General features: G+C 68.4%; 55 protein-coding genes and 1 pseudogene (1 of these 56 running past the window's edge). 20 read left to right on the forward strand and 36 right to left on the reverse strand.

Translation table 11 applies throughout. The features are described from left to right. Window positions 1-113: 113 nt before the first annotated feature. Window positions 114-302, reverse strand: a complete 189-nt coding sequence (locus tag AB0N89_RS13425; RefSeq protein ID WP_020634404.1) for a DUF5302 family protein — start codon at window positions 300-302, stop codon at window positions 114-116. 74 nt (window positions 303-376) lie between these two features. Then, window positions 377-1342, reverse strand: a complete 966-nt coding sequence (locus tag AB0N89_RS13430; protein ID WP_364204146.1) for a winged helix-turn-helix transcriptional regulator — start codon at window positions 1340-1342, stop codon at window positions 377-379. A 131-nt stretch (window positions 1343-1473) separates the two neighbouring features. Between AB0N89_RS13430 and AB0N89_RS13435 the strand changes: the two genes are divergently transcribed. Beyond that, on the forward strand, window positions 1474-2946 hold the full coding sequence (locus AB0N89_RS13435; RefSeq protein WP_364204148.1) for a carotenoid oxygenase family protein: 1473 nt from the start codon (window positions 1474-1476) through the stop codon (window positions 2944-2946). 131 nt (window positions 2947-3077) lie between these two features. Next, window positions 3078-4301, forward strand: a complete 1224-nt coding sequence (locus tag AB0N89_RS13440; protein WP_364204150.1) for an acetyl-CoA acetyltransferase — start codon at window positions 3078-3080, stop codon at window positions 4299-4301. On the opposite strand, the gene AB0N89_RS13445 is transcribed toward AB0N89_RS13440, so the two are convergent. Beyond that, entirely contained in the window at window positions 4217-4615 is a 399-nt protein-coding gene (locus AB0N89_RS13445; protein WP_364204152.1) for a hypothetical protein, read from the reverse strand. The genes AB0N89_RS13440 and AB0N89_RS13445 overlap by 85 nt on opposite strands. Window positions 4616-4706: 91 nt before the next feature. Further along, a complete protein-coding gene (locus tag AB0N89_RS13450) occupies window positions 4707-5576 on the reverse strand; it encodes an alpha/beta hydrolase (RefSeq protein ID WP_364204154.1) in 870 nt (289 codons plus the stop codon). Between the two features lie 61 nt (window positions 5577-5637). Here AB0N89_RS13450 and AB0N89_RS13455 point away from each other — a divergent pair, with 61 nt between their 5' ends. After that, window positions 5638-6375, forward strand: coding sequence for a TetR family transcriptional regulator (locus AB0N89_RS13455; RefSeq protein WP_364204155.1), 738 nt, complete (start codon window positions 5638-5640; stop codon window positions 6373-6375). Between the two features lie 93 nt (window positions 6376-6468). Here AB0N89_RS13455 and AB0N89_RS13460 read toward each other — a convergent pair whose 3' ends face one another. Continuing rightward, window positions 6469-7092 (reverse strand): TetR/AcrR family transcriptional regulator, encoded by a 624-nt coding sequence (locus AB0N89_RS13460; RefSeq protein ID WP_364204156.1) that lies wholly within the window; start codon window positions 7090-7092, stop codon window positions 6469-6471. A gap of 201 nt (window positions 7093-7293) precedes the next feature. Further along, window positions 7294-8658 carry a HAMP domain-containing sensor histidine kinase gene (locus tag AB0N89_RS13465; RefSeq protein ID WP_364204157.1) on the reverse strand — a complete coding sequence of 455 codons (1365 nt, stop codon included), beginning with the start codon at window positions 8656-8658 and terminating at the stop codon, window positions 7294-7296. Window positions 8659-8735: 77 nt separating this feature from the next. Between AB0N89_RS13465 and AB0N89_RS13470 the strand changes: the two genes are divergently transcribed. From AB0N89_RS13470 to AB0N89_RS13480, 3 genes are read left to right on the forward strand one after another with little or no spacing between them, the layout of a single operon-like run. After that, complete coding sequence (locus AB0N89_RS13470; protein WP_364204159.1) at window positions 8736-9251, forward strand: lipoprotein ABC transporter ATP-binding protein; 516 nt, start codon at window positions 8736-8738, stop codon at window positions 9249-9251. Next, a complete protein-coding gene (locus tag AB0N89_RS13475) occupies window positions 9248-9907 on the forward strand; it encodes an ATP-binding cassette domain-containing protein (protein WP_364204161.1) in 660 nt (219 codons plus the stop codon). Before AB0N89_RS13470 ends, AB0N89_RS13475 begins: the two co-directional genes overlap by 4 nt. Further along, window positions 9904-11019, forward strand: coding sequence for an ABC transporter permease (locus tag AB0N89_RS13480; protein ID WP_364204163.1), 1116 nt, complete (start codon window positions 9904-9906; stop codon window positions 11017-11019). The genes AB0N89_RS13475 and AB0N89_RS13480 overlap by 4 nt, the downstream gene beginning before the upstream one ends. Here the strand turns inward: AB0N89_RS13480 and AB0N89_RS13485 are convergent. From AB0N89_RS13485 to AB0N89_RS13505, 5 genes are all read right to left on the reverse strand, one after another. Continuing rightward, window positions 11016-11717, reverse strand: coding sequence for a response regulator transcription factor (locus AB0N89_RS13485; protein ID WP_364204165.1), 702 nt, complete (start codon window positions 11715-11717; stop codon window positions 11016-11018). The two genes, AB0N89_RS13480 and AB0N89_RS13485, sit on opposite strands and share 4 nt — an antisense overlap. Before the next feature lie 76 nt (window positions 11718-11793). Continuing rightward, window positions 11794-13278, reverse strand: a complete 1485-nt coding sequence (locus AB0N89_RS13490) for a nitrilase-related carbon-nitrogen hydrolase (RefSeq protein ID WP_364204167.1) — start codon at window positions 13276-13278, stop codon at window positions 11794-11796. A 76-nt stretch (window positions 13279-13354) separates the two neighbouring features. Continuing rightward, the gene (locus AB0N89_RS13495) at window positions 13355-14161 is read right to left on the reverse strand and encodes a sugar phosphate isomerase/epimerase family protein (RefSeq protein WP_364204169.1); all 807 of its coding nucleotides are present in this window, start codon (window positions 14159-14161) and stop codon (window positions 13355-13357) included. Continuing rightward, window positions 14161-15312, reverse strand: a complete 1152-nt coding sequence (locus tag AB0N89_RS13500; protein WP_364204171.1) for a dihydrodipicolinate synthase family protein — start codon at window positions 15310-15312, stop codon at window positions 14161-14163. The genes AB0N89_RS13495 and AB0N89_RS13500 overlap by 1 nt, the downstream gene beginning before the upstream one ends. A gap of 78 nt (window positions 15313-15390) precedes the next feature. Then, window positions 15391-16431 (reverse strand): LacI family DNA-binding transcriptional regulator, encoded by a 1041-nt coding sequence (locus AB0N89_RS13505; protein WP_364204173.1) that lies wholly within the window; start codon window positions 16429-16431, stop codon window positions 15391-15393. Window positions 16432-16469: 38 nt separating this feature from the next. Between AB0N89_RS13505 and pip the strand changes: the two genes are divergently transcribed. The 3 genes from pip to lpdA all read left to right on the forward strand — a co-directional run bounded on the left by pip (window position 16470) and on the right by lpdA (window position 20149). Then, the gene (gene pip / locus AB0N89_RS13510) at window positions 16470-17882 is read left to right on the forward strand and encodes a prolyl aminopeptidase (RefSeq protein ID WP_364204174.1); all 1413 of its coding nucleotides are present in this window, start codon (window positions 16470-16472) and stop codon (window positions 17880-17882) included. A 63-nt stretch (window positions 17883-17945) separates the two neighbouring features. Continuing rightward, window positions 17946-18716, forward strand: a complete 771-nt coding sequence (locus AB0N89_RS13515; protein ID WP_364204176.1) for a lysophospholipid acyltransferase family protein — start codon at window positions 17946-17948, stop codon at window positions 18714-18716. A 47-nt stretch (window positions 18717-18763) separates the two neighbouring features. Next, the gene (gene lpdA / locus AB0N89_RS13520) at window positions 18764-20149 is read left to right on the forward strand and encodes a dihydrolipoyl dehydrogenase (RefSeq protein ID WP_364204178.1); all 1386 of its coding nucleotides are present in this window, start codon (window positions 18764-18766) and stop codon (window positions 20147-20149) included. Window positions 20150-20213: 64 nt separating this feature from the next. On the opposite strand, the gene AB0N89_RS13525 is transcribed toward lpdA, so the two are convergent. From AB0N89_RS13525 to AB0N89_RS13565, 9 genes and pseudogenes are all read right to left on the reverse strand, one after another. Beyond that, window positions 20214-21467: a site-specific integrase gene (locus AB0N89_RS13525; protein WP_364204180.1), complete on the reverse strand. Its 1254-nt coding sequence runs from the start codon at window positions 21465-21467 to the stop codon at window positions 20214-20216. Further along, entirely contained in the window at window positions 21467-21646 is a 180-nt protein-coding gene (locus tag AB0N89_RS13530; protein WP_360960624.1) for a helix-turn-helix domain-containing protein, read from the reverse strand. The genes AB0N89_RS13525 and AB0N89_RS13530 overlap by 1 nt, the downstream gene beginning before the upstream one ends. 10 nt (window positions 21647-21656) lie before the next feature. Then, a complete protein-coding gene (locus AB0N89_RS13535; protein WP_364204182.1) occupies window positions 21657-23276 on the reverse strand; it encodes a replication initiator in 1620 nt (539 codons plus the stop codon). Beyond that, window positions 23276-23662: a hypothetical protein gene (locus AB0N89_RS13540; RefSeq protein WP_364204184.1), complete on the reverse strand. Its 387-nt coding sequence runs from the start codon at window positions 23660-23662 to the stop codon at window positions 23276-23278. The genes AB0N89_RS13535 and AB0N89_RS13540 overlap by 1 nt, the downstream gene beginning before the upstream one ends. After that, window positions 23659-25231 (reverse strand): annotated as a pseudogene (locus tag AB0N89_RS13545) (FtsK/SpoIIIE domain-containing protein). Before AB0N89_RS13545 ends, AB0N89_RS13540 begins: the two are co-directional and overlap by 4 nt. A gap of 309 nt (window positions 25232-25540) precedes the next feature. Further along, window positions 25541-25795, reverse strand: coding sequence for an AMED_5909 family protein (locus AB0N89_RS13550; protein ID WP_364204186.1), 255 nt, complete (start codon window positions 25793-25795; stop codon window positions 25541-25543). Beyond that, window positions 25773-26021, reverse strand: coding sequence for a hypothetical protein (locus AB0N89_RS13555; protein WP_364204187.1), 249 nt, complete (start codon window positions 26019-26021; stop codon window positions 25773-25775). Before AB0N89_RS13555 ends, AB0N89_RS13550 begins: the two co-directional genes overlap by 23 nt. Before the next feature lie 285 nt (window positions 26022-26306). Then, complete coding sequence (locus AB0N89_RS13560; RefSeq protein WP_364204189.1) at window positions 26307-26768, reverse strand: hypothetical protein; 462 nt, start codon at window positions 26766-26768, stop codon at window positions 26307-26309. 4 nt (window positions 26769-26772) lie between these two features. Continuing rightward, the gene (locus AB0N89_RS13565) at window positions 26773-27018 is read right to left on the reverse strand and encodes a hypothetical protein (RefSeq protein ID WP_364204190.1); all 246 of its coding nucleotides are present in this window, start codon (window positions 27016-27018) and stop codon (window positions 26773-26775) included. A 242-nt stretch (window positions 27019-27260) separates the two neighbouring features. Here AB0N89_RS13565 and AB0N89_RS13570 point away from each other — a divergent pair, with 242 nt between their 5' ends. Further along, window positions 27261-28004 (forward strand): DUF5919 domain-containing protein, encoded by a 744-nt coding sequence (locus AB0N89_RS13570; RefSeq protein ID WP_364204192.1) that lies wholly within the window; start codon window positions 27261-27263, stop codon window positions 28002-28004. A gap of 10 nt (window positions 28005-28014) precedes the next feature. Next, window positions 28015-28485: an NUDIX domain-containing protein gene (locus AB0N89_RS13575; protein WP_364204194.1), complete on the forward strand. Its 471-nt coding sequence runs from the start codon at window positions 28015-28017 to the stop codon at window positions 28483-28485. Here AB0N89_RS13575 and AB0N89_RS13580 read toward each other — a convergent pair. Beyond that, window positions 28482-29726 carry a hypothetical protein gene (locus AB0N89_RS13580; RefSeq protein ID WP_364204196.1) on the reverse strand — a complete coding sequence of 415 codons (1245 nt, stop codon included), beginning with the start codon at window positions 29724-29726 and terminating at the stop codon, window positions 28482-28484. The two genes, AB0N89_RS13575 and AB0N89_RS13580, sit on opposite strands and share 4 nt — an antisense overlap. A gap of 80 nt (window positions 29727-29806) precedes the next feature. Between AB0N89_RS13580 and AB0N89_RS13585 the strand changes: the two genes are divergently transcribed. Then, window positions 29807-29989, forward strand: a complete 183-nt coding sequence (locus tag AB0N89_RS13585; protein WP_364204198.1) for a hypothetical protein — start codon at window positions 29807-29809, stop codon at window positions 29987-29989. A 683-nt stretch (window positions 29990-30672) separates the two neighbouring features. On the opposite strand, the gene AB0N89_RS13590 is transcribed toward AB0N89_RS13585, so the two are convergent. Continuing rightward, window positions 30673-31044: a PH domain-containing protein gene (locus AB0N89_RS13590; protein WP_026467493.1), complete on the reverse strand. Its 372-nt coding sequence runs from the start codon at window positions 31042-31044 to the stop codon at window positions 30673-30675. 114 nt (window positions 31045-31158) lie between these two features. Between AB0N89_RS13590 and AB0N89_RS13595 the strand changes: the two genes are divergently transcribed. Continuing rightward, a complete protein-coding gene (locus tag AB0N89_RS13595; RefSeq protein WP_364204200.1) occupies window positions 31159-31929 on the forward strand; it encodes an FHA domain-containing protein in 771 nt (256 codons plus the stop codon). Between the two features lie 17 nt (window positions 31930-31946). On the opposite strand, the gene AB0N89_RS13600 is transcribed toward AB0N89_RS13595, so the two are convergent. The 3 genes from AB0N89_RS13600 to AB0N89_RS13610 form a co-directional block, all read right to left on the reverse strand. Further along, the gene (locus AB0N89_RS13600; RefSeq protein WP_364204202.1) at window positions 31947-32243 is read right to left on the reverse strand and encodes a hypothetical protein; all 297 of its coding nucleotides are present in this window, start codon (window positions 32241-32243) and stop codon (window positions 31947-31949) included. A 77-nt stretch (window positions 32244-32320) separates the two neighbouring features. Next, window positions 32321-33400, reverse strand: a complete 1080-nt coding sequence (locus tag AB0N89_RS13605) for a winged helix DNA-binding domain-containing protein (protein WP_364204204.1) — start codon at window positions 33398-33400, stop codon at window positions 32321-32323. Beyond that, window positions 33400-34530, reverse strand: coding sequence for an epoxide hydrolase family protein (locus AB0N89_RS13610; protein ID WP_364204206.1), 1131 nt, complete (start codon window positions 34528-34530; stop codon window positions 33400-33402). Before AB0N89_RS13610 ends, AB0N89_RS13605 begins: the two co-directional genes overlap by 1 nt. Before the next feature lie 63 nt (window positions 34531-34593). On the opposite strand from AB0N89_RS13610, the gene AB0N89_RS13615 reads away from it, so the two are divergent. Next, entirely contained in the window at window positions 34594-35547 is a 954-nt protein-coding gene (locus tag AB0N89_RS13615) for a YafY family protein (RefSeq protein ID WP_364204208.1), read from the forward strand. On the opposite strand, the gene AB0N89_RS13620 is transcribed toward AB0N89_RS13615, so the two are convergent. Beyond that, window positions 35525-35986 carry a GNAT family N-acetyltransferase gene (locus AB0N89_RS13620; RefSeq protein WP_364204210.1) on the reverse strand — a complete coding sequence of 154 codons (462 nt, stop codon included), beginning with the start codon at window positions 35984-35986 and terminating at the stop codon, window positions 35525-35527. The two genes, AB0N89_RS13615 and AB0N89_RS13620, sit on opposite strands and share 23 nt — an antisense overlap. 100 nt (window positions 35987-36086) lie before the next feature. On the opposite strand from AB0N89_RS13620, the gene AB0N89_RS13625 reads away from it, so the two are divergent. Then, window positions 36087-36998, forward strand: a complete 912-nt coding sequence (locus tag AB0N89_RS13625; protein ID WP_364204211.1) for an NADP-dependent oxidoreductase — start codon at window positions 36087-36089, stop codon at window positions 36996-36998. 26 nt (window positions 36999-37024) lie between these two features. Here the strand turns inward: AB0N89_RS13625 and AB0N89_RS13630 are convergent, their stop codons facing one another. Continuing rightward, entirely contained in the window at window positions 37025-37618 is a 594-nt protein-coding gene (locus AB0N89_RS13630) for a hypothetical protein (protein WP_364204213.1), read from the reverse strand. 165 nt (window positions 37619-37783) lie between these two features. Here AB0N89_RS13630 and AB0N89_RS13635 point away from each other — a divergent pair, with 165 nt between their 5' ends. After that, window positions 37784-39037 (forward strand): DUF222 domain-containing protein, encoded by a 1254-nt coding sequence (locus AB0N89_RS13635; RefSeq protein WP_364204215.1) that lies wholly within the window; start codon window positions 37784-37786, stop codon window positions 39035-39037. A 237-nt stretch (window positions 39038-39274) separates the two neighbouring features. Here the strand turns inward: AB0N89_RS13635 and AB0N89_RS13640 are convergent, their stop codons facing one another. Genes AB0N89_RS13640 through pstC form a run of 4 tightly spaced genes read right to left on the reverse strand, consistent with a single transcriptional unit; the run spans window position 39275 to window position 43777 of the window. Continuing rightward, the gene (locus tag AB0N89_RS13640) at window positions 39275-40816 is read right to left on the reverse strand and encodes a substrate-binding domain-containing protein (RefSeq protein WP_364204216.1); all 1542 of its coding nucleotides are present in this window, start codon (window positions 40814-40816) and stop codon (window positions 39275-39277) included. After that, complete coding sequence (locus AB0N89_RS13645) at window positions 40813-41604, reverse strand: phosphate ABC transporter ATP-binding protein (protein WP_364204377.1); 792 nt, start codon at window positions 41602-41604, stop codon at window positions 40813-40815. Before AB0N89_RS13645 ends, AB0N89_RS13640 begins: the two co-directional genes overlap by 4 nt. Before the next feature lie 50 nt (window positions 41605-41654). After that, complete coding sequence (gene pstA, locus AB0N89_RS13650; RefSeq protein WP_364204218.1) at window positions 41655-42791, reverse strand: phosphate ABC transporter permease PstA; 1137 nt, start codon at window positions 42789-42791, stop codon at window positions 41655-41657. Continuing rightward, the gene (gene pstC / locus AB0N89_RS13655) at window positions 42788-43777 is read right to left on the reverse strand and encodes a phosphate ABC transporter permease subunit PstC (protein WP_364204220.1); all 990 of its coding nucleotides are present in this window, start codon (window positions 43775-43777) and stop codon (window positions 42788-42790) included. Before pstC ends, pstA begins: the two co-directional genes overlap by 4 nt. Window positions 43778-43973: 196 nt before the next feature. Here pstC and AB0N89_RS13660 point away from each other — a divergent pair, with 196 nt between their 5' ends. From AB0N89_RS13660 to AB0N89_RS13670, 3 genes are all read left to right on the forward strand, one after another. After that, window positions 43974-46334, forward strand: a complete 2361-nt coding sequence (locus AB0N89_RS13660; protein WP_364204222.1) for a hypothetical protein — start codon at window positions 43974-43976, stop codon at window positions 46332-46334. Next, window positions 46331-47215 (forward strand): sortase, encoded by an 885-nt coding sequence (locus AB0N89_RS13665; RefSeq protein WP_364204224.1) that lies wholly within the window; start codon window positions 46331-46333, stop codon window positions 47213-47215. Before AB0N89_RS13660 ends, AB0N89_RS13665 begins: the two co-directional genes overlap by 4 nt. Before the next feature lie 229 nt (window positions 47216-47444). Beyond that, window positions 47445-49337 (forward strand): S8 family serine peptidase, encoded by a 1893-nt coding sequence (locus AB0N89_RS13670; RefSeq protein ID WP_364204226.1) that lies wholly within the window; start codon window positions 47445-47447, stop codon window positions 49335-49337. A 62-nt stretch (window positions 49338-49399) separates the two neighbouring features. On the opposite strand, the gene AB0N89_RS13675 is transcribed toward AB0N89_RS13670, so the two are convergent. Both AB0N89_RS13675 and AB0N89_RS13680 read right to left on the reverse strand, forming a co-directional pair. Beyond that, window positions 49400-50500, reverse strand: a complete 1101-nt coding sequence (locus tag AB0N89_RS13675; protein ID WP_364204228.1) for a substrate-binding domain-containing protein — start codon at window positions 50498-50500, stop codon at window positions 49400-49402. Window positions 50501-50656: 156 nt separating this feature from the next. Continuing rightward, window positions 50657-51064 (reverse strand): DUF1508 domain-containing protein, encoded by a 408-nt coding sequence (locus tag AB0N89_RS13680; protein WP_364204230.1) that lies wholly within the window; start codon window positions 51062-51064, stop codon window positions 50657-50659. 221 nt (window positions 51065-51285) lie between these two features. Between AB0N89_RS13680 and AB0N89_RS13685 the strand changes: the two genes are divergently transcribed. Beyond that, a complete protein-coding gene (locus AB0N89_RS13685; protein WP_364204231.1) occupies window positions 51286-52026 on the forward strand; it encodes an SDR family oxidoreductase in 741 nt (246 codons plus the stop codon). A gap of 226 nt (window positions 52027-52252) precedes the next feature. Here the strand turns inward: AB0N89_RS13685 and AB0N89_RS13690 are convergent, their stop codons facing one another. The 3 genes from AB0N89_RS13690 to AB0N89_RS13700 all read right to left on the reverse strand — a co-directional run. Further along, window positions 52253-53875 carry a succinic semialdehyde dehydrogenase gene (locus tag AB0N89_RS13690; protein WP_364204233.1) on the reverse strand — a complete coding sequence of 541 codons (1623 nt, stop codon included), beginning with the start codon at window positions 53873-53875 and terminating at the stop codon, window positions 52253-52255. A 115-nt stretch (window positions 53876-53990) separates the two neighbouring features. Further along, window positions 53991-54809, reverse strand: a complete 819-nt coding sequence (locus AB0N89_RS13695; protein ID WP_364204235.1) for a hypothetical protein — start codon at window positions 54807-54809, stop codon at window positions 53991-53993. Between the two features lie 112 nt (window positions 54810-54921). After that, window positions 54922-55661, reverse strand: partial view of a hypothetical protein gene (locus AB0N89_RS13700; RefSeq protein WP_364204237.1) — the 3' portion only. The gene runs 187 nt beyond the window's last position; 740 of the gene's 927 nt are visible here — the last part of the coding sequence; the start codon falls outside the window, past its right edge; the stop codon is at window positions 54922-54924.

Consider the following 55661-nt stretch of genomic DNA (forward strand, 5'->3'; position numbering starts at 1 on the left):
CCGACTTGCCACTCACGACCCAGCCGACATCGCGAAAGCCACTTTCGCAACCTTCGAGGTTGCGAAAGTGGCTTTCGCGTCATGTCAGTCCGGGCCGGGAAGGCCCAGGGGACTCAGCCGCTCTTGCGACGGAAGGTGCGCTTGTTCGCGGCCGGGCCGTGCGCGTGCAGGTTCTTCCCGCCGCCGTTCTCGTGGGCCGATCCGGAGCGGCTCTGAGCCTGCTTACGCTCCAGGGCTTCGCGGAACTTGCGCTTCGTGTCGTCCTCTTCGCCATCCGCTGGGGACGGTGCCGGTTCAGTCATTGCTACCTCCGAGGTTACGACGTGTGACCACGCCAGCCTGTCAGGAACGGACCGCCTTGGCGAGTCGATTTACGTCACCTGGGCGGCGCCGGCAGCTGGACCGGGCCGCCGAACTGGATCCGGTTCCGCAGCAGCGGCCGCCAGCAGTGGTCGCACAGCAGGATCGGCTTCAGCCGGTTCCCGCAGTCCACGTGATCCAGCGTGATGTCGGGTGCTTGCCCCGGCACCTCGAAGCCGCGTGACCACTCGGCGATGAAGGCCAGCGCGGGGAAGAACGCGAGCCCTTTCGCCGTCAGCCGGTAGTCGTGCGCGTCGGTGCGGGTCTTCGCGGCCCCGGTCCGCAGGACGCCGACCTCCACGAGCTTCGACAGCCGCCCCGAGAGCACGCTCGGTCCGATGCCGAGTTCGCGTTCGAACTCCGAGAAGTGCCGCGCCCCGAGCAGCGCGCTCACGACCAGGCCCGTCGACCAGCGGTCGCCGAGGAGTTCCATGGTGTCCGGGAAGAACATCAGCGGATCGCCCGCGAGGGACTCGGCGTCCTTGCGGCGGAAGCGTTTCGTCGCGGTCGCTTCGACGACGCCGGTGTCGTCGAGCCGTCGCGCGCGGATGTCGCGGGCGTCGACCCGGCGTTCGCAGGTGGCGCAGCCGAGCGGCGCCGACGTGGCCAGTTCGCAGTCGAGGTGGATCAGCGTCGGCAGCACGGCACGCCGTCCCTCGACCCATTCGCTTTCCCAGGCCCAGATCGAGATCAGCAGCGGCCACAGTTCGAGGCCGCGTTCGGTGAGCCGGTACTCGTGCCGGGTGCGGCGCGTGTCGCGGTACGGCGTGCGGACGAGCATCCCCGCGTCGACCATCTCGCGCAGCCGCCCGGACAGCGCGGTGGGGGAGATGCCGAGTCGCAGCCGGAGTTCCTCGTAACGGCGGAAACGCAGGAAGAGGCTCTGCAGGATCAGCAGGGTCCACTGGTCGCCGAGCAGTTCGAGTGCCCGGCGCAGCGGATCGCCCGCCGGCCTGACGCGGTGCGCCGTCGCCTCTGTCACATGGTTCCTTCCGAGGATGGTGTCGCCGCCAGCGTACTACTGACTACAGCAAAAGAAGCCTATTGACAGCTGACTACAGAAATCATAGTGTCTCAGCCAATCGGTCAACACGAACCAACCGGGGAGTACCGATGACGAGCACCTCCGAGCAACCGATCCTGGTGGCGGCCACCACCGGTGAACCCGAGGTCAACCCGTACCTGATGGGCGTCTACGCCCCGGTCGGCGAAGAGATCGACGCGAGCGATCTCCAGGTCATCGGCCAGATCCCCGCGGATCTCAACGGCGTGTACCTGCGCAACGGGCCCAACCCCCGGTTCGAACCGGAGGGCCGCTACCACTGGTTCGACGGCGACGGCATGATCCACGCCGTCCACCTGGAGAACGGCAAGGCCCGCTACCGCAACCGCTGGATCCGCACCAAGGCGTTCGAGGCCGAATCCGAGGCGGGCAAGGCGCTCTGGAAGGGCGTCATGGAGTCGCCCAAGGGCAACCCGTTCGGCAACACGCACGGCCTGAACGTCAAGGACAGCGCCAACACCGACCTGATCTTCCACCGCGGCCAGGTGCTCTCCACCTGGTACATGTGCGGCACGCCGTACGCGGTCGACCCGCTCTCGCTGGAGACGCTGGGCGCCGAAGACTTCCTCGGCACGCTGGTCGGCGACATGATGGCGCATCCGAAGGTCGACGAGCGCACCGGCGAGATGTTCTGGTTCGACTACGGGCCGCGCCCGCCGTACCTGCGCTACGGCGTGATCAGCGCGGACGGCAAGGTCGTGAGCACCACCGAGATCGAACTCCCCGGTCCGCGCCTGCCGCACGACATGGCGATCACCGAGAACTACGCCATCCTGATGGACTTACCGCTGATCCAGGACATGGAGGCGGCGCGCAACGGTCGTCACAAGCTGCTGTTCGACCGGTCGCTGCCGAGCCGGTTCGGGGTACTTCCTCGCTACGGTAACGGTAGCCAGATCCGCTGGTTCGAAGCCAGTCCGTGCTACATCTACCACGTCGTCAACTCCTGGGAGCAGGGCGAGGAAATCGTCCTCGACGTCTGCCGCGTCCAGCGCCCGCAACCCCGCGCCGACGCGCGCACCCCGCTCGCCAAGATGCTCTCGTACCTGCGGCTGGACGCCTCGCTGCACCGCTACCGGTTCAACCTGCGGACCGGGCAGGGCCAGGAGGCCCCGCTCGACGACGCCAACACCGAATTTCCGTCCGTCGACTCGAGGGTGGTCGGCGGCCGGAATCGCTTCTCCTACGCGGTGCGCATCTCGCCGGACTCGACGCTCAAGTTCGACGGCCTGGTGTGTTACGACAATCGTGCCGGCACGAAGACCGAACACCGTTTCGGACCGGGCCGGTGGGGCAGTGAGGCGCCGTTCGCACCCCGCGACGGCGCGGCCGCCGATTCCGACGACGGCTATCTGGTGACCTTCGTCCAGGACGAGCGTGAGGGGCGCTCCGAACTGGACATCTTCGACGCCGCCGATCTCGCTGCCGGACCCGTGGCCAGGGTCCTGTTGCCCCAGCGTGTCCCGCTCGGTTTTCACGCGACCTGGGTCCGGGCGGACCAGCTGGAACCTTCCTGTAACTGAGAGATCCCCTTCGCGCGTCCGCCCACCAGAGGGGTGTGGGCAGGCGGCGAAGGGCCGAAAGCCGCCGTCCGGGTCGCCCCTTCCAGGGGGTGGGGCGACCCGGGCACGGCACCTGAGGGCGGAAGGGGCCGATGACGGTCTTCGTACTGGGCGGGGCACAGACCGATTTCGCGCGGAACTTCGCGAAAGAGGGCGGCGGACTCTACGAGATGTTCGCCGAAGTGGTGCCCGACGCCTTGGTGGACGCGCAGGTCGAGACGGACGACATCGGCGTCGTCCACGTCGCCAACCTGGCCGCCGAGCTGTTCGCCGGTCAGGCCCAGCTCGGCGGGCTGCTGGTGGCGGCGATCCCCGATCTGGACGGGGTGCCGAGCGTCCGGCACGAGGCCGCGTGCGCCTCGGGCGGGACGGCGGTGCTCGCCGCGAGTTCGGACATCGAGTCCGGCCGGTACGACGTCGCGCTGGTGACCGGGCTGGAGCTCATGCGCAACACCGACGCGCGGTCCGCGGCGGGGCATCTCGGCTCCGCGGCCTGGGTCGGCGAAGAGGCGCAGACGGCCGAATTCCCTTGGCCCGCCTTGTTCTCCGACGTCGCCGACGTCTACGACTGGCGGTACGGGCTCGATCCGGCGCACCTCGGCCTGTTCGCCCGCAACGCTTTCGCGAACGCCGCGCTCAACCCGATGGCGCAGGCGAGGGACTGGGGTTTCCCCGACGGCTCGTTCGAGCAGGACGACCGGTTGAACCCGGTCGTCGCCGGTGTCCTGCGCAAGAACGACTGCGGTCGCATCTCCGACGGGGCGGCCGGGATCGTGCTCGCCTCACCGGAGTTCGCCGCGGACTGGGCGAAACGCGTCGGCCGTGACCTCGCGGACGTGCCCCGGCTGGCGGGCTTCGGCCACCGGACGGCGCATTTGTCGTTACGGGGCAAGCTGGATCGCGCCGAAGGGCACGAGTACCTGTTCCCGCATCTGCGGGGCGCGGTGCTCGACGCGTACTGGCGCGCGAAGGTCCCCGGCGCCGAGGAGATCGACGTCGTCGAACTGCACGACTGCTTCACCATCACCGCGCTCGTGGCGCTGGAGCACCTGGGCGCGGCACCGCCGGGGTCGGCGGGACGGCTGATCGAATCCGGCGGGATCGCGCGGGACGGCGTCCTTCCGGTGAACCCCGGCGGCGGGCTGCTCGGACTCGGGCACCCCGTCGGCGCGACCGGCGTGCGGATGGTGCACGACGCCGCGCGCCAGGTCGCGGGAACCGCCGGGCCGCTTCAGATCGACGGCGTGCGGAACGTGCTGACCTTGAACGTCGGCGGATCCTTCACGACCGTGGTCGCGATGGTGGTCGCCCGCTGAACCCATCGGCCGCGATACGCCGCTCCGGCGAGCGTCGCCCCGAAGAAGACCGCCGCGGCGACGCCGGTTTCGGGACTGAATTCGAGCGCTCCCAGCGACCCCGCGGTGAATCCCGAGTGGACACTCCAGGCGATCAACGCCGTCCCGAGCGCGGCCGCCACCGTCGTCACCGCGCCGGTGACGAGGACGACCACGGCCAAGGCGGCCAACGAGATGCCATGATGTCGCGCCGAACCGAGGAGCCCGGCCACCGACGCCGCGACGACGACGGAGACACAACCGAACGGGAAACCGAAGCTCTCGGGATTCCTCATCCGCTCAGTACACTCTTCGTAACCGGGCGTGCGGTCCGCGTGCACGGCTTTTCTACGCTCCCGGCGGGATTCTTGACGAAATCCTGACGCGTCAGACCTTGCGCGCGTGCGCGATGATCGCTTCGGCGATCGCGGGCCACAGCTGCTTCGGCAGTTCGTGCCCCATTCCGGGGAACAGCAGCAGCTCGGCGTCCGGGATCGCCTCCGCGGTCGCCTTCCCGCCGGAGACGTTGATCAGCGGGTCGCTCTCGCCGTGGATGACGAGTGTCGGGACATGGACCTCCCGCAGCTTCGCCGTGCGGTCACCCGAAGCGACGACGGCGGCCGCCTGCCGCAGCCCGCCTTCCGGATGGTTCGCCCGGTCGTAGTTGCGGGTGGCCTTCATCCGCAGGAACTCCTCGTCGGAGGGGTGTCCTGGCGAGCCCACGAGCTTGAACCAGGTGATGCCGTCCTCGATCGCCTGCTCGCGGGTGGCGGCGGGCGGCCGGGTCAGCCCGGCGAGCGCGGCGGGTTCCGGATGCCCGACCGCGGGGTCCCCGGTGGTCGACATGATCGAGGTGAGGCTGAGCAGCCGTTCCGGCGAGTCGATCGCGAGCTGCTGGACGATCATCCCGCCCATCGACGCGCCGACGACGTGCGCGCGTTCGAAGCCGAGCGCGTCGAACAACCCGGTGACGTCGGACGCGAGATCCGAGAGCAGGTACGGCGCGGAGGTCAGGTCGCCCGCGGCGAGCGCGGCCAGATCCGGCGCGGGGAGGTCGTCCAGATAAGAGGAGAGGCCGATGTCGCGGTTGTCGAACCGCACGACGTGGAACCCGCCCTCGGCGAGCAGGTCGCAGAAGCCGATCTCCCAGGTGACCATCTGGGCGCCGAGACCCATCACCAGGACGAGCGGCGGATCCGCGGGGGAGCCGAAGGTGTCGTACTCGAGTTCGAGGCCGTTCACACGCGCGCGGGGCATGGCCTGATCCTGCCGGAAGCCCCCGCCCGGATACCAGCGGAGTGCGGATACGGTAGCCCGCATGCCGACATCCTCCGAAGACGCGGGCTCCCGGTCGCGGTCACGCGTGGCTTCCGGACGGCCGGCGGTCACCAAGGCCCGGATCATCGACGCCGCGCTGGAGCTGTCGGCCGAGGCGGGCCTGGAGAACTGGACGCTGCGGCAGCTCGCGGCCGCCGTCGACGCCTATCCCGCGGTCGTCTACCACCACGTGGGCGACCGGGACACCGTCGTCGTCGCGGTGCTGGACCGGGTGGTCGGGCAGCTGACCCTGCCCGACGAGACCCTGCCGTGGCGGGCCTGGTTCACCGAATTCCTGCCGACCGTGCGGGCCGTGCTGCGCCGCTACCCCGGTTCGGCGCGGCGGCTGGCGCTGTTCGGGCCGTCGGTCGCCGCCGCGGTGCCGACCATGAACACCGGCATCGGCCGCCTGCTCGCGGCCGGGTTCGGCGGCGAGGCGCCGTTCGCGTACAACCTGCTGCTCGCCACCGCGTGCCAGTTCGTCGCGATGGAGGACGACCGCGAGAGCGCGATGGCGCTGCAACTGGACCGGACCGAGGGTTACGCGGCGTACCGCACCCGCACGGACCTGCCGGGGATGGCGGCCCTGGGCGAGTCGGTCGCGGCGCTGGTCGCGGACCCCGATCTCGCGGCCGGTTACTACGAGCGGCTCTACGGTTACGCGGTCGAGCGCTGCCTCGACGGGCTGGAGCACCGGCTCGGCCGGTTGGACACGCTCGGACGTTTGACAGAGCGCTGACAGCTGATCGGCGTAGTGTGGAGGGATGCCGGTGCTCGTCACCGGTCCCGAAGCCCCTGGCACCAACCTCCCCCTCGAGGTGCCGGGGGCTTCTCACGTCGCGCGCTGGATCTCGGGGAAGACCTCGCCGACCAGCGTGACCAGCGATTTGCTGAGCAGCGTGTGCACCTGTGCGCGATCGAGCGAACCCCGCACGAGCCATTCGCGGCCCGCGGCCTTGACCATCCCGCCGAACGCGCGGACCAGCGCGTTCAGCTCCTGGCCGTGTTCGCTCTCGCGGGAGAGCCCGACCGCTTCGAGCACCCTGTCCGCCGATTCGCGATCGGCCTCTTCGAGGATCCGTTCGACTTCGAGATCCCGGCCGATGCCTTCCGGCGCGATCGCGGCCAGCCACATCTTCTCCTGGCTGGTGACCATGTCGAGGAACCAGTCGATGGCGACGTCGGCGCGCAGTTCGAGCGGACCGTCCGGCAGGATCTCGACCGCGAGCCGCGGCACGGTCAGCGCCCGGCGGATGATCTCCAGATAAAGTTCGCGCTTGGTGCCGAAGTAGTGATTGATCAGCCCCCTGGCCACCCCGGCCTCCGCCGCGATGTCCGATGTGGACACTTCCGAGTACGGGCGTTCCCCGAAAAGACGTGCCGCACAGGCGAAGATCTGCTCCTTGCGCTCGTCCGGCTCCAGTCTCCGCCATCTCGGCGTCGGCTCGGTCGTCATGTCCTCAATCTTCCCACGATCGATTCAGTCCGGCTGGACGGTCACCGGATCCCTGTGACATATAAAAGCAAAGTGTCAGTTAATCCGGCGTGTACCGTCTGTTGGCCCGCTGGTCTTTACCGTCTTCTTTCAGGTGGCATGCCGTGCGCGCTGTCGGGGCGCGTTTGCCTCCTACCGGCCCGGCCTGGCGAGTAACCCCCCCTAGCTCGCCAGGCCCGGGCCTTCTTGCCGCGCGGGCGGGCGCTCGGCGGGCAAGAGCAGCGTGAACGTCGTCGGCGATGGACTGGTCAGCCGCAGCCGCCCGCCTTCCGCCTCGGACAGGCTCCGCGCCAGCCTCAGGCCGATCCCGTGGCCTTCGCGGTCTTCGCTCTCGTCGTCGGTCACGAACGGATCGTGCCCGTCCGGGAGGGCGCCCTCGTCGCTCACGTCGATGGCCAGCGCGTCCCCGGCGTCGCGGGCGAGGACGGAGACCGTGCCGCGCCCGTGCGTCGCCGCGTTGTCCAGCAGCACGGCGAGCACCTGCCGCACGGCCGCGTCCGCCGCCCTCGCCGGCAGCGCCTCACGGCCGCTGATCCGCAGCGCGCGGCCGCGTCCGGCGAGCAGGCCGTGCCAGGTCTGGCGGACCTCTTCGAAGAGTTTGCCCAGGTCGAGAAGGGCACGCGGGGCCCTGGTCTGCTTGGCCAGCGCCAGCAGGTCGTCGATGGTGCGTTCCAGCCTGTCCGCCGACGCGATGCTGTCGCGGATCGTCGCGTAAGGGTCGCGTTCGGGGCTTTCCAGCGCCGCTTCCAGCTGAAGGCGCAGCCCGGTCAGCGGCGTCCGCAGCTGGTGGGAGGCGTCGGAGGAGAAGGTCCGTTCCCGTTCCAGCGTCTCGCCGATCCGCACGGAGGTCGAGTCGAGCGCCTCGGCGACCTGATCGATCTCTCGGACCCCGGTGCGCCGGGCGCGCACGGTGAAATCGCCCTCGCCGAGCTGTTCGGCGGCGCCCGCGAGATCCTCCAGCGGCCGTGCCAGCCGGGTGGCGATCCGGCGCGCGATCAGCCAGCTGGCGCCGATCGCGATGAGGGCGAGCCCGGCCATCTTCAGCCAGGTCAGCCGGATCCGGTCGTCCAGTTCGGACCGGGGGTGGGCGGTGCGGACGACCCCGACCAGCGACGAACCGCTGATCACCGGGACGGCCAGGACCACCTCGTCGCCGCGCGTCCCGGTCGCCATGTCGGTGTAGTGCGCGTCGCGGACGAAGCGGTCTTCGGAGGCCGGGCCGTCGCCGATCAGGCGCCTGCCGGTCGGGGTGTAGACCGCGACCTTGATCCCGCGGATCCGGTCCGCGTCCGGTTTGGCGGGCTTGAGCTCCGGGACCCGGCCGTTCGCGAGGTCGCCGGTCACGTCGAGGACGGCCGTGTCGGCGGCCCGTTCGAGGTCGTGGGTCGAATTGCCCTCGTGGAACTTGGCGACCGCGATGGCCAGGGGCGCCCCGAAGAGGGTGATCGCCAGCACCGCGGCCAGCACGGTGAGGGTGACGATCCGGCGGCGCACGGACAGAGTGTGGCCGACGGACGAGAGGATCACCCACCCGACGCGATATTTTGCCGTCCGTTGACCTGAGATCAAGGCGATGTTGACCCCGTTCGCTTTACCTTGGGGCCATGCGCCGACGTGCCGCCGTCATGGCAGGCCCGGGGCCCGGATCCGTCCCCCTCGTCCGGTTCGCCGTCCCGGGCGAATGTGTGGCCGTGCTGCCCACCGGAAGTGGTGAAACCCCCGTGGGTGGTCCCGGCGTCGGCGTGCTGCTCAGGCGCGGGAACCTCTTCGGCCACCTCACCGTCGGCCAGAACATCCTGCTGGCGGGACGGCTGGCCGGCCGCCGTTCCCCCGAAAGCGCGGCCGACCTGCTCGCGCTGGTCGGCCTGACCGGACGCGGTGACGCCTATCCGGGCACGCTGTCGGCGCTGGAAGGTGCGCGGGCCGGGGTCGCCGTCGCCCTGGCCGGGGCACCCGAGGTGGTCGTCGCCGACGAACCGGCGGGTGAACTGGACGGGCTCGCCGCACTCGAACTCATGGATCTGCTGTGCGCCGTCGCGACCCGCGGGACGGCCGTCGTCGTGGTGACCCGTGATCCCGAGATCGCGGCCGCCGCGCACCGGATCGTGAGAGTGGCGTGACCGCGCCACTGGTCCGCACCGACGAACTGGCGCACACCTATGGTTCCGGGCTGACCGCCGTGGTCGCCGTGCACGGGGTCAGCTGCGTGATCGGCGCCCAGACCCGCGCGGTGGTGACGGGCAGGGCGGGCGCGGGCAAGACCACGCTGCTGCACCTGCTCGCCGGGATGAAGAAGCCGACCGCGGGCACCGTCGACTGGCCCTCGTTCGAGCCGTCGCCGCCCGGCCCCGACCTGATCGGGCTGGTGCTGCAGGACGGCGGGCTGCTGCGCGACCTCGACGTCCGGCTCAACGTCGCCCTGCCGCTGGTCCTCGCGGGCCGGACCGGCACCGCGGTCCGTGACGCCGTCGACGGCGCGCTGGACCTGGTGGGCCTCACCGGATTCGCCAAGAAGGCGCCCCGTGACCTGACCGGCGAGCAGATCCGGCTGGCCGTCCTGGCCAGGGCGCTCGCGCCCGCGCCGAAGCTCATCCTCGCCGACGACCCGGCGGGCTGGCTGGACCAGCGGGCGGGGGAGCGGCTGCTCGGCAGGCTCGTGGAGGCCGCGGACCGGCTGGCCGCCGGGCTGCTGGTGGCCACGGCGGAGAAGGCCCCGGCCGGGTTGTTCGGCGAAAGCTGGGCGATGGTCGACGGGAAGCTGGTGAGGCATCGGTGATCGCGGCGATGGCGTTGTGGGTCGGCGGGATCGCGCGCGTGCGGCCCGTCCGGCTCGGCGTCCCCGCGGCAGGCGCCCTGATCGTGACCACGTTGCTCGCCGCGCACGGCTGGGCCTGGGAAGCGGCGCCGCCGTGGGTGCCCGCGACGGTGCTCGTGGTGTTGCTGGCCGCGCCGTCGGAGCGTTCGCTGAGAGGCGATCAGGACCTCTTGCGCGCCCGCGGCGCGACCGGCGGGCAGGTGCTGGGGCTGGCCGCCGCCGAGGCCGCGGCCGCCGGATCGGCCGGAGCCCTCGCCGGTGTCGTGCTGTCGCTGGCGGGTGGCTTCCTGCCCGGTTCCGGACCGGCCCTTGTCCGGGAAATCGTTCTCTTGCTGCTCGCCGGGCTGGTCGTGGCAGCCGTCGCCGTCCTGCCCCCGGTGGTGCGCGAGTGGTATTTCGTCCCCGCCGACGACGGACCGCCGTGGTGGTCGCCCTACGGTCTCGACCTCATCCTGCTCACGCTCGCCTTCTTCTGGCCGCTGCTCGGCTGGGCGGGCGGCACGATGCTGCTGTGGCGGCTGGTGGAACTGGGGCTGCGCAAGGGCAAACGGGCGATCGGCGGAGTGCTCCGGCCGCTCGTCTCGGGGCTCGCGGGGGTGCTCGCGCTGTCCATTTCGTGGCGGAGCGCACTGTTGGCGCGGTCGGTGGCGCTGGTCGCGCTGGCGGTGGCGTTCGCGATCTCGTCCGCCCTGACCCGGGACGGCTGCGTCGCGGCCAATGTGGACCGGGTGGTGTCGCTCGTGCTCGCCGCGGCCGCCGCTGGACCGTCGTTCGGGACGGCGCTCAACGAACGCCGCCGCGACCTGCTGATCGTCAGCACCCTCGGCGGGAAACGCCGTCAGGTGGCGACGTTCATCGCGGGCGACGCGCTGATCGTCGGTGGCGGTGGCCTGATCGCCGGGCATCTGCTCGGCGTCTTGTTCGTCCTGCTCACGCCCGCCGAATGGGCGGCTTTCCCCCACGGGTATTTCGCGCTGCTGGGCGCGGTGGTGATCGTGTCGTGCGTGGCGGCGTCGGCGCGGATCGCGCAACTCGCCGCCCGCGACGAAGTCTCCGACCTTCGGGATTACTAGCCTTCGAAGGGCTGCTCCAGGCGGTAGCCGTGGCCGCGCAGCGTCGAAATCCTCGGCGCCTGCTCGGGGGTCGGCGCCGACTCGGTCAGTTTCCGCCGCAACGCCGCGATGTGGACGTCGAGGGTCTTCGTGGAGCCGTACCAGTGCGCGTCCCACACCTCCGACATCAGCGTGTCCCGGCTGACCGCGACGCCCGGCTGCTCGGCCAGCCGCGCGAGCAGGTCGAACTCCTTGGCCCGTAACGAGATCTCCCGCCCGCCGACGCTGACCCGCCGTCCGGCGGTGTCCACCCGCAGATGCCCGACCGCGATCGCCGGCCTGCTCTCCGGCGGCGCCGTCCCGCGCCGCAGGTGCGCGCGCACCCTGGCGAGCAGTTCGCCTAGCCGGATCGGTTTGGTGAGGTAGTCGTCGGCCCCGGCCTCCAGGCCCACGACGACGTCCATCTCCTCCTGCCGCGCGGTCAGGATGACCAGGACCGCGCCGGGGAGCGCCGCACGCAGCCGGCGGCAGACCTCGACCCCGTCCAGATCCGGCAGACCGAGGTCGAGCAGCACGAAGTCGATGTCGTCGTTTTCCGCGGCGGCCAGCGCGGTGCGGCCGTCGCGCTGCCAGGAAACCTCGTAGCCGTGCAGACGGAGGGTCGATTCGAGGACGCCGCCGATCGCGTCGTCGTCCTCCACCACCAGCAGTTTCGGCATGCGGGCGAGCTTAACCGTTGAACACTGTTCTTTTCGGCTAAGACGTTACGAACACCACCTGTTCTGTAACAGGGCGCTAACGTTTCCCTGTGTGCCGTGGCCGGTATGTCCACAAAGGACAGAGTGCGGCGAAGGCGAGACACAGCCAGGCGAACACGTCACCGACACGGCTGTACACGGTCTGTGTTCTCGGCTGTACGGGAAGATCCGCGACGAGTGTCTGCTGATCGGTGCGGAAGTAGTCGGCGTGCCCGAGTATCCGTCCCTGATCGTCCACGGCTGTGGAATTTCCGTGCGTGGAATGCCGGAAGAGCGCGTAACCGTTTTCCACCGCGCGGAACGTCGCCTTTTCGGCGTGCAGCGAGCCGAATCCCGGCCAATCGTTGGCGGGGACGAGCATCAGCGCGGTCTCCTCATCCGCGGCCTGGCGCATCAGGCCGGGGAAATCGGCGTCGTAGCAGATCACCGCCGCGAGCCGTCCGTACGGCGAATCCGCTGTGGGGACGGCGCCGGGGCCGGGAGTCATCGGTTCCATCGGCGTCGGATGCGTTTTGTCGTAGGTCCACGCCACTTCGCCGGTCGGCGTGACGAGTACGGCCACGTTGCGGATGTAGGGAGCCTGCGTGGTGTAGAGCGCGTAGGCGAGTCCTACGTATACGCCTGCTTGTTTGGCTTCGGCGCCGACCCGCTTCAGCAGCGCGTCCTGGTCGCGTTCCAGCACCCGGGCATGCGTTTCCGGCCAGACGACGATCTTCGCCCCCGCCGACGCCTGCTGTCGTGTCCTGGTCACGAGATCTTCGGTGACCGGCGCGAACGCCGCGCCGACCGCGACGGGATCGGCCGCGACGACTTCCTCGGCGCGCCAGTACTTGACGCCGATCCGCTCCAGCGCGCCGGAGCTCGCCTCGTCCGCGTCGGCCGAAGGACTGATCCCCGCGACCCGGACCGTGTGCGTCGCCGGAGCGTCGAACAGCAACCGCGCGCCGCCGGCGAGGAACACGAGGCCGAGCACGCAGGCGTGGACGAGCGCCGTGCGCCTGACCCGCGGCCATCCTTCCGCCCAGACGGTGTTCACCACCGAGGCGAACCACGCGAGGACGAAGGTGAGCCCGTACACGCCGGTCACGGACGCCGTCTGGAGCAGCGGCAGATTCCCGGACTGGGTGCTGCCGAGCGCGCCGAAGTCACCGAAGCCGGTGATCAGCCTGAAGAGGAACTCGCCCGCGACGAGCGTCGCCGGGAACACCAGTGTCCTCAGCGGTCCGGCGCGATCGGCGAGCAGGCGGTCGGCCAGGAACGCCGTCGTCTGCACCACCGTGAGCAGGGTGAAGGCGAGCAAGCCGGAGAGCACCAACAGCAGGCCGGTGACCCCGAGCCAGAACAGCTGCCCGATCAGCAGGGACAGGCCCACCATGAGGATCGCGCGCCGGACGGGGACCTGCAGGGCGTAGCGGAGCAGGAAGATCGGGAACACCCAGGCGGCGAGGGGGACGTTCCAATCGGTGTGGACGGCGAGCAGGAGCGACGCTGTGCCGAGCCACCAGAGCGGCCGTGGTTTCATACCGCGAACGGTAGGAAACCACGGCCGCCCGGACAGCCCACCCAGGGCAGCGAGTGCCCCTTACTTTCGTCAGGTCTCAGGCGACGTGGTCGCGGTACGCCGCGATGGTCTCCGCGAGCACTTCGCCGCCGGGACGGCGCCAGAGGTCGGCGTCGAAGACCTCGACCTCGATCGGCCCGGTGTACCCGGCGGCCTCGACGCACGCCTTCAGGTGCCGGTGGTCGATCGGGCCGTCACCGGGCAGCGCCCGGCCCAGCAGCGTGTCGGTCAGCGGCACCTTCTGGTCGCACACGTGGAAGCCGGCGATCCGCCCGGCCGCCGCGGCGATCGACTCCTCGATCCGCGGGTCCCACCACACGTGGAACTCGTCGACGATCACGCCGACCTGCTCGGCCGGATGCTCCAGCGCCACGGTCAGCGCCTGATCCACTGTGGACAGAACCGAGCGTTCCGCGCACTGCATGGGGTGCAAGGGCTCCAGACCGAGCCGCACGCCGCGCTCACCGGCGTACGGGGCCAGTTCGCCGACGGCGTCCGCGACACGCTGCCGCGACGACTTGAGATCGCCGTTGACCCCGCCGACGACCAGGACGAGGACGTCCGCGCCCAGCGCGGCCGCTTCGTCGATCGCTTCCCGGGTCTGCGCGACACCGTCCACAGGGGACCCTTCCGGGGTGACCCCGGTGAAGAAACCGCCGCGGCACAACGACGACACGCCGACGTCGTACTCCTTGAGCAGCCGGGCCGTCTCTTCGACGCCGGTCTCGGCGACCTTGTCGCGCCACAGGCCGATCCAGCGGACGCCCGCCTCGGCGCAGCCCGCCACGGCCTCCGGCAGCGACCACGCCTTGGTGGTGATCTGGTTCAGGCTCAACCGGTCCATCACGCCACCCCCGCCGCGGCCAGCAGCGGCCGCATCCTCGCGACGGCGAGGTCCGGGTCGGTGAGCGCCCCGGCGGCGTCCGCCAGCCGGAGCAGTTCGGCCAGATGCGTGATGGACCGGGCCGACTCGCGTCCCGCGACCATCCGGAAGTGGTTCTGGTGCCCGTTGAGGTAGGCGAGGAAGACGACGCCGGTCTTGTAGTTCCTGGTGGGCGCGCGGAAGATCGCCCTGCTCAGGGCTACCGTCGGGTCCAGCAGGCCGTGGAAGCCCGCCTTGTCGCCTTCGTCGAGCCGGGCGAGCGCGGCGCCCGCGACCTGCGCGACGGCGTCGAAGATGCCCAGCAGCGCTTCGCTGTGGCCTTGGTCGTCCCCGGCGATCAGCTCCGGGTAGTTGAAGTCGTCGCCGGTGTAGCACTTGACGCCTTCGGGCAGCGCGCGGCGGAACTCGGTCTCGATCGACGCGTCGAGCACGGAGACCTTCACGCCCGCGATCACGCCCGCGTGCTCGGTGCAGAGCCTGCCCAGTTCCTTCGCGGCCTCGCGGACGTCGCCGTGGCCCCAGTACCCCGCCAGCGCCGGGTCGAACTGCTCGCCCAGCCAGTGCAGCAGGACCGGACGGTCCGCGCCGGAGAGCAGTTTCCCGTACGCGGCATGGTAATCCGCGGGGCCGGAGGCCGACGCGGCCAGCGCCCGGCTGGCCATCACGACGGGGACGGCCCCGGCCTCGCCGACCAGGTCCAGCTGCTCGCGCCAGGCGTCCACAATGGACTCAGGGGTCGCGCCGCCGTCGGGGAGCTGGTCGGTGCCGACGCCGGCCACCCACGGCCGTCCGGCGGCGAGCGCGCCGGTGCGCCGGATGAGGTCCTGGGTCGTGCCCCAGTCCAGGCCCATGCCGCGCTGGGCGGTGTCCATCGCCTCGGCCACGCCGAGACCGCAGGACCACAGGTGTTCGCGGAAGGCGAGCGTCGTGTCCCAGTCCAGGACCGCGCCCTCTTCGGGGTCGGCGGCGGCGAGCGGGTCGGCGACCACGTGCGCGGCCGCGTAGGCGATCCGGGAGGTCGGCGGCGACGCCGGTTTCGCGGGCGTTTCCGCCCCCTGCGGTGTCCACTCCACCAGTCCGCCGTCGGCGGTGGGCAGGGCGATCAAGGTCATCGGGTCTCCGTGGCGCGGGTGTGAGAAAGCGCTTTCTCGGACCACGGTAAGTCACGCCGCGGGCGCCGCACAAGGGTTTCAGCGGGCGGGGGAAGCCGTGCTGGAGCGCAGGACGACCTCGCCGGACATGCGCACCACGCGCGGCCGGGTTCCGGGCGAGGCCTTGAGTGCCAGGTCCATGGCCCGTTCGCCCAGCTTCTCCAGCGGCAGCGCGACCGTGCTCAACGACGGCGTGAGATCGCGCACTACCGGGATGTCGTCGAAGCCGGCGATCGACATCTCGCCGGGGACCGGCACACCCGCGTCGCGCAGTGCCGCCATCGCGCCGATCGCCATCACGTCGGTCACCGCGAACACACACGTGGGCCACTGCTTGCGGGGCCGGGCGAGGACCTTCTCCATCGCCTCGTAACCGCCGTCGCGGGTGAACGCCGCTTCGACGACGTCGTCCTCGGCCAGCTCGACGCCCTGCTCCAGCAACTCCGCGGCGAAGCCGTCGAGACGGTCGACGACGGTGGTGAGGCTCTTCGGCCCGGCGAGGACGGCGAACCTCCGGTGCCCCAGGTCCAGCAAGGCCTTCGCCAGTTCGGCGCCGCCGCCCCGGTTGTCGGGCTGGACGGTGTCCACTTTGAGCCCGCGATGCCTGCTGACCGCGGCGACATGTCCGCCGCCGCGCCGGTACGGCTCGAGTTCGGCGGCCATCGCCTTTTCCCACGTCTTGTCTTCGAACGCGGAACCGATCAGCAGAATGGCCGACGCGCGCTGGGCGCGCAGCGTCGAGACGTACGCGACCTCCTTCGCCGGATCGCGGAATGTGCTCGCGAGCATCACCAGAAGATCGTTTTCACTCGCCACGCGCATCACCCCGCCGGCGATCGCGGCGAAATAGGGGTCGCCGACGTCGTGACAGATCACACCGACGGTGGGCTGTGAGCCACCGGCCAATGCCTGAGCGTGAGCATTGGGCGTATAGGAGAGGTCGGCGGCCGCGGCGATCACTCGTTCGCGGAGATCTCCCCGGACGGTGGCGGTGCCGTTGAGTACGCGGGACGCGGTCGCGAGCGACACGTCCGCGGTGCGCGCCACATCTTCCAGCGTCACGTGGGGGCGGGCCTTCATCGATCCTCCAAGCTGGCGTTTGGGGCATAGTGGCGGACATGCTCGGCCTTTACCCGGAAATCGAACCTTACGTCCAAGGGATGTTGCCCGTCGGTGACGGCAATGAGATCTATTGGGAGGAATGCGGCGATCCCGAGGGCAAACCGGTGATCTTCCTGCACGGTGGCCCCGGAGGTGGTTCGAGCCCGAGACATCGGAGACTGTTCGATCCGGAGCGCTACCGGATCGTGCTTTTCGATCAGCGCGGCTGCGGACGGAGCACGCCGAACTGCGCCACACCGGAGGCGGATCTTTCGGTCAACACGACGTGGCACCTCGTCGCCGACATCGAACGGTTGCGCGAGCATCTGGACATCGAACACTGGATGGTCTTCGGCGGTTCATGGGGGAGCGTGCTCGGACTGACCTACGCGGAAACGCATCCCGCTCGCGTCACGGAACTCGTCCTGCGCGGGGTGGCCACCTTGCGGGTGAAGGAACTGCAATGGCTCTACGGCGGGGGAGCGGCGTTCCTCTTCCCCGAGGCGTGGTCACGATTCCTGGCGCCGGTGCCGTTTTCGCGCCGCCAGGACAACCTGATCGAGGTCTATCACGAACTGCTCAGCCATCCCGATCCCGCCGTGCACGGACCCGCCGCGATCGCGTGGAGTCGCTGGGAGGGGGAAACGGTCAAACTGCGCCCGCGGGACGAAGTGATCGACGCTTTCAGCGATCCCGAATTCGCCCTCGCGATCGCGAGGATCGAGAACCACTACTTCCGGCACGGCGGCTGGCTGGCCGAGGACCAGCTGTTCCGTGACGCCGGGAAGCTCAGGGACATCCCGTGCGTTCTGGTCCAGGGACGCTACGACGTGGTCACCCCGGCCATCACCGCGTGGGAACTCGGCCAGGTGCTGCCGACCGCGGAACTGGTGATGGTCGGCGACGCCGGTCACGCGTTCGACGAGGACGGCATCCTGCACGAGTTGATCAGCGCGACCGACCGGTTCGCGTCAAACTGGCAGGGCGCCACGACACCCGAGCACGAGGAGAGGAACGCAGACATGCTTTTCGGTGACGAGCACGTCCGCCGCTACGAAGAGACCGACGGCGAGGTGGGCCACGACTGGGAGAAGGGCGCGCCTTGCCTGATCCTCACCACCAAGGGCCGCAAGACCGGCGAGGACCGCAAGTTCGCGCTGATCTACCAGTTCGACGACGAGAACAACCCGGTCATCGTGGCCTCGAAGGGCGGGGCGCCGGAAGACCCGGGCTGGTACAAGAACCTCCAGGCCAACCCCGAGGTCAAGGCCCAGGTCAAGGCGGACAAGTTCACCGCGCGGGCCCGGACCCTCGCCGGTGAGGAGCGCGCGAAGCTGTGGGAGAAGCTCGCCGCGGTCTGGCCGGACTACAACGAGTACGCGAAGAAGACCGACCGCGAGATCCCCGTGGTGGTCCTCGAACGCGTGTGATCCCTGCCGCGTTCACGCGGGGATCCATCCGAACCGGGGCGGGTTCGGCTACGAATTACGTCCATGGTGCCGATACCCCGTGAACGCTGGACCGCGCTGAGCCCCGTATCGGGTGACTTGCTGACGTTCCGCCAGATGATCGCCTTCGGCCGGCGCTTCGCCCGCGCCGGCCGGGGCGCCTGGTTCAGCCTCGCGATCAACGTCGTGTGGCCGTTCCTGGTGCTGTTCACCCGGTTCCGGGTCCGCGGCGGCGAGCATCTGCCGTCGACGGGCGGGTTCCTGGTCGCGTCGAACCATCTCTCGTTCGCCGATCCGACGACGGTGACGGCGTACTGCCTCGCGCACGGGCGCGTGCCGCGCTACCTGGCGAAGGCGAGCCTCTGGGAGGCGCCGGTCGTCGGCTCGGTGATGCGCTCGGGTGGGCACATCCCGGTGTACCGCGGGGCGGCCACCGCGTCGGACGCGTACCGCGACGCCGTCAGCGCCGTCCGTGAGGGTGAATGTGTCGTCATCTTCCCGGAGGCGACCTTCAGCGATCACCCGGACGGGTGGCCCATGCGCGGCAAGACCGGGATCGCGCGGATCGCGCTGGAGACCGGCGTCCCGGTGATCCCGCTGGCGAACTGGGGCACGCACCACCTGCTGCCGTCGGGCGCCGCGCTCCCGCGCGCCTTCCCGCGCAAGACGGTGAACCTGACCGCGGGCCCGCCGGTGGATCTCGCGGACCTCATGGAGCTCCCCCTGTCGCGCGAGGTGCTGGAAGCGGCGACCGAGCGGATCATGGCCGCCGTGACCGACCTGCTGATCGAGATCCGCGGCTCCCGGCCCGAGTAGGCAGTCTCACCCTTCGGGCGGTCCCGGCGAAGGGTAGGTTTCGGGGTATGAGCGCACACTATGACGTCGTTGTTCTGGGGGCCGGGGTCGGCGGTTACGTGGCGGCGATCCGGGCGTCGCAGCTGGGACTGAGCGCGGCGGTCGTGGAGGAGAAATACTGGGGCGGGGTGTGCCTCAACGTCGGCTGCATCCCGTCGAAGGCGCTGCTGCGCAACGCGGAACTCGCGCACATCGTGACCAAAGAGGCGAAGTCCTTCGGGATCCAGGTCGAGGGGCAGGTCACCTTCGACTACCAGGCCGCCTTCGACCGCAGCCGCAAGGTCGCGGACGGTCGCGTCAAGGGCGTGCACTTCCTGATGAAGAAGAACAAGATCACCGAGTACGACGGGCACGGCACGTTCCTCGACGCCAACACCATCGAGGTCAACGGCGAGCGGATCACCTTCGACAACTGCGTGATCGCCACCGGCGCGACCGCGCGCCTGCTGCCCGGAACCACGCGCAGCGACCGCGTGGTCACCTACGAACAGCAGATCATGGAAAACGAACTGCCGGAGAGCATCGTCATCGCCGGCGCGGGCGCGATCGGCGTCGAATTCGCCTACGTGCTGCACAACTACGGCGTGAAGGTGACCATCGTCGAATACCTCGACCGGATGGTCCCGCTCGAAGACGCCGAGGTCTCCGCCGAACTCGCGCGCCGCTACCGGAAACTCGGCATCGAGGTGCTGACCTCGACCAAGGTGGAGTCCATCGACGACACCGGTGACCGCGTGCTGGTGACCGTGTCGAAGAACGGCGAGTCGCAGGTCCTGGAAGCGGACAAGGTGTTGCAGGCCATCGGTTTCCAGCCGCGGGTCGAGGGCTACGGCCTGGACAAGACCGGCGTGGAACTCACCGACCGCGGCGCCATCGCCATCGACTCGCGCGGCCGCACCACCGTCCCGCACATCTTCGCCATCGGCGACGTCACCGCGAAACTGATGCTCGCGCACGCGTCGGAGTCCATGGGCGTCGTCGCCGCCGAGACCATCGCGGGCGCCGAGACCATGGAACTCGACTTTGTGATGATCCCGCGCGCGACCTACTGCCAGCCGCAGATCGCCAGCTTCGGCTGGACCGAGGAACAGGCCCGCGAGAAGGGCTTCGACGTCCAGGTGGCGAAGTTCCCCTTCAGCGCCAACGGAAAAGCGCACGGTCTCGGCGAGGCCGTCGGTTTCGTGAAGATCCTGAGCGACGCTACGCATGGCGAGCTGCTGGGGGCGCACCTGATCGGCCCCGAGGTGACCGAACTGCTGCCGGAACTGACTCTGGCGCAGCAGTGGGACCTCACGGTGCACGAAATCTCGCGGAACGTGCACGCTCACCCGACCCTGGGCGAAGCCGTCAAGGAAGCCGTGCACGGCCTCGCAGGCCACATGATCAACATGTAAGCGTGAACCTGCCCTGACCTGTGGGTTCGCGGGTCAGGGCAGGTGTCAGGCCGTGGCCAGGCCGTCACGCGGCTCGGTCATCGGAGGCAGGGTCGCCAAGCGTGTCGTCGAAGAAATCGTCGACGGCCTTCCGGGTCCGGGCGTGGCTACTCGGCAGGAGATGCGTGTACACCCGGAGCGTGAAACCGGGGTCGGTGTGCCCGAGGTACTGAGACAGCGCCTTGATCGACTCGCCAGCGTCGAGCAGGACCGAGGCGTAGAGGTGCCGCAGCGCGTGCACGCCGTCCGCCCTGGTCGGCTTCTCCACCCCGGCGTCCTTGAGCGCGGGCAGCCAGAAGTTCACCCGGAACCGCTCAGCTATGAGCACCTTCCCGTATCCGGTCACCATGAGCAGGCGGACCGTGGTCGGTTCACCGCCCGGATGCGACCAGGGGAGCGTCACTTCGGTCGCCGGGAACTCCTCCGCGTACTCGTCGAGGAGGCCGAGCAGCTTCCGCCCGATCGGCACCTCACGCGACTTACCGCCCTTGGGCGGAGCGAACACCGGTTGCCCGGCGACCACGCGCACCTGTCGGGTGATGTACGCCAGGTCCTTGGTGCGGTCGACGTCGTCGAGCGAGAATCCGAACAGCTCACCCTTCCGCAGGCCCAGACCGGCCGGGACGTCGACAGCAGGCTTGTACCGCCTCGGAAGGTTGTCCCGCACGCCCCGAGCCCGTTCGCGAGACCAGGGCACGACCTGATTCCGGCTCGCCCTCGGACGCGAGATCACCTTGGACAGCGCTGGATTCTCCGAGATCTTCTTGTCCGCCATCGCGAAGTTCAGGATCGACACCAGATGCCCGAAGTAGAGCGCCCGCGAAGTCTCCGAGGCTTCGGCATCCTGGAGCTTCCGTAACCACGTCTGGATGTGACTCGGCCGGATCGACCCGACCGCCTTCTTGCCGAAGTACGGAAGCAAGTGGACGTTGACGCGCGTCGCGAAGCGCTCCCGGCTGGTGTAGTCGACCGTCTGCGAGTCGAGCCAGCTCTGCGCGACGACCTCAAAGAGCACCAGGCCCGCGCGAGGGTCGATGTACTTGCCCTCGCGCTTGTCTGACTCCATCTCGATGAGGAAGTCTTCGGCGCGCTTCTTTTGCTTGTCCGGAAAGGACTTTGATCGCTCGCTACCGTCCGGGTCGAGGTAGCGAACCTTGTACCGCATCCCGACGCCGAACAGTTCGGTCTTCTCCAAAACCGGCCGCCCACGGGCGTTGAGCCGCAGATTCCCCTTGGCGTCCTTCGCGGGTTTGTACCAGCGATCTTGGATGTGTCCCATCAGGCGGCCTCCTCAGCGACCCAGGCCCGAACCTTCGTCGGGTCATAGCGAAGGTGACGGCCGATCTTGCGTACCGGCGGCCCCTCACCGAGCCATTTCCATTGGTAGAGCGTCTTCACCGGCACTCGGAGATAGTCCGAGACTTCCTCGACTGACCACAGTGGATTGATGTTGTCCATGTCTTCCCCCTTAAGCAGCGAGCGGAATTGCCGAAAGATCTGGCGGACTCTGCGCGGCTAGTAGTGCTTTGTCGTACTCGGCTTTCCAGGTGATGCGTTCGGAGATGGCGTGCATCACCAGGTGATCCCGAGGAGGCACGGAGGGGTCGCCGGAGTCGACCTTGCGCCAGACCAGCCGAGCCGGATCAGGTGCGGGTTTCTCGATCCCGACCGCCGCCAGCGCTTCGATCACGAACGCCTTGCGGTCCGCTTTGTGGTCGACGAGCGTCTTCCCCGACCACTTGCGCGACACCAGCACCCGCCGACCGGGCAGGCCGAGCGTGGTCCGCCGGTGAGCCCGTCCTTTGCAGTGTCCTGGGGTGGTCTTTCCGTTGGCGCCCTTGGGATTGATGCCGTACAGCAGCCACACCGCGCAGCGAGGCGAGCAGGGCGTCACCGACAGCTCCGCGTGCAACCGATCGTGGTGATCGCGCTGCCTCGCGGTGTCGGCTTCCACGACCTCACCGGTCGACTTGGTGAGGTACTTGGTCAGATAGCCGATGTGCCGCCCAGCCTCCTCCGAGCCGCCAAGAATGCCCTTGGAGTGCACCTGACGGCCGAAGGTGACCACGTGCGCCGGGGCTTCCACGGCCTCTACCGCGTCGTCCCAGTCGGTCAGCGGCTCTCGCGTGTCCGGGTCGACAAACACTCTGCGGTCGCCGTCCCAGAGCGGCATCCGGTCGACGTAGACGACCTGGTCGTGCGCAGGCCACCAGACCTGGTGGTACGTGGCTTCGGTGACTTGCCGGATCACGTCGTGCGGCACCGATCCCCGAACAGCCGCGTGCAGGTGCGGAGCCGCCCGCCGTTGGGGTTCAACGGTGGCGAAGTACTGCGCGTCCCAGCCCACGACCCGCCGGAGGTTCTGCCACCACCGGTCCACCAGCGCAGAGAAGTGCACCGCGTCCCGAGCCGCCCGCCGGTAGTCATAAGTCGACGGATCGACCGGTGCACCATCCGACCGGACCGGGCCGTAGGTGTCGCAGGTGAGCGTGACGAACATCGACGGCCGGAACCGTCCCGCGTACTCCCGTCCTAGCGTGGTCTTGGCGACCTTGCGTCGAGGCAGGTTCGGAGCGTCCTGCCGCCGTTTCGTCGACCGCTTCACCGCCTTCTTCGTTGGCAGGTCGATCGACGGGAGACGGCCGCGCATCCCGAGTTGCCGAAGTTCGTCGTCGACTCCCTGGATCTCCTCCCGCAGCTCGTCGGCCTCCGTCTGGTCCGTCTGTTGCCGGTAGGCGGCGACGAGGTCAGCCCGGAAGGCCAGTAGCTCCGTCTGTGTCTCGCTCGGTGGCTGTGTGGTGAAGTCGGGTTCTTCGGTCATGTGCCAGCCCTCGCGGCACTGAACCTGTCGCAGCGCCTTCGCTTTCCGGGCACACGGCAGGCACACCGATTCCACGGTCGAGCCACACGGGACGGGGACGTACCGGAGTTCTCCGGTGTCGGTGTCGCCCACCTCCATCGTGAACGGCCGGACACAGACCCCGTGCTTCTCAGCGGTCGCTTTCACCACGTCCGACGCCAGGGGCTCCCGCATCCGGGCAGCCCGGGTTTTGGCCGGCGTGGTCACCGCGGATTCCTTGGTACTCATCAGGCGGCCACCTCCCCAGGGCTGTTCCACTGCCGCAGGACGAACACCGGCATTTCCTGCCGCATCCCCGCAGGCAGATCCGGGAACGTGACTTCGTCGAACCAGACGCCGCCGTAGACCACCACCGGAATGCCGCAGGGAGTCCGGCCGCTCAGTTCCAGATGCACCGACCCACTGCCAGCAGGACGCCACAGCGATGCCTTCACGTCCTCCAAGGAGTTGGCCCAGGTGAGCAAGCCACGCGCGACGTCCTCAAGCCGACGAGAGTCGAGCTGCACCGTGATCGGATCAGGCCCTACCCCAACCCGGACCGAGGCGGCCGGAGGCAGCGCGAACGAGTCGAGGTGATCGCGGATCGCGTCGAGGAACACCATCAGCCGGTTCACGCCGCCACCCCCTCAGGACCGCGACGGGTGGCCAGGTCGACGACATGCGCGCCGCCGTTGGTCACGTAGGTCTCCAGCGCCTTGACCGTCTCGTCCGGTACCCAGCCCGCGCGGACCCGCAGCGGTTCGCGGATGCCCTCGCCCCAGATGTAGCCGACGCCCGCAGCCGACTCGTCGATCCGGTTCGCCCACGCGCCCCGTTCGTACGCGCCGTCGCCGAGGACCATCCCGACGTGCGTCTTCGAGGTGACACGCAGACAGACCCGCCGGGGGAACAGCTCCCGCACGGGTGTCCTTCGTCGGTTCCTGCACATATCCGCGCACCGTGTACCCGAGCGCCCGGCCCTGTGTGGTCAGGATCGCCACCCGTTCGACGATCGCTTCGCGGGTCTTGCGGTCGGTGTACTTGGTCAGCGCGCCGATCTCGTCGAACTCCAGAACCTCCAACGGGTTCTCCGTGGAAATCGGCACCTCACGGGTGCGCCCGGCGAACTCGCGCTTGCGGGACTCAAGACCGTCGAGCAGGTCGTCCAGGACCGCGATCGCTTCCTTCCCCGCGACGCCATAGCGGGCGAAGATCCCGCGCCCGTAGGCGAGTTCCATCCCCTTCGGGTCGATCCCCGAGATGCGTACCGTCCCGGCCCTGATCGCCGAGGCGGCCGAGACGAGCGGGGACCACATGACCGAGTTCTTCCCTGCGCCTGTCGCCCCGGCGACGAGCATGTGAGCGCCCGGACCGGTCAGCGGCAGCCGCCAGTCCTGCCCGTACTCAGTGCGCCCGGCGAACATCCGTCGCAGATCCACGCCGTCGACGGCCGCCAGCTCGGGCAGCTCCGCACAGTCCACAGGAGCTTTGAGGAGGTCCCGGCGCTGGAAGTCGAGCGAGACGACATTGGGTTCTAGCTCCCGTACCTGGCACCGCGTGACCTTGCGAGCCACGGCCAAGGCGCGGGCAGCGTCGTCGAAGTCCTCCGGTTTCTGACCGGGTACAAGCCGGACCCGGACCTCATCCCACGACGGACCCGACTTCACACCCAGCACCTTCGGGACCTGCACCGCAGCACCGCCACCCGCAGTACGGGAGACCGCCTTCCGACGACGGCCGACAAGGTTGACAGTCACTTCCACGGGCACGGTGCCGTCGGAGATGGACAGACCGCAGGCGTGCAACCAGCCCGGCAGTTTCCGGGCGTAGGTGAACCAGCGCAGCCACCACGCCCGCAGAAACCGGCCACACCACCGATCGAACGACACCACGTCGACCAGCCGCCACACCGTCAGGACCACCGCGACCGAACCCGCCGTGATAGCCAGCGAGAACCAGCCGAGCCACTGCCACCAGGCCGCCACAGCGACCACCCCGAGACTGGTCCGCCAACGCGCGAGCACCTGCTTTCCCAGCCACACCAACAACTTCACCGCCGACCACAGAGCGATGAACACCACCGCAACCGCAGCCAGGACTTCCGCGATCGTGGCCAAGGCACGGCCGAGCTTGTGCAGCAGCCACACCACCACACCCAGCACCCCGCCACCGATGAGGAGGACACCGATCCCATTGGTGTTCATCGGCGACCACCGCCGGTCAGATCCAGGGGAAACATTCCCCGGCAGGGAGCGCATTCCGTCTCGCCGGGCAGCAGCTTGGCGAACCGCTTGCAGACTCTGCAGCGCGTTCGGGTGACCCCGTCTAGCGCACGCTTGTTGCCATCGTTTAGCGTTGTCATTGTTCACTTCCAGTGGTTGTGGACAGCGCAGGACCGGCGAGGTTTCCTAGGCCAGTTACCGGTTCTGCGCCTTACGGGACACGGGAAGCGCGTGGAGACGTGTTTGTACGCCGCACGTCCCCACGCACGTTTCCCTACGGTTGTTCAGTTCTCAGCTAGCTTGAGACTTGTTCTTCTGGATCTGCGCGGCCACCTCCTTAGCTTTGCGTTCCTCGTAGCCGACCCAGTACTTGAGTTCGTGGTGGTGCCAGCGGTCCACATCGGACGCCGCCTGATATGTGCGGGCGTTGGCCTGGTGGAACTTCAACCAGGTCTCCAGGTTCGACCCGGGCTTTGGCCTTCGGGCCGTCGCGAGCGCGTGCGCCTCTTGGAGTGTTTGTGGCTCATTCCGGCCGGGTGGCGTCATCAGGCACCGCCTTGTGCTTGCCGAGGAACACGGCCAGTTCGTCCGCGCTGTCGCGGATTTGGCGAAGGAGCCGGATGAACTCTGGCCACTCGGCCGGATCGGACGGCGGCAGGATCGCCAGGCTGTCCGGATCGAGATAGATCACCAGAGCCGGGTTTGCCGAACCATTGCCCTGCATCCCCGCGACCGCTTGCCGTCCCGGCTTCCACATCGCGTTGAACGCCACCGCCCTGCCCTTCCTCGCTGTAGGCGCGCATCTCCCACGACCGCGCGTTCTCCTCGAACCCCTCAGCCGCCGACACCGCAGCCAGCACCCACCACGGCAACTGGCCCTGAGTCGCCAGCTCTCGCCATGCCGACGCCACCGCCCAGGAAGCGACGGCCATGTCATGTGCCGCCAGGGCATCCCCGCCCTGTGCGGTCCGCTGCGTCATCGCGCTGTAGTGGCGGTAAGCGGCTTCCCAGGTTTGGACCAGGTGCGGGGATGCCGCCCCCGGCGCCCCGCCCACCATCACGCCGCCTTGGGCGTTGACTCGGCAGCGGCGGAGGCCCGGCCCGACTTCGACCCACCACCAGCGGCCGCAGCCTTGAAGCCGGTCGCACGGAACAGGTAGGACTGGTACTTGAACTCGCCCTGACCAGCCACCTTCGGCTCAGCCGTCAGCCCCTCCAGTTCGATCGGCCGCATACCCGGCAGCACTTCCGACGTGGTCGGCACTGGCTGCACATCGGCCAGCAGTGTGATCTCGAACGACGCGCGCTTGGCCTTCGTCTCGTCCGGGTCGGTCACGGTGACCTTCCACTGACGCTTGCCCGTCACTTCGTCGACCCGCTGACGCGCCGGGCGACCCGCAGCACGGTCTTCCCGCGATTGGTACTCGTTGTCCGGCGAGACTTCGCCGACCATCACGAGGCCCTGCGCGAACGCTTCGTCGAAGTCGATGCTGAAGCGGTGTCCTTTGTAGATAGCCATGTCGTTAGTTCCCTTGTTCGTCTGTGTCTGTCGGCACTTCGTCGCCGTCTTTGCCCCTTGCGGCAGCCGCGTTCAATGCGGCCTGTACCTCTGCGAGTTCTCTCCCCAGCACCGCTATCGCGTCGGAATCGACGAGCAGGACCACGGGGAACGCCTTGCCGAAACGGATCTCCGCCCGGTTGGCGTAGGTGAGCGCGCGGACGCGGATCGGCAGGTCTGCCGTGACGTGGATCTGGACCGTGTCGCGCATCGGGCGCTCAGATCGCGAACCGGCGAGCTGTCCACGTTCCCGAGCCGTGCGCGGACGCTGCCCGACCGGCGGTTGGAGTCGTCATGCCTGCCTCCCTCTTGGTGTCGAGGTGCTGGGGCGAGTCCCCGGCAACCTGGCACCTAATCTCCGCCAAAACGCGGGACGTGATCACCATCTGGCGGGACATCTAGGGACGTCCCTGGTACGGTCGAAGACGTCCCTAAAAGTCCCTAGGAGGGCGGATGCCAAACGAACGCCTGCGGGACGCCCTGCTGCGCAACGGCCTCACGCTGGAACAAGTCGCCGACGCCACCGGGGTCGATCAGAAGACCGTGGAACGGTGGATCACCAAGGGGCGGACGCCGTACCCGAAGCACCGCCACAAGATCGCCGCGATGGCGCGCGAGTCCGAGACCTACCTCTGGCCAGACTCTGTCGCCCCGGAGCGCAAGGCCGAGACAGCCGCCGCCGAGGTCGTGCGCGTGTTCCCGCACCGCAACGCCATCCCCGTCGAACTGTGGGACCGGCTGATCAAGGAAGCGTCGGACACGGTCGAGGTCCTGGTCCACGCCGCGCTGTTCCTGGTGGAGCGCCCGCGGTTTATCAAGGACCTGACAGCAAAAGCCCAGGCCGGGACCAAGATTCGGCTGATTTTCGGAGATCCCGAAGGGGAGAGCGTCGCTCTGCGCGGCGACGAGGAGCAGCTAGGCGACGGGACGCTTGCGGCGCGCATCCGCAACGCGCTGGCGTCCTACCGGCCGCTGATCGGGGTAGACGGGGTGGAAATTCGCTTCCACAACACCACGCTCTACAACTCGATCTTCCGCTTCGACGACGAAATGATCATCAACACGCACGTCTACGGCTTCCAGGGAGCACACGCCCCCTCCCTGCACCTCCGCCGGCTATCCGCCGGGGACCTCTTCGAGACCTACTCGGAGAGCTTCGAAGCCGTCTGGAACCTCGCCAAGTCCGCCACCTTCTAGGAGGCCATCCATGGCACGCGTCGACTACTACAACGACCCGAACGCCCCCAAGGCGAATAGCATCGCGGTCGCGGTGTCCGCGTTCATCCAGGACGACGAAGGCCGGATTCTCATGATCCGGCGCACCGACAACGACCTGTACGCGATCCCTGGCGGACAGCTTGAACTTGGCGAGACCTTGGCTCAGGCCGCCGTGCGGGAGGTTCGCGAGGAGACCGGCATTGAGTGCGAGGTGACTGGTGTCATCGGTCTGTACTCGAACCCCAACCACGTCATCGCGTACGACGATGGCGAGGTGCGCCAGGAGTTCTCGATCTGCTTTCGGGCAATCCACACTGCTGGAGATCTACGTACGAGTGATGAAAGTAAGGAGGTTCTTTGGGTGGCAGTTGGCTCTATCGCAGGTCTGCATGTACACCCATCTATTCGACTGAGGCTGGAACACGCGCTAGGAGCTGGAGAGAATGTCTTCTACTCTTAGGCCGAGGCCTCATCTTCTGAATCGTTGACGGCCATCCTCAAGTCTGGCAATAGGTCGCATAGGCGCCTGTAGACCTTCAACTTGCGATTGAGTCTCCGTGCTGAACTTTGTAGCTGACTGACCAGAGAGCGTTCGGCGACGGTAAAATCTGCGTATCCGGCTGCGCATGTGAGATACATTAGGTCTGTAAGATCGTTGTTTGACCAGTTTGTTTTAGGGTTGGAGAACTTTTCGTAAAGCACTTCGTTGAAAAGACTTAGGCTTGGCATGTTTTTCACATCTACTTGTCGATGTGTCATGAGCCACTCGTGAAAGTTCTCGATGGTAATTCCTGACTTGAATGCTTCCTCTGCAACCTCTTTTCGTGTGTCTGAAATAAAAAACAAGTCTATTCGTTGTCGTCGTAACTCCGGGCCACTCGGCTCGCTGGCAAGCCAATCCGTAAAACTTTGTAAGCGGGATACCCACTCATCAACCCCGTTCATTGGAACTGCTTCAGTGTCGAGAAGGGTGTCGAAGTTTGCGCTAACGGCTGTTAGTGCGTCCGCCATGAAGCGGTATGGTTCAGGTAGGGGCTCACCTGTATCTGGTGCGTCATCCTTACCTGGATCGTCCTCGGTGCGCTTAGAGTGAATCGCTCCTGGTTCGAGTGTAAAGACATTCAAGGGCTGCTCTTCTGCGTTTGTGAACCTTGAACGAAACGCCATTTGAAGTTCGAATCTGCGCACCTCCAAGGGGTCGCGCATCTGCCAACCGCGGCTTAGCCGCGCCAGCGTGAGGCCATGTTGGTACCTTGCTGTATCGCTCGTCCACTTGCAAGTTTCTGACATGTGAGCCGCGGACATTGGAAGTATTATCTTCCCTGCCTCGGCCATTTCGATTAGTTCTCGCGCGGCTTCGAGCTCGTTTCCGGGCACGCGTTCAGGTGAATAAATACTCTTGGATATATTGCTCCAATCTTTCTGATCAAGATATACAACGGGTCGCCCATTTGCATGATCTAAGAGGTCGGGTGTGGGAAGTTCTGCGAGAATCTCATCGTCAAAGACTGTCTTTATTAAGACGGCAAAAATTGCGGGCGAGTAAGTGATGCTCGCTATCCTGCTTCCTGCTTCTGGATTGTCGAATTCTAGTGGTAACGTAGCTTCTTTCCTGTCGGACCTTATAAACTTTACGACGCCTTCTAGGCGATCCATTGTCACCAATATAATCTTAGGTTCGGGCGAATGCTCGTTTTCCATGTAATTGCACCGTGTCTGTCTAACGCTGATATCAGTTGAATGAGAATGTCGAGCTTTGCTTGACTGCCGAACTTGGCTCTATGGGATCAAGGCGCGCCGCCGTCGGCGGCGCGCTGGTCACCTTGCGTCCGCGTCTCGCCTGCGGGCGCACCTGGCCCGACACGGCGGGCTGCCGCTCCGCTCCGCCCACCGGCCGGGCGGTGCGCCCGCTGAAGCCGTGGACAGGTGTTGCCGCCGCCAGCGGCGCGCAGGTACGCCAATGAGCACGTCGGCCTCCTCACGCAGACGATCGTGATCAGAGGTCGCGAACGGACCAACGGCTGTTACGCGGAGCCACCGCCCCGATGCCAGATCGTCACAACGGCCGTCACGCCGCGTCAAGGCGGGAAAGCATGCCTTGACCCGACGCGACGGCCGCGTGGATGGCTTCGTATCGGGGAGATGGGGGAGGAGTGGGCGAGTGCCAGGCCGTCTCCAGGCCGTCAGACGTCGGGCAGGGGCGAGAACACGCGAGAAGTGTCCAGCCCTATCCGCGCAGGTCAGCGGCCAAAAGCAGTGATCATGTCGAGGTCAGCGGAGCCCAGGCATCAAAAGATCAACATGTAGGTCTCGCGAGTGGTGAGGACGGTTCTAGCCGTTCTCGTATTTGCCTACCCACTGGTGCGGCTGGCGGTCGACGGGGGAAGATTGCGGACGTTGAGCGTCCGGAATCTTCCCCCGTCACCTCGTCCGCCACCGGCACGACCTTGATCAACGGAAGTTCCGAGACATTCAACGTCCCAATTCCTACATTGTCGAGCCCGGCAGCCGCAGAACCGCCACCCTCGCGCAGGTCAGGCGTAGGTAGGTAGATGCGTCCGCTCTGAACGTCCTCACCACTCACGACCAACCCAACCAACGCCCACCAGCGCCCCGAAGCGCGCAAGTAGTCGACTAACTGCGGGACTCAGAGCGTGTGGGTAGCGATCAGTTGGCCGATCGCCCGGATGTCGGAGCCGCGGAACTCCAGTCGCACGTTGCCCAGACCGCTGAACCACAGGTCCAGTTCGGCGTCCAGGTCGAAGGTGCCCGCGGTTTCGATCGAGAAGGCCTGGATCCGGTTGTAGGGCAGTGACGTGAAGTCCTTCTTCTTGCCGGTCATGCCCTGGACGTTCACCGCGATCAGCCGCTTGTTCGTGAACACCACGAAATCGCGCACCGCCTTGAACGACGAGATGATCTCTTCCCCCGGGATGATGATCGGCTGCACCGTGGGGGCGATGTCCTTCGGCTTGCAGGGCGTGAGCTTGAAGACGGTGTCCTTGGAGAAGTCAATCATGTTCTCCAAGGTACGGACGAAAGCGAAGCCAGGCCGAAGTACACGGAGAGTGACGACGTCCGGGACCCCTCCCCGGTGGCGTGCCGCATACTGCCGTGGACAGGAGGAGGCTCGATGAAGCGGCTCACGACGGCGCATGAGAGCCTGGCGCTCGGTGTGCCCCGGTCGGTCCCCGGCGCGGTCTTCGCCCTCACGCTCGCGGGCGGTGTATCCGTCGATCCCGGCGAGGGTGGCGAGATCTCCTTCGGGCGCAACAGGCCGCAGGTCGACGTCTGTGTGGGCGAGAACGACGTCCAGGTCAGCCGGCGGCACGGGCTGCTGAACTTCACCGGCGGGCAGTGGTGGGTCAGCAACACCGGCCAGTTGCCGATCCGCATGCCGAACTCCCGCTGGCTGTCCCGCGGCGAGGAGCCGATCCCCCTGTCGGACGGTTACACGCCGGTGTTCGTCCGCGGTTCGGGCAGGAGAGAGCACCTGCTCGAGTTGTACGTCGCCGGTCCCGACGGCGGGCAGCCCGCCACCCGGCACGACGACGTCACCGTGCCGCCCCGCCGCTGGCGCCTCAGCGCGGAGGAACGCCTGGTCTTGGTCGTCTTCGGCCAGCGCTACCTGCTGCACGACCTCAACCCGCAGCCGCTGTCCCGCCAGCAGACGGCCGAGGTGCTCGGCGAGCTCCGCCCCGGCGAGACGTGGACCAGCCGCCGCGTCGAGCACGTCGTCAGCGACGTCCGGGCGCGGTTGTCCGCCGGCGGCGTTTACGGGTTGCGGCGCGAAGAGGTCGGCGAGCCGGTCGGAAACGCGTTGAACGACAACCTGGTGCGAGAGCTGGTGCTCTCCACCACGCTCGTCCCGCCCGACCTCGGCCTCCTCGACGCGCTCACCTGATCATCCACAAAGGACGATCAGCGCACGCCTTCCATCGCCGCCTTCGCGACCTCGCTGTCCTCGTCCGCCTTGGTGGCCACTTTGACCAGCGCCGCCGTCGCCTGGTCCCGGCTCTCTTCGGCTTTCACGCGTCCCGCCGAGGCCGCGTTCACGCCGAAGAAGGCGCCCACCACGGTGCCGATCACCGTTCCCGCCGCGGTGATCACCGCCGTGACGTCCGAGGTGTTCGGGTACCGCCAGACCGCCGCCACCGCGATGACCGCGAGCGCGCTCAGACCCGCCAGCACCGTCAAGAATCCGTAGTTCCTGCTCATGGCCCGCTCTCCCTTCAGGCTCCTGCGGCCTTGCTTCGCCCGAACGGCGCCCTTCGTTACGGCAAAAGGCCGGACTGTTATTCGCCGATGCCGAAACGGATGTCGTGCTGTTGTCCCGGCATTACGAATTCCATGAGCCGAAGCCCCTCTTCGGTGATCGAATCCTGTTCCCGCAGGGGTTCCCGCGATTCGATCGTCAAAGTCGCCCCTTCGATCGCCCAAATGGCCAGGAATTCACCGTCGATGAGCAGAGTGCCCTTTCGGCCCCCGTTCCCGGGCGGCAACGGCACGCGACGGCCGTCCGGGATCACGCGCGCGCGATCGGCGTGGGAGAGCAGGATGTTGTCGTACTCGGGCAGGAACCGGGGAGGCGCAGGGGTTTCCGGATCGGGTCGCGGCGCGTCGGGGAGGTCGAACAGTTCCTTCCCGTCGGTGTCGGTGAACGTGCACAGCCGTGGTCGAAGTCGTTCGAAGACCTCCTTGAGCTTGGTGAGCCCCGACCAGACCTGGGCGTCGCGGACGGTCGCCGGGCCGAACGCCGCGAGATAGCGCGACACCAGGTCGTCGAGGGAGATCCCGTCCGTGACCGGCTTGCCTGCCCATTCGTCGAGCAGGGAGAACGCGACCGGTCCCGACTGGCCCCACAGGCCGCGCGGCGTCACGTGCGCGAGGGGGAGCAGGCTGTTGACCGCGTAGGCGAGGGTCGCCGGGTCGGCATCGGGCCACCGGTCCGCCAGCGCGGTCCGGATCTCGGCGCGGGTGCGGTGTCCTTCCGCCAGCAGATCCCGCCCCGCTTCCGCGATCGCCGCGAGATCGAGACCGGCGACCTCCCGTGAGTAGTGGCCCAGGAAACCGCGTTCCACCACCGTCTTCATCGTCGGCCACAGCGCGAGACCGTCCTCGGCCGTCACCAGGTGCACCGTGCCGCGCATCAGCGTGGACCGGACGACCTCGCGGGCGGCCAGCGGCTTCGCCAGGTCGTCCACCTGGAAGTCCCGCAACCGCGACCACAGTCCGACGTAGGACGAGTCCGGTGCCTGCGCCTGGAGACCGGCCAGCCGCTCGATCGCGGTGACGGCGGGAAGATCGGCGCGCTCCAACAGGAACTGGCGGGCCAGGGTCGCGCGGTTGAGCGCCCGCGCGCTCAGGCACGCCATCAGAGGCGCCCGCGGAAGAAGGTACGAAGGTCTTCGGCGAGCAACTCGGGTACCTCCATCGCCGGGAAATGGCCACCGGTGTCGTATTCGGACCAGTGCTCCACCGGGGCGTCCAGAAGACTCCGGATCGCGGTGTCCGCGGCGAAGACGGCGACGCCGCTCGGCGGTCCGGCGGGTGCCGCGCCGTCCCAGCCGCCCTGGGACAGCTGCCGGTAAGCCTCCATGCCCTCGTACGTGGCATGTGCCGAGGACGCGCCCGCGCCGGTGAACCAGAACAGGCTGACCGCGGTCAGCAGGTGATCGCGATCGACGGCCTCGTCCGGCGTTTCGTTGGCCGGGTCGGTCCATTCGGCGAACTTCTCCACCATCCACGCGAGCTGGCCGGTCGGGGAGTCGTTGAGCGAATAGGCCAGCGTCTGCGGCCGGGTCGCCTGAAGGTGCAGGTAGCCGAGGCCGTCGGACTGGAACCGGTTGAAGCGCTCGCCGCGTTCGCGGTCCTTCCCGGAGAGACCGTCCAGTTCGACGGCGGGCCCGAACGGCATACCGGCGCTCGTGCCGGTGAGGTGCATGCCGGCGACCCGGTGCGCGGCGATCATCGACAGGATGCCCGCGACGCCGGCGCCCGCGTCGGTGCCGTGGACGCCGAAACGCTCGTAGCCGAGGCGGTCCATCAGCGTCGTCCACGCCTGGGCGACGCGGAACAGATTGCCCCAGCCGGGTTCGCTTACCGGCGTCGAGAAGCCGTACCCGGGCAGCGACGGGATGACCAGGTGGAACTCGCCGGTGAGCTCGCCGACGATCTGCCGGAACTCGAACGGCGAGCTCGGCCAGCCGTGCGTGAGGATCAGCGGCAGCGCGTCCGGCCGGGTGGAGCGGACGTGCAGGAAGTGGATGGTCTGGCCGTCGATCTCGGTGGTGAACTGCGGAAAAGCGTTCAGCTCCGCCTCCTGGGCGCGCCAGTCGAAGCCGTCGGCCCAGTACTCGGCCAGCCCCTTGAGGTACGCGACCGGGGCGCCGCGGCTCCAGTCGACGGTGACCTCGCGCGGCCAGCGGGTCCGGTTCAGGCGGTCCTTGAGGTCGTCGAGTTCGGCCTGGTCGACGGCGATGCGGAAGGGCTCGATTTCGTTCATGGGAGCTAAGGTAGAAGCCATTGCGGAAAGGTTCGTTCCGCAATTACAGGCAAGGTGGAATCCATGGCGGAAACTTCGGCGAGATTGCTGCGACTCCTGTCGCTCATGCAGGCCAGACGCACCTGGACGGGCCCGGAACTGGCGGAGAGGCTCGACGTCACCACCAGGACCATCCGGAACGATGTCGAGCGGCTTCGCGGGCTGGGTTACCCGGTCGACGCCACGCCCGGCGTGTCCGGCGGGTACAGCCTGGGCGCCGGCGCCGCCATGCCGCCGCTGCTGCTCGACGACGAGGAAGCCGTCGCGGTGGCGATGGGCCTGCGGACGGCCGCGGGCGGCACGATCGCGGGAATCGAGGAGACCTCGGTGCGCGCGCTGGCGAAGCTGGAGCAGGTGCTGCCGTCACGGCTGCGGCATCGCGTCGAGGCGCTGAATTCCGCGACGCTCGCCGTGCAGGGTGGCGGCCCCACCGTCGACGCCGAGGTGCTTTCGGTCATCGCCGGCGCCTGCCGCGATCGGGCGACCTTGCGGTTCGATTACCGGGGGCACAACGGATCCGAAACGCGGAGGCAGGTCGAGCCGCATCGCGTCGTGCACATGAGCCGCCGGTGGTACCTCGTCGGCTGGGACGTCGACAAGCAGGACTGGCGCACGTTCCGCGCGGATCGGGTGCGGCCGCGGACACCCCACGGGCGGCGCTTCGAGCAGCGCGAACCACCCGAAGGCGGTGTCGTCGCCTATCTCCAACGCGGTGTGGGCGCGGCGTTGTGGCGGCACCACGCGACGATCCGGCTGCACGCCCCGGCGGCCGAGGCCGCGGCGAAGGTCCCGCCCGCCGTCGTCGTCGAAGCCGTCGACGAGCGGACCTGCCTGCTCAAAGCCGGTGCGGACACGCTGGAGTACCTGGCGCTCTACCTCGGCCTGCTCGACACCGACTTCGACGTCGTCGACTCGCCGGAGTTCGCCGGGCACCTGCGCAAACTGATCGGCCGGTTCAGCCGTGCGGTGGGCGCTTGACGTCGAACACCAGCTCAGGGCGTTCCCAGGTGATCTTCGGTGGCGTCGGCGGCACGACGCCGACGCGGCGCGCGCCCATCCGCTCGTAGAACCCGGCGGCGGGTGGGTGGGAGACGACGCGGATCTCTGTCATGCCGAGGCCCGCGGCCTGCCCGAGCATGTGCTCGACCAGCCACGCGCCGATGCCCGTGCCCTGGGCCGCATCGGCGACGAACAACAGGTCCAGCTCGGCCGGGTACTCGATCAGGCTGTAGAAACCGACCACGTCCCGCTGCGCGTGCGCGACGAACGCGGGATGGGTGGCGAGATAGTCCTCGGTGACCCGGTAATCCTCGAGAATCGACGCGTACTCCCCTTGATAGGCGGCCGATTCTTGCACCAGCGCTGTCACTCTGTCGGCGTCGGAGGCGCTTGCCCTGGAGATGCGGTAGCTCGTCACGTCGGCAGCTTAGAACGTCACACCGACACTTCTTGACTTCCAGTTAACTGGAGGTATCAGGCTGGGTTCCGACAGCTGGGGAACGAACTGGAGGAACGAGATGAAAGCGGCCGCGTTCACGGAAGCCGGTGGTCCGGAGGTGCTCCGGGTCCTGGAGCTGGAGGAGCCGCACGCCGGGGCGGGGGAGATCCGGGTGCGGGTGAAGGCGGCGGGAGTGCAGCCCTACGACGCGGCCGTGCGCGCGGGATGGGAACCCGCGGGCCTCGAACTGCGTTGGCCGCGTGTCCCGGGCAACGAGTTCGCCGGGGTCGTCGACGAGGTCGGTTCCGGGGTTACCGGCCTCGTCGCCGGGGCCGAGGTGCTCGGCTTCACCGCGGTCCAGGCGTACGCCGAGTACATCGTGGTGCCCGCGGAGAACGTCACGCCGAAGCCGCCGGAGATGCCCTGGGAGGTCGCGGGCGGCTTCACGGCCGGGACGCAGACGGCGTACCTGGCGCTGGACGCGCTGCGGGTCGCCCGCGGTGAAACGCTGCTGGTCCACGGGGCGGCGGGCGCCGTGGGCACGGCCGCCGTCCAGCTCGCCGCGCTGCGCGGCGCGCGGGTGATCGGGACGGCGAGCGAGGCGAACCAGGACTACGTCCGTTCCCTCGGCGCCGAGGCGGTGGTCTACGGCGACGGCCTCGCCGACCGGGTGCGTGCCCTCGCGCCGTCCGGCGTCGACGCGGCGCTGGACGGGGCCGGCGGGATCGCCTTCGACCTCTCACTGGAGCTGGTCGGGGATCCGGACCGGGTGCTCACGCTCGTCGACCACGCGCGGGCGCAGGAGTCGGGGGCGCGAGTGGTCACCGGAACGCGGTCGGCCGAGCGGCTGGGGATGCTGGCGTCGTTGTACGCCAAGGGAGAGCTGCGTTTCCTGGTACGGCGGACGTATCCGTTCGGCGAAGCCGCGGAGGCGCATCGGGAGATCGAGACCGGGCATGGGCGGGGGAAGGTCGTGCTGATCTTCCCGTAGGGGGACGGTGGCGTGTCCTGCTCCGGTCAGGGGCAGGACACGCTGACGATCTTGACGGTCACCTTGGTCTTCGAGGACGGCGTCGAGAGGACGGAACGGTGCATTGTCACGCTGGTTCCGATGAAAGTGAGTGTTTCGGTGACCGTACCGGACTTGTCCCCGGTGATTTCGTAGGTCATCGAGCACATTCCGTGGCTCAGCATGGCTTCCGGGGTGCCTTTGTAGGTCACGGCGGGTTCGACGACCCAGACGCATCCGGCGGAACCGAAACATTGTTTGGAATGTGTCTTCGGCTCCAGGGTGAAATCGCCGGAGGTGAGCGGCGGCAGGCTGGTCGTCGTCGGCGCGACGTAGGCGGGCGAGGTCGCTTGCGTGGTGCTTTCGTAGGAGCCGTCCGCCAGAACCCAGCCGTTGACGCCTTGGCAGGGCGGTTTCAGATCCTTGCTCTTGCAGGGTGACGCGGTCGGCTGCGACGCGCCTGCGGGCTCGGCGCGTTCGTTGCCGAGCAGGACGAGGGCCAAGGTTGTCGAGAGAGTGGCCACGGCGATGACGGCGCCGAGAATCCAAGGCCAGCGTTTGGGCTTTGCCGGGTAGGCGGACGGTTCGGATGGGATGTACATGGCGCTCTCCCGCTTGGTGGTGGGACTTGCGGGTAGAACTCGTCTGATCCGTACGCGGTGTTACGTCGCCTCTGAACCGATAACACTCATCAGTGGGCGATGTGCGGGTTAGTGGTGACCTAAAATTACGAACACATGTTCGAAATATCGGCGTATTGTTGAGGGGTGTCCGAGACCTTCCTCCCTGAACTCCCGCAGGAGTTGTGGCGTGCCGGCAAGCTGGAGCTTGCGCATGGCGTGCTGCAGTTCTTGCAGGTGATGCGGGTGGCCTCCGCGGGGCTGGGGCAATTCCTGGCGGAGGTGGAGTCTCGCGGCGCGAAAGACTTGTATGGGTATGGGTCGACGGCGGCCTGGTTCGCTGATATGGCTGGGCTTTCTCGTGGTGAGGCGCAGTCGGTGGTGAAGCGGGCGATCGCTGTGAACCCGACCCGTGCCTTGGATGGCACCGAAGTCCCGGCGTTCGCGCCCACTACGGGCGCGGCCGCCGCCGAGGGTGTGATCGGGGACGAGCGGATCGATCAGGTGCTGGAGATCTTGGGGAGGATCCCGGCGGATACGTCGGCGGAGGATCGGGAGTGTGCGGAGAAGATCCTCGGTGACCTGGCTCGGGGCGCGGGGCCTCGGCAGTTGGTGGAGGCCGAGCTGAACCTGCTTGCCTGGCTCGACCCCGACGGCAACGAACCGAAGGAACCGGAGCCGAAGCAGCCGCGCCGCGAAATCACCCTGGAGCGCCGCAAGGACGGGTTCTGGAAACTGAACGGCCTGCTGGACGACGAACTCGGCGCCCGGACGGCGGCCGCGTTGGAGGCGTATGCGAAGCCTCGGCCGGTGGACGAGTTCGGTCAGGCGGATCCGCGCATGAAGTGCGAACGCCTGGGTGACGCGTGGGCCGAACTCCTCGACCTGGCGATCGCGTGCCCGGATCAGCCCGGCACCAGCGGATACCGGACGTTGGTGCACGTCACCATCGGTCTCGAAGAGTTGAAGACCGGGATCGGGAAAGCCTGCCTGGACTTCGTCGGGGAGATGACCGCCCGCGAGGCGCGGATGGCTGCCTGCGACTGCCTGATGCTCCCCGTCGTCCTCAACGCGGCCGGTGAGCCACTGGATGTGGGACGGCTGAGACGGTTCGTCACGCCGGGCCAGAGACGGGCGCTGAACATCCGGGACCGGGGCTGCGCGTTCCCGGGCTGTCATCGAAGACCCAAGAACTGTCACGCCCACCACATTCATCACTGGGCAGACGGCGGCCCTACCGATCTTCGGAACCTGGTGTTGCTCTGCGGCTTCCATCACAGCCTGATCCACCACGGAGACTGGCAAGTCCGAATGGCCGCCGACGGGCTACCGGAGTTCATTCCGCCCCAGTATTTGGACCCGCTACGAAGATCCCGGCGCATCACCCTCCACCGCGCCTGACCAACGCATGATCCGAGGCGCCCGCCGGCCACACCGGCGACGGGCCCCTCGCCATGCCCATCCTGCGGACAGCGCTGCGGCAAGGTGGCGGTTTGTGACGGGGGAGGATTTCGGCCGCTGAACGTCCGGATTCTTCCCCGCTCGGCTGTCGGAGGAGAGGCCTCGCCACTCACGAGGCTGGGAGGTGGCGCCGGCCGCGCTTGAAGAGGCGAGGGACGCTGCCACCGGTGCAGGGTCCTAGGAACCCCGCAGCTTCCGGATCACCCCGCGCACCAACAAAGGCGCCACGATCGCCACGAAGAGCACCAGTGCCGCCCAGCCTCCGAATCCACCGAAGCCGCCTTCGTCGTACGCCGCCGGCGAAGCCTCGCGCCAGTTCTTCGAGCCACCACCGGCGGATTCCTCGTCGGGGACCGCCGTCGCGGTCGCGGTCTTGTCGCCGCCGGCCGGACCCGCGCTGGGTCCGGCGGAAGCGCTGGGACCCGCGGCCCCCGGACCGGCCTTGGGTTTCCCGTCCGGGTTGATGATCCCGCCGGTCACCAGCGGGTCGGGCGGGCTGGCCGCGCCGGCGCCGAGGCTGCCGTGGAAGGTCGGGTTGGCGCAGTTGCCCGCGTTCAGCTGTTTCGCCGGTTGCCCGGTGAGCCGCGCGTTGGAGTTCATGATCTCCTGCGACAGGTTCGGCGGCAGCGGCGAGTAGCCGATCCGTGCCATGTTGACCTGGCCGTCGCAGGCGACGTGCTCCAGGAACGCGGTGATCGTGTCGGTCTTGCCCTGGTCGCCGTAGCCGCCGCGGCAGGTGTCACGACCGCTGGTGCACGGCATCATGACGTACGAGTACGCCGAGATCGGGTACGACTTCGCGTCGGTGTTCGTGTAGACCCGGTCCAGTTTCTGGCTCAGGTCCGGCCGCAGTTCCGCGTGCTTCAGCGCGGCCGCGATGTTCTCCGCGTAGGGCTGCGTGTACTGGCCCGCGCCGTTCTGCACCCACGCCGTCGGGACCTTGTACAGCTGGGCGTAGGCGAACTCGTCGTAGGCGATGGAGAACGGGATGCTGTCCGAGGCCACGGACTTCGCGATCTGGTCCGAGTCCGCGAGCAGCCGGTACCACTCGGCGTCCGGGCCCTGCCCGGGGAGCTGGATGGGGCGGACGCCCGAAGGCAGGTTCCCCATCCCGTTGCCGACGTTACGGGAGACGAACCGGTTGTACGCATCGGGCGCGGCGTGCGCGATGAAGTCGTAGAACAACGCCGTCGTGCCCGATTGCCCGGTCCGGCCGACCAGGGTGATGGGCTGATCCGGCAGGGCCTTGCCGCCGTTGGTCGCGGTGATGGCCGGATCGCTCCAGCGGGTGATGTCCCGGCTGAAGACGCGGCCGATCACCTCGCGGGTGAGATGCAGGTAGTCGACGCGCTTCCCGCCCTGGTCCTTCACGTTGTACATCACGGCGACGGCGCCGGCGACGTCCGGGACGTACTGGTAGCCGCGGGTCTGCGCGGAGATGCCACCGCCGCCGGCCGCGATGAGTGACGACACCTCGGCCTCGGTCCCGCCGAAGTCCACCGTCCGGTCGCCGTACTGGTTCACCCCCGCGGGCGAGTTGGTGGCCGAGTAGTTCACCGGGATACCGCGGGACGTCGCGCCGTTCTGCCAGTCGTTCATCGCCGGGCCGACGTAGCTGGACCCGGAGCCGGTGACCCTGGTGAGTGCCTCCGCGCCGGGGGTGATGACCAGCGACAGCAGCACCGGGAACCCGCCCAGCGCGGCCAGCTTGCGGATCATCCGAATCGCCCGTTCACGTAATCGAAGGTCCGCTCGTCCGACGGCGCGTTGAAGATCGTGTCCGTCGGGCCGTGCTCGATCACCCGGCCGGGTTCGTTCTCAGCCGCGAGGAAGAACGCGCAGTGGTCCGAAACACGTTGGGCCTGCTGCATGTTGTGCGTGACGATCACGATCGTCACCTCGTGGCCGATCTCGGCGATGGTCTGCTCGATCCGGCGGGTCGACGTCGGGTCGAGCGCGGAACAGGGCTCGTCCATCAACAGCACGTTCGGCTGCACGGCCAGCGACCGCGCGATGCAGAGCCGCTGCTGCTGCCCGCCGGACAGCGCGCCGCCGGGCGAGCTCAACCGGTCCCGGACCTCGCGCCACAGCCCGGCCCGCTCCAGGCTCTGTTCGACGAGCGCGTCCTTGTCGCCGCATTTGACGCCTGCCAGCTTCAGCCCGGCCAGGACGTTGTCGCGGATGGACATCGCCGGGAACGGGTTCGGCTTCTGGAACACCATGCCGATGCGCAGCCGGACCTGTTGCGGACGCGTCCCGTCGGCGTAGATGTCCTTGCCGTCCAGCAGGACCTCGCCGGTCAGCGAAGCCGACGGCACCAGCTCGTGCATGCGGTTGAGGATGCGCAGGAAGGTCGACTTGCCGCAGCCGGAGGGGCCGATGAGCGCGGTCACCTCCTTGGCGGGCATCCGCAGCGAAACCCCTTCGAGCACCAGGCGGTCACCGAACCAGGCACCGATCTCCCGCGATTCGAGGTCCGCGGCGCCGGGCGGCGGGCCACCGGTCAGCTCGACCAGCGGGCGCGCCGGACTGTCCACGTAGGACACTTCAGTGTCGGTCACCGGTTCTCCTGTGTCTTGACGGTGGTTCTCTTCGCCTTGCGCTTCGACCGGTCGCGGCCCACCACGCGGGCGATCGCGAACAGGCTGAAGATGAGCAGGATCAGCACGAGCGCGCCGACGTAGCCGCGCTGCTGGACGTTCTCCAGCGGCTGCTTGATGAAGCGGTAGATGAACAGCGGGATGCTCTCCTGCGGATCGGAGAACGGGTTGGCGTTCATCCCGAGCGCGCCGAACGACGTGAACAGCAGCGGCGCGGTCTCGCCCGCCACCCGCGCGATCCCGAGGATCACGGCGGTCGTCACCCCGGTGCGCGCGGTCGGCAGCACGACGGACCACACCGTGCGGGCGCGGCTCGCGCCGAGTGCCAGCGACGCCTCGCGCAAGCCGTCCGGGACGAGCCGGAGCACCACGTCCACCGTCCGCGTCACGGTCGGGAGCATGACCATCGTCAACGCGAACGTGGCCATCATGCCGTTGTAGCTGAACAAACCCACACCCGCTTGGATGCCGGGGATGATCAGGGCGGCGTACACGAACAGACCGGCCACAATGGACGGAAGGCCGCTCATCGCGTCGACCATGATCCGCACCGGACGCCGGAACCTCGACCTGGTCTCGTTCAGGAACACCGCGGTGAGCACGCCCAGCGGCACCACCAGGACCAGGGTCAGCGCGGTCTGCTCCAGGGTGCCGACGACGGCGTGCAGACCACCGGTCGCGGTCACCGGATCGGTCGGCGCGACCGCGGACATGTCGTGGGTGACGAAACCCCAGCGCAGGTACGGCGCGCCTTCGACGACGATGTAGATCAGCAGCGACAGCAACGGGGCGAGCAGGACCAGCGCGCCGGTGACGACGATGGTGGACACGAGCCGGTCCGACGCCGCGAGCCTGCCCAGCCTGTCGCGGGTGACCAGGTACAGCATCGTCAGGTAGAGCAGGTACGCGACGATCAGGTCGGCCAGCCAGCCGGGGGAGTCCAGCAGCAGGTGCATGACGAACCAGGTGAGCAGCGTGGCCGACACCGCGCAGCCGAGCGCCGCGAGCCGATCCTGCCTGGTGCTCTCGGACGGACGCCGTTTGACGAGCTTGCGGGGGGCGGGCGCGACAGGGGGAGTCAAGGTCGTGGTCACGCGTCCACCCCCGCGCCCGAACGGCTCTTGGAGATGATCACCGACGCGGTGAAGTTCGTCGCCAGGGTGAAGACGAACAGCACCAGGCCCGCCGCCATCAGACCGGACAGCGCGAGCCCGGACGCGCCGGAGTTGTTGGCGATGAACCCGGAGATCGTCGCGCCGCCGAACTGGAGGACGTGCTTCGTGATCTCCGGAACCTGGGGCAGCAGCAGGGAAACGGCGATCGTCTCACCGAGCGCGCGGCCGAGCCCGAGCATCGAACCGCCGATGATCCCGCCCCGTCCGAACGGCAGCATGACGGTTTTGACCATGCCCCAGCGCGTGCTGCCCAGCGCGAGCGCCGCTTCCTTCTCCCCGGGTGGCGTCTGCGCGAACACCTCGCGGATCACCGAGGTCGTGATCGGGAGGACCATCAGCGAGACCACCAGGCCCGCGATGAACATCGACTGGATGTACAGCGCGTTCTCCTTGGCCGAGAACGGCGGGAACCAGCCGAGGTTTTCGGTCAGCCACAAGGAGATCGGCACGATCTGCGGGCCGAGGAAGGCGAATCCCCACAGGCCGTAGAGCAGGCTCGGGATCGCGGCGAGCAGGTCGACCAGCCCGGTCAGGAACCCGCGGATCCTGCCGCTGGAGTACTCGGTGATGAACAGCGCGGCCAGGATGCTCAGCGGGACCGCGATCAGGACCGCGATCAGCGCGACCACGATCGTCCCGTAGAGCAGGCCGAGGACACCGAGCACACCCGAGGCGGGGTCGAACCGGATGGTGGTGAAGAACCCGAAACCGCTCGCGTCGAAGGCGGGACCGGACCGGTAGACGAGGAAGAAGCCGATGACCACGAGGATCGCCAGCATGGTCAGCCCGGCGCCGGTGGTGACCCGGCGGAACGCGCGGTCGGCCCGCGACAGGACTTCGGTGATCGCCCGCCGCACCGGGGCTCCCGGTGGGGACGGATCGGGCTGGGGTGGCGCGATGGTCACGAGCGGCCTTCCTTCGTGTTGGCGGGTAAAGGAGTTCAGGGCACGCGACGTCGCCCCTCGATGCGGCCAGTATGTGGTGCCCGTGGCCGGTGAAGGTGTCCACACGGGGAACGCCCGACGGGGCGTGTATGAATCAGTGCGCGCATACGGTCCTGGCCCGTTGACCCCGAACGGGTGACTCGGGGACGTTGGTCGCGTGAAATCTGGGGAGTCGTCCGTGTTCCTGGTCCGGGTGAGACGAGTCGGGATCGTGCTGCTCTGCGGGATGCTGGCGGTCGCCGGCGTATCCGTTCCCGCCGCGCAGGCGCAGCCGCCCGCCGATCCGCCGTACCGGCTCAAGACCGAACCCGCCGATCTTTCGGCGGTCCAGAACGGTGACCCGCTGCGGATCACGCTTTCCGGGCTGCCCAAGGGAGCGCGGGCGAAGCTCGTCATCTGCCCGAAAGACGTGCCAGACAATTTGATGAAGAAGGTCTACGTCCCGCCGTGGCCCAAGGACAGCATCTTGCTCACCCGGGTGACGTCCTACTGCCAGGACGAATTCGGGGACGAATTCGCGGGCAAGAACGCGGGCATGCAGTCGATGGAAAGGGTGCGGAGCAGCACGACCGGCGACATCGTCTTCGACACGACGATCCCGCGCGGGACTTTGCGGCCGCACGCCGTCGCCTGGGATCCGCTTTACACCACTTATGAGAAAGCGGTGAATCCCGGGGACAAATTCCCCAAGGTCCCGTGGGCGGACAATCCCGCGGTCGTCGATCCGGTGACCGGTGCGAAGACGAGACGGCAATTCTCCTTCACCTGCGACGAGAACAATCCGTGCAGCGTCACGATCCAGATCACCGCGCAGGACTCGGCGGGCAAGACCGTGACCTGGGTCGACGACTCGATCAAGTTCACCCCGTACCTGCCGGGCATCGGGGTCAAGGGCTGCCAGGGAATCGGCCGGAACACGCTCAACGCCAGCATGCCGGAACGGCTCGGGCGGACGGCGGTCGCGTGGAACCAGGCGTCGTGCGCCCCGACGAAGTCCGACCAGCCCACCAACATCGTGAGCGAGACCGAGGACACCGGGCTGACCGCGTTCGACAAGGGCGCCTCCGATCTCATGATCACCGGAAGCGGCAACGCGCTGGCCTCGCAGACCGTCCGGTCCAGGGAATACGTCCCCGTCGGCGTCAACGCGGCGGTGATCGCCGCGGTCGGCTGGTCGCCGACCGACGTCAACGACGAAGGGAACCCGCTCGGTGCGAAACTCACCGGCACGATGGCGTTCACCAACGCCGAGCTGGCGAACATGTTCACCAAGGGCGGGCAGAATCCCGACGCCGGCGGGCGGGGCGGCATCTTCAAGAACGGTTCGCCGTCGGTCGGCCGCAACGTCGCGCTCTCGGCCATCAAGGACGGGCAGCCCGCCGGGGTGGTCGCGGCGAACCGCCGGTCCGGATACAACGGGAGCGCCGATTTCTTCGGGGTGACCGGGGAGTCGGGAGCCGGGACGGTTCCGCTCGCCTTGAGCAAGCTCCTCGCCGCGAGCGCGCCGAACGACTGGGTCTTCCCCGCGCTCGGCGACGAGTATTTCCCCGGGCTGAGCGGGAAGTCGCCGGGGGTGATCGCCGATCTGAGCGTGCTCGACCCCGGTAAGTCGCAGGTGCACAACGTCGACGCGAAGACCGGTCAGCTGGCGGTGCGCAAAACCGTGGACAACGCCGTCGCCGGACGGGGGAACGATTGCGACGGCGGTTGTGTGAACTGGGTGGTCACCGATCTCGCGACGGCGACGATCAACCGCTGGACGCCGGTCGCGCTTCCGGACGCCAAGGGGAACTTCGTCGCGCCGACCGAGCAGAGCCTGCAGGCGGCGGTCGACGCGATGAAGCTCGGCCCCGACGGGACGGCCGAGACCGGCACCGTGGCCAAGGACGGCGCGTACCCGCTCACGTTCGTCGAGTACATGGCCGTCCCGGTCAACCCGTTGATCGACGCGAACTGCAAGCCATTGAAGGAAAAGCAGGACAGGCTGAAGTCGTTCGCCGGTCTCGCGGCGGGCTACGGACAGAGCCTGCTTCCTCCCGGGCTGGTGCGGTTGAGTCCCGGTCTGGCCGCCACCGCCTCCGAGCGGATCGCCAAGATCGGCACCGGCACCGTCGAGAAGGCCTGTGAGGAAAAGGAAGAGGCGAAGAACCCGCCGCCGCCGGGAGCGAACGGAGTCACACCTGCCGCCAACTCCTTGCCGAACAACCCTTCCGGTGGACCTGGTCCGGCCGCCGGGACACCGCCCGCCGCCGCCGTCGGGCCCGTTCCCGCGGTCGCCCCGACCCCGGAGAGCGTGGCGGCGGCGAAGAACCTCGCCGAGTCCATCACCATCCCGAAGTTCGCCGGTGCCGGTGCGCTCGGCGCCCTGATTCCCTTGGTGGCCTTGGTGATCCTGGCGACCCTTCCGTCCGCGACGGCGTATGTCGCGGCCGGGCGGCCGGTGCCTTCATGGCTGACCAGGGCGATGGCGGCGCTGATCGCGCTCCTGCGCCGGAAGCCGTCAGGCGGCGTGGCGTGAGCGTCGAGGCTGAAGAGAGACAGTTCCTGCGGTTCGGCCCCGGCTGGATCGGCGCGGTCGTGTTCGCCTGGCTGGTCACCACCCTGGTGGCGCTGGCGCTGGTCGTCTACGCGCTGGGCCCGATGCTGCAGTCGGGCGATCAGCGGAAGGCGCTGACCGAGATCCGGGGCGAGATCGGCGTGGCGCTGGGCGCGAGCCAGAGCCTGTTCGGGGCCGCGCCGCCCGCCAAACCGGTCGAGTTCGGCAAGCCGGTCGCCGTCCTGGAGATCCCCGCGCTCAAGGTGCAGCAGGTCGTCATCGAGGGCGCGTCGAGCGGCGAGACCGCGTCCGGGCCCGGTCATGTCCCGGGAACGGCCGGGCTCGGCCAGCCGGGCAACGCCGTGATCGCCGGCCGCAACGCCGGTTACGGCGGCCCGTTCGGCGCGCTCGGCACCTTGCGGCCGGGTGACGAGATCGTCGTCGCCACGACGCAGGGCAAGTCCGTCTATCGGGTGACCGAGGCGGCGACCAGGCCGCTGGACGAGGGCGCCGACTACGGCAAGACCCAGAACGACCGGCTGACCTTGGTGACCTCGGCGTCGTGGTGGCCGCTGGCTTCGGACGAGGCGACGGTGGTGACCGCGGCCCTGGAAGGCAGGCCGTTCAAACCGACCCTGCAGAACGGCCGGGCCGACGCGCAGGACGGCCGGACCGGCGACACCACCGCGTGGGCCGGTTTGGTGCTGGCCTTCGGCGGTTTCGTGGCGGCGGCGGCCGGGGCGACATTCCTTTATCGCCGGTGGCGTCCGGTTTCGACCTATGTCATCACCGGACCGGTGCTGCTCACGATGGGGGCGCTCGCGGCCTTGGCGCTTTGGCGATTGTTCCCGGCCTGGGCGTAATCCAGGATTTCGGTCTTTTCGGACTGAAATCCGTCTCACGTTGTGGATCTTCGCCTGCTCCAGACTTTGGTGGGTGGACTCGTCACCGATCGCTCTTTAGATTCTCCCCATTACACCCGGTCAGGGGTAATTCATTCGGGCAACCGAAGGGATTCTTGTGACGGGGCGTCACGCCGTCAGCGTGCTTTAGCCGGAGTGCGCTGTGTTGCTGCACAACAGGGAGAGTTCGATGAGCAGATTCAGCCGAGTGGTCACATGCTCGGTTCCGGTCGCGGTCGGCGCTTTGCTGCTGTCGACCGCGGTTTCCGGTGCCCAGCCGTCGGAGGAGGTGCGCACACAGGCCGGGATCTCCGCCCTGCAGAGCATCAAGAACAGCCTCACCCCGGCCGAGCGCAAGCAGTCGAGTCAGCTCGTCGTCGAAAAGCGCCTGCGCGCCGACAAGGGCCTCGCGGGCAAGCTGCCCGACTACCGGACCGGGCTGGGCGTCAGTGACGCCGGCACCGTCGCGGTGGACATCAAGGGTGCCGGGCAGTCCCTGGTGGACGCCGTCAAGGCGGCGGGCGGCAGCGTCCGTTACGCCTCTCCGGCCGGCGCGATCCGTGCCGACCTGCCGCTCGCCGCCGTCGACTCGATCGCCGGCCGCGGGGACGTCGCCGAGGTCAGGGCCGCTTCCCAGGCGATGACCTGGAACGAGTCCGCGCCGCAGGACCGGCGGCAGGCCGCCGCCAAGAAGACCGCCGCCGCGCTCCAGGTCGCCGAGGGCGACAAGGCGCACGGCAGCGACACCGCCCGCACGAAATACGGCGTCACCGGCGCCGGGCAGAAGGTCTGCGTGCTCTCGGACGGCGTCAAGTCGCTCCAGGCGTCCCAGACCGCCGGTGAGCTCCCCGCCGTCGACGTTCTCCCTGGTCAGGCGGGCAGCGGTGACGAAGGCACCGCGATGCTGGAGATCATCCACGACATGGCGCCCGGCGCCGCGCTCGGTTTCGCGACCGCCTTCACCAGCGAGCAGAGCTTCGCCGACAACATCCGCGCGCTCCGCACCACCGGCAAGTGCACGATCATCGTCGACGACGTGTCCTACTTCGACGAGTCGCCGTTCCAGGACGGCCCGGTCGCGCAGGCCGTCAACGACGTGACCGCGGCGGGCGTGCTCTACTTCTCCTCCGCCGGGAACTCGGGCAACCTGACCGACGGCACCAGCGGCTACTACGAGGGCGACTTCCGCGGCTCCACCAGCAAGATCTCCGGGATCACCGGGACGCCGCACGACTTCGACCCGAGCGGCACGACCCAGCTGTACAACGCGCTTTCGCCGAACTCCGTCGGCCGCTACGTCACGCTGTTCTGGTCCGACCCGTGGGGCAAGGCCACCAGCGACTACGACCTGTTCGTCCTGAACTCGTCCGGTTCGGTCGTCGCCTCCAGCGAGAACGCGCAGAACGGCACCCAGAACCCGTACGAGATCGCCCAGGTCCCGGCCAGCGGCTCGGGCTTCAAGGTCGCCGTCGTCAAGTACAGCGGCTCCGACCGGTTCATCGCGCTCAACGTGATCCGCGGCCGCTTCGTCACCTCCGGTTCGCTGAAAGCCTTCAGCACCAACGGTGTCACCGCCGGACACTCGGCAGCCGTCAACGCCTTCAGCGTCGCGGCCGCCCCGGCCGCCGGTGCCTTCGGCCGCGCGCTCGAGACCGGTGACCCGGCGAACCCGGCCGGTCCGTTCCCGGGCCTGTTCACCGCCGCCAGCAAGTGGGAGCGGTTCACCTCGGACGGTCGCCGTCACCAGTTCTACAACCCGGACGGTTCGGTGATCACCCCCGGCAACGTGTCCTCGACCGGTGGCGCGACGCGGAACAAGCCGGACATCACCGCGGCCGACGGCGTCGCGACCTCGGTGAGCGGTTTCCAGCCGTTCTTCGGCACCTCGGCCGCCGCGCCGAGCGCCGCCGCCATCGCCGCGCTGCTCAAGCAGGGCAAGCCCGCCGCGACCCAGGCGGAGATCCGGAACGCGCTGACGTCGACCGCGATCGACCTCGGCGCCCCGGGCTACGACCCGGTCACCGGGGCCGGGGTGATCATGACCGGCCCGGCGCTCGCCGCGCTGGGCGTCGCCTCCAAGTAGCGGTTCTCCGACGAGGAAACGGCCCGGTGCACGCGCACCGGGCCGTTTCTTTTCTCCGGGATTCAGGACTTGACGCAGGACAGGCCGTTCGGGCCCGACACGGTCAGGAAGCCGTACCGCTGGATCGTGGCGGCGAGCTTGCCGCCGCACAGCGGGCTGGCGGTCGAGGCCGAGTCACCGGCGTCGAAGCCCACGGCGCGCTTGGCCTGGTCGTAGCTGGGGGTGCGGGAGTCGACGACGTTGTAGACGCTGCGCGAGCCCAGGAACGCCGTGGTGAACGCCGGGGTGTAGTTGCCTGCCGAACCGGCGACCGGGGAGCCGTTGAAGCCGGCGCCGGTCAGCGGGTTGACGGTGAAGCCCGCGCGCTTGTCGGCGGTCACCGCGTTGCCCTGCGCGATCCACTGCGCGATGGAGAACGGCGCGATGGCGGTGGCGCGGTCGGCGGCCGGGATGGAGTTGCCGTCGTGCTCCTGGAACCGCTTGACGGTGACCGGCTTCGTGGTCGGGTCGAAGCCGAGGACGGTGCCGGTGAAGAAGCTCAGGGTGCCGGAACCGGTCTGCGGGAGGTAGACCTTGATGGCGGCGTTGGCGCCACCGACCTGGTTCCAGTTGGTGATGGAACCGTCGTAGATGCCGCGCAGCTGCGCCAGCGTCAGGGTCAGGCCCGCGCCCGAACCGGTGGCGGAGGACGACCAGGTGACACCGTCGGTGGCGAACGCGAAGAACTCGAAGCCGGCGGGGTCGGACGAGCTGCGGGCCGAGGACGACCGCGCGATGTCGATCTTGCCGTCGCCCGCTTCGGCGGAGGCCTTCAGCGCGGCCTTGCCCTGCGAGGAGCCGTTCGGGGCCGGGTTGCCCGCGTTGTAGACGACCTCGTCGGCGAACGGGTCGGCCGGGACGGTGAACGTCTGGCCGGCGGCCAGCAGCGGCGGCACGTTGACGTAGTTGTCGGGGTCGGTGTTCCAGCTCGCCTTCGCCGCCGCGCTGTTGGCGTTGGCCAGGATCGCGCCGGTGATGTCGACGGTGGTGTCCGAGCCCGCCGCGGCGATGACCTCTTCGAGGCCGTTGGCCGGGGCGACCGCGGAGGCGGTGCCGGTCAGGGTGAGGCAGGCACACGCGGCGATCGCGGTGGCGCCGAGAAACCGAGTGGTACGAGCACGCATCTTGTTTGCACTCTTTCTCTAGTCCCCAAGTCGTCACGGGATTCCGTGACTTGGCACAATCCTCGCTCCGCAACACTGTCCGGCGACGGTGCTTCGCCTTCCCGCCCGACGTCCTGATGGTTAATCTCCGGGGAACGCACTTTCCGTGATCACTCGTCACGGAGAACGATTCGGTGAATGTCCGCCGGAATCGCGACGGTATTTACGGCGCCAATCGGCTATGGTCTCGATCCCTTCGCCGACGGCCGCCTCGGTGGTGGCCGAACGGAACCGGTCGAGTCCGCGCTGCGCCTCGATGCGTCGTCCGTACGCATGAGTCGCGATCGCGACGATCCGGTCGTCCGTATGCAGCCGCCAGCGCCAGCGACCGCCGCTGAGATGGCTGAAATCGCTGGTCAGATCGGAAATGTTCGTACTGAGCCAGGCTATGGCGACAAGGCATTCCTCGGCTCGTGGATAGTCGGAAGGCGCGGAACCCAGCGACACGTTGTTGCCGCCGAGCAGTCGCCATCGGATGGTCTGTTCGCCGGTCTGGACCAGCTGGAAGCGTGGATTCTTCTTCACCGTTCCGCGCTCCGGCGATGGAGTGAACGGTGGGAATTCCCCCTGGGCACATCCGGTGAATCGCGCCGATGTGGTGAAGGGGTTACCGGTTTTCCTTAAGGCGCGACGGCCGCCGGGTGAACGTTTTGCCCCGGCGCGGGCGCGCTAGCCTGAACGGACGCGGGTAATCGGAAAACAATCACCGTGCCGGACCGCTCCGGCACGGTCTGCGAGGAGGATCGATGGGCAACGGCAGGACCGCGGTCGTCACCGGGGCGGGTTCCGGGCTCGGCAGGGAGATCTCCCGCGCGTTACTCGGCGCCGGTTATCGGGTCGCGCTCGCCGGACGCCGCGCGGACGCGCTGGCGGAGACCGCCGCCGGGGACGCGAAAGCGCTTCCCGTGCCCACTGACGTCGGAGATCCCGATTCCGTCGCCGCGTTGTTCGAAACGGTGCGCGCGGAGTGGGGACGGCTCGACCTCCTGGTGAACAACGCGGGCGTGTCGGTGGGCGGTACGGTCGACGAACTGTCCTTCGCGGACTGGAAACGCGTCGTCGACACCAACCTGACCGGGATGTTCCTGTGCGCGCAGCAGGCCGTGCGGCTGATGAAGGCGCAGGACCCGCGCGGCGGCCGGATCGTCAACAACGGCTCGATCTCCGCGCACGCCCCGCGGCCCGCGTCCGTCGCCTACACCGCGACGAAACACGCGGTCACCGGGCTGACGAAGTCGATCTCCCTCGACGGCCGGGCCTGGAATGTCGCTTGTGGACAGATCGACATCGGCAACGCGGCCACCGACATGACGCTGAAGATGGCCGACGGCATCCCGCAGGCGGACGGCAGCGTCAAGGCCGAGCCGACCTTCGACGCCCGGCACGTCGCGGACGCCGTGCTGTACATGGCCGGGCTGCCGTTGGACGCGAACGTGCAGTTCCTGACCGTCACGGCGACCGCGATGCCGTACATCGGACGCGGTTAGGGGCGCGGCGTGACCAGGGCGCGGTCAGGCGTGGGTCGGGGTGGTCGTGAGTGGTAAGTGTCGTTCTAACGCGACTTGCCACTCACGACCCGCTGTATCCGCCCCGCGTATGGGGCCGCTGCGTCCGCGATGTCCGCGATGTCCGTGAAGGCCTCCTTGAGGGACCCAGAGTCCCTCAAGGAGGCCTTCACGGACCAGGCGCGTGAAGACACGCGGGAAGCGCCGATCAGCGGCGGGGCAGGCGGCGAAGCGCCTTGAGGCTCAAGCTCAGGCTCCGCGCCCACAGCTTCGGCGGGATTCCCTTGCCCGGCCGGAGCGGCATCCCGCGCTGCACCGCGATCGCCTGGGCTTCGGTGTACTTGAGCAGCCCTTCGGCGCCGTTGCGCCGCCCGACGCCGGACTCCTTCATCCCGCCCATCGGCAGCCCCACGGTCCCGAAGGTCGCCGCGAAGCCCTCGTTGACGTTGACGGTCCCGGCCTTCAGCCGCGCCGCGACCTCCCAGCCCGCCCGGCCGTTGCGCGACCACACACTCGCGTTCAGCCCGAACTTCGTGTCGTTCGCGCGCTCGATCGCCTCGGTGACGTCGGTGTAGCCGTAGATCGACACGACCGGCCCGAAGGTCTCCTCGGCGAACAGCTTGACGTCCTCGGTGACGCCGGTGAGCACGGTCGGCTCGTAGAACAGCGGGCCGAGGTCGGGCCGGGCCTTGCCGCCGGTGAGCACCTTCGCGCCCTTCGACCGGGCGTCCTCGACGTGTGCCGACACCGTCGCCAGCTGGTCTTCCGAAGTCAGGGAACCCATCTGCGCCCGGTAATCGAGCGCGCCGCCGAGCCGCAGCGCGGCCGTCTTGGCGACGAAGGCCCGCGTGAACTCCTCGCGGATCGACTCGTGGACGTAGATCCGCTCGACCGAAACGCACAGCTGGCCCGCGGAGGAGAAGCACGCGGTCACCGCGCCCGCGGCGGTCTTGGCGACGTCGGCGTCGGGCAGCACGATCATCGGGTTCTTGCCGCCGAGTTCCAGCGAGTAGCTCGTGAGGCGCTCCGCCACCCGCGCGGCGAGACCCTTGCCGGTGGGCGTGGATCCGGTGAAGCACAGGTAGTCCGACTCTTCGACCAGCGCGTCGCCGATCCGCGAACCCCGGCCGAGCACGATCTGCCAGACGCCGGCGGGCAGCCCGGCCTCCTCGGCGAGTTCCTGCAGCCACAGCGCGGAGAGCGCGGTCTGGTTGTCCGGCTTCTGCACGACGGTGTTGCCCGCCGCGAGCGCGGGCAGGACGTCCATCGCGGTCAGCGCGAGGGGGTAGTTCCACGGCGAGATGATCCCGACGACGCCCTTGGGATGCCGGAGCTCGCCGACCTTCGTCAGCACCGGGATCAGCCCGGCGGCGCGGCGGGGCGAAAGGATCTTCGCGCTGTGCTTGCCGTAGTAGGAGGCCACGAGCGCGGTGGCGCTGACCTCGTCGAAGGCGTCCATGCGGGCTTTGCCCGCCTCGATCTGCACGAGGTCGAGCGCCTCTTCCTGCCGCTTCAGCACCAGGTCGTGCAGGCGGATCAGGATGCGCTGGCGGTCTTCGACCGGCCGGTCGGCCCACGAGCGCTGCGCTTCCCTCGCCTGGTCGAACACGGCGCGGACGTCGGCGTCGGTGGCCTGGGGGAGGGTCGCGATCGGCTCGCCGGTGAACGGGGCGCGCATCTGCACCGGCGCGGAGACAGTGGTGTTCTCGCCACCCACGACCCGCCGCACGAGCCGTTCCGCCCTCGCCAGGGCAGGGGCGCCGGGGACACCGCCGATGGTGGACGGTCCTTCGGCGTGGTGGCTCGCGTTCGCCGGTGTCGTGCTCGTCATGCCGTCTCCGTTCCATGTCGCGCGGAGCCGGAGGCGCCACGCAGAGCCCAGGTGTTACCGACGAGTACAGCATACTGCCGGTATGGAGACTGTCCCACAATGATATGAATAAGTTTCACATATTGCCGGGCGGCGGCGGATTGTCGCGGGACGGACGCAGGATGTCCTGCTGCTGCAGCGCGGATCCCGCGGGTGGTGTCGGCGGCGACGGCGGCTCGTAGGCCTGGGGCTGCGGCGGATAGTGCCGCTGGGGGACCGCGGGCGGGTAAGGGGTGAAGGCGACCGGATAAGGGGCTTGCCGGGGCGCCGCCGGTTCACGCCGGTTGGCCACGATCGCCAGCCCGATGGTGAGCAACGCCACGAGCCCGCCCGCGAGCAGGATCCAGAATCCGCTCCCGGTCCCGTAGCGCGAGACGAAGCGGCCGGTGTCCTGCCCGAAGCTCAGGCTCGCCGAGATGTCCATGCCGAGCATCCAGACGCCGATCGCGGTCCCCGCCCCGCCGGCGACCAGCAGCGTCCTCGACGCCGTCGCGGCGGGCGAGGTCGAACCGCGCCGGTACGAGGCGAAGCCCACCGCGGCCCCGGCGAACAGGGTCAGCGCGGCGGCGGACAGCGGGATGCCGTAGCGGGCGACGTGGGTCTTGTCGTAGAACTCCTTCTCCTCCGCCGACGGCTCGATGTCGAAACTCCGCGTCCAGCCGGTCTCGGCGAACTTCGACACCGGCTTGCCTTCGGAAAGCTGTTCGTACGTCGATTGCGGAAGAAAGGTCGCGACGAATACCAGCAGTCCGGCGAAAACCCCCATCATCGCGGCGAACAATCGGGGGAGCCGGGCGTCGGACGGCGGTCGCGGCGCCGCGACGGGGGTTTGTACGGGCTGCATTGCGCCGAACGGGCCATTTGTTTGGTACGGCTGCTGCTGCGGCGCGCTCATGATCGGCTCCTCCGCCGGTTTCGTTGTCCAGCAAGGAATTCCATCACGGATCGGCCGACGAGATAAGTGTCACCTGTGCTCTGGTCAACCGCTTTCGCGCGTGCTAAGCGGACTAGGCGGGGAATTTCGGCCAGGCGACGTTCGCCAATTCCCTGGCGATGTCACACGCATTTGGTGCCTGTACGGCGAGAAGAGCGTGCTCGACCTGGTTCCGGTTCGCGTCCGGACCCTCGACGTGGCCCGTCCGCACCGTGCAGCCACCGGAAATCTCTTGGACGAAGGACTCGCGCCCGCCCAGCGTCTCTTCTCGCACGCTCGCCGTGGCCTTCGGGCGCGGGCCGAGACCGAACTCCAGCCGGACGAGCCGGTCCGCCCCCTGCTCGCCCCAAAGGCACCGGTGCCGGGACAGGTCGCCCTTCCCGGAGACCGTCGTGCCCAGCCGGGTGGAGACCTCGTCGTCGGACCACAAGGCGGAGCAGGCGTCCAGGCGCGCCAGGGAGTTTTCGCGGTAGCCGAGATGCGCCGCCTGCTTGCCGGCCACGAGCGAGCGGACGGCGCCTTCCAGGGTTTTCGTCGCCGCGGTGAGCGACTCGGAAGCGCCTCCGGGCGAGGTGAAGAACGTGCCGACCCGGATCGAGGAGTCATCGGCGAAAACGAGGTGCAGGACGGGCTGGCCTTCGAGGTCCGTGCGGACCACCCGCAGTTCGCGGGCCAGGTCCTGCCAAGCGACCGGCGTGGCGCCTGCCAGGCGTTCCTTCGCCCGGTCCTCGGGGAAACCGAAGCTGATCAGCGCGTTCCCGGTCCGGAACGAGCAGGAGCCCATACTCGGTGACGGCCTGGACTCCAGCGGAA

This window comes from Amycolatopsis sp. NPDC089917 (assembly GCF_040684635.1).
Taxonomy (GTDB): Bacteria; Actinomycetota; Actinomycetes; order Mycobacteriales; family Pseudonocardiaceae; genus Amycolatopsis.

What these genes read in the sequence shown, in the direction of transcription:
- AB0N89_RS13425 (WP_020634404.1), bottom strand. Translation starts at nt 302, where the DNA reads ATGACTGAACCGGCACCGTCCCCAGCGGATGGCGAAGAGGACGACACG.
- AB0N89_RS13435 (WP_364204148.1), top strand. Translation starts at nt 1,474, where the DNA reads ATGACGAGCACCTCCGAGCAACCGATCCTGGTGGCGGCCACCACCGGT.
- AB0N89_RS13440 (WP_364204150.1), top strand. Translation starts at nt 3,078, where the DNA reads ATGACGGTCTTCGTACTGGGCGGGGCACAGACCGATTTCGCGCGGAAC.
- AB0N89_RS13445 (WP_364204152.1), bottom strand. Translation starts at nt 4,615, where the DNA reads ATGAGGAATCCCGAGAGCTTCGGTTTCCCGTTCGGTTGTGTCTCCGTC.
- AB0N89_RS13450 (WP_364204154.1), bottom strand. Translation starts at nt 5,576, where the DNA reads ATGCCCCGCGCGCGTGTGAACGGCCTCGAACTCGAGTACGACACCTTC.
- AB0N89_RS13455 (WP_364204155.1), top strand. Translation starts at nt 5,638, where the DNA reads ATGCCGACATCCTCCGAAGACGCGGGCTCCCGGTCGCGGTCACGCGTG.
- AB0N89_RS13460 (WP_364204156.1), bottom strand. Translation starts at nt 7,092, where the DNA reads ATGACGACCGAGCCGACGCCGAGATGGCGGAGACTGGAGCCGGACGAG.
- AB0N89_RS13470 (WP_364204159.1), top strand. Translation starts at nt 8,736, where the DNA reads ATGCGCCGACGTGCCGCCGTCATGGCAGGCCCGGGGCCCGGATCCGTC.
- AB0N89_RS13485 (WP_364204165.1), bottom strand. Translation starts at nt 11,717, where the DNA reads ATGCCGAAACTGCTGGTGGTGGAGGACGACGACGCGATCGGCGGCGTC.
- AB0N89_RS13490 (WP_364204167.1), bottom strand. Translation starts at nt 13,278, where the DNA reads ATGAAACCACGGCCGCTCTGGTGGCTCGGCACAGCGTCGCTCCTGCTC.
- AB0N89_RS13495 (WP_364204169.1), bottom strand. Translation starts at nt 14,161, where the DNA reads ATGGACCGGTTGAGCCTGAACCAGATCACCACCAAGGCGTGGTCGCTG.
- AB0N89_RS13500 (WP_364204171.1), bottom strand. Translation starts at nt 15,312, where the DNA reads ATGACCTTGATCGCCCTGCCCACCGCCGACGGCGGACTGGTGGAGTGG.
- AB0N89_RS13505 (WP_364204173.1), bottom strand. Translation starts at nt 16,431, where the DNA reads ATGAAGGCCCGCCCCCACGTGACGCTGGAAGATGTGGCGCGCACCGCG.
- pip (WP_364204174.1), top strand. Translation starts at nt 16,470, where the DNA reads ATGCTCGGCCTTTACCCGGAAATCGAACCTTACGTCCAAGGGATGTTG.
- AB0N89_RS13515 (WP_364204176.1), top strand. Translation starts at nt 17,946, where the DNA reads ATGGTGCCGATACCCCGTGAACGCTGGACCGCGCTGAGCCCCGTATCG.
- lpdA (WP_364204178.1), top strand. Translation starts at nt 18,764, where the DNA reads ATGAGCGCACACTATGACGTCGTTGTTCTGGGGGCCGGGGTCGGCGGT.
- AB0N89_RS13525 (WP_364204180.1), bottom strand. Translation starts at nt 21,467, where the DNA reads ATGGGACACATCCAAGATCGCTGGTACAAACCCGCGAAGGACGCCAAG.
- AB0N89_RS13530 (WP_360960624.1), bottom strand. Translation starts at nt 21,646, where the DNA reads ATGGACAACATCAATCCACTGTGGTCAGTCGAGGAAGTCTCGGACTAT.
- AB0N89_RS13535 (WP_364204182.1), bottom strand. Translation starts at nt 23,276, where the DNA reads ATGAGTACCAAGGAATCCGCGGTGACCACGCCGGCCAAAACCCGGGCT.
- AB0N89_RS13550 (WP_364204186.1), bottom strand. Translation starts at nt 25,795, where the DNA reads ATGACGCCACCCGGCCGGAATGAGCCACAAACACTCCAAGAGGCGCAC.
- AB0N89_RS13560 (WP_364204189.1), bottom strand. Translation starts at nt 26,768, where the DNA reads ATGGCTATCTACAAAGGACACCGCTTCAGCATCGACTTCGACGAAGCG.
- AB0N89_RS13565 (WP_364204190.1), bottom strand. Translation starts at nt 27,018, where the DNA reads ATGCGCGACACGGTCCAGATCCACGTCACGGCAGACCTGCCGATCCGC.
- AB0N89_RS13570 (WP_364204192.1), top strand. Translation starts at nt 27,261, where the DNA reads ATGCCAAACGAACGCCTGCGGGACGCCCTGCTGCGCAACGGCCTCACG.
- AB0N89_RS13575 (WP_364204194.1), top strand. Translation starts at nt 28,015, where the DNA reads ATGGCACGCGTCGACTACTACAACGACCCGAACGCCCCCAAGGCGAAT.
- AB0N89_RS13580 (WP_364204196.1), bottom strand. Translation starts at nt 29,726, where the DNA reads ATGGAAAACGAGCATTCGCCCGAACCTAAGATTATATTGGTGACAATG.
- AB0N89_RS13585 (WP_364204198.1), top strand. Translation starts at nt 29,807, where the DNA reads ATGGGATCAAGGCGCGCCGCCGTCGGCGGCGCGCTGGTCACCTTGCGT.
- AB0N89_RS13590 (WP_026467493.1), bottom strand. Translation starts at nt 31,044, where the DNA reads ATGATTGACTTCTCCAAGGACACCGTCTTCAAGCTCACGCCCTGCAAG.
- AB0N89_RS13595 (WP_364204200.1), top strand. Translation starts at nt 31,159, where the DNA reads ATGAAGCGGCTCACGACGGCGCATGAGAGCCTGGCGCTCGGTGTGCCC.
- AB0N89_RS13600 (WP_364204202.1), bottom strand. Translation starts at nt 32,243, where the DNA reads ATGAGCAGGAACTACGGATTCTTGACGGTGCTGGCGGGTCTGAGCGCG.
- AB0N89_RS13605 (WP_364204204.1), bottom strand. Translation starts at nt 33,400, where the DNA reads ATGGCGTGCCTGAGCGCGCGGGCGCTCAACCGCGCGACCCTGGCCCGC.
- AB0N89_RS13610 (WP_364204206.1), bottom strand. Translation starts at nt 34,530, where the DNA reads ATGAACGAAATCGAGCCCTTCCGCATCGCCGTCGACCAGGCCGAACTC.
- AB0N89_RS13615 (WP_364204208.1), top strand. Translation starts at nt 34,594, where the DNA reads ATGGCGGAAACTTCGGCGAGATTGCTGCGACTCCTGTCGCTCATGCAG.
- AB0N89_RS13625 (WP_364204211.1), top strand. Translation starts at nt 36,087, where the DNA reads ATGAAAGCGGCCGCGTTCACGGAAGCCGGTGGTCCGGAGGTGCTCCGG.
- AB0N89_RS13630 (WP_364204213.1), bottom strand. Translation starts at nt 37,618, where the DNA reads ATGTACATCCCATCCGAACCGTCCGCCTACCCGGCAAAGCCCAAACGC.
- AB0N89_RS13640 (WP_364204216.1), bottom strand. Translation starts at nt 40,816, where the DNA reads ATGATCCGCAAGCTGGCCGCGCTGGGCGGGTTCCCGGTGCTGCTGTCG.
- AB0N89_RS13670 (WP_364204226.1), top strand. Translation starts at nt 47,445, where the DNA reads ATGAGCAGATTCAGCCGAGTGGTCACATGCTCGGTTCCGGTCGCGGTC.
- AB0N89_RS13675 (WP_364204228.1), bottom strand. Translation starts at nt 50,500, where the DNA reads ATGCGTGCTCGTACCACTCGGTTTCTCGGCGCCACCGCGATCGCCGCG.
- AB0N89_RS13685 (WP_364204231.1), top strand. Translation starts at nt 51,286, where the DNA reads ATGGGCAACGGCAGGACCGCGGTCGTCACCGGGGCGGGTTCCGGGCTC.
- AB0N89_RS13690 (WP_364204233.1), bottom strand. Translation starts at nt 53,875, where the DNA reads ATGACGAGCACGACACCGGCGAACGCGAGCCACCACGCCGAAGGACCG.
- AB0N89_RS13695 (WP_364204235.1), bottom strand. Translation starts at nt 54,809, where the DNA reads ATGAGCGCGCCGCAGCAGCAGCCGTACCAAACAAATGGCCCGTTCGGC.